29 protein-coding genes and 4 pseudogenes (2 of these 33 running past the window's edge) are annotated in these 57671 nt (G+C 64.9%); 15 read left to right on the forward strand and 18 right to left on the reverse strand.

The features are described from left to right. Nucleotides 1-576 carry the 3' portion of a methyltransferase domain-containing protein gene (locus MCBMB27_RS03925; protein WP_043354281.1) on the forward strand. The gene continues 273 nt to the left of window position 1, outside the view, so 576 of the gene's 849 nt are visible here — the last part of the coding sequence; the start codon falls outside the window, past its left edge; its stop codon occupies nucleotides 574-576. A gap of 98 nt (nucleotides 577-674) precedes the next feature. Next, entirely contained in the window at nucleotides 675-851 is a 177-nt protein-coding gene (locus tag MCBMB27_RS30140; protein ID WP_164706397.1) for a hypothetical protein, read from the forward strand. Between the two features lie 24 nt (nucleotides 852-875). Here the strand turns inward: MCBMB27_RS30140 and MCBMB27_RS03930 are convergent, their stop codons facing one another. The 4 genes from MCBMB27_RS03930 to MCBMB27_RS03945 form a co-directional block, all read right to left on the reverse strand. Further along, nucleotides 876-1160 carry a hypothetical protein gene (locus MCBMB27_RS03930; protein WP_236952889.1) on the reverse strand — a complete coding sequence of 95 codons (285 nt, stop codon included), beginning with the start codon at nucleotides 1158-1160 and terminating at the stop codon, nucleotides 876-878. A gap of 64 nt (nucleotides 1161-1224) precedes the next feature. Then, nucleotides 1225-1518, reverse strand: a complete 294-nt coding sequence (locus tag MCBMB27_RS03935; RefSeq protein ID WP_043354282.1) for a hypothetical protein — start codon at nucleotides 1516-1518, stop codon at nucleotides 1225-1227. Between the two features lie 836 nt (nucleotides 1519-2354). Continuing rightward, nucleotides 2355-3299, reverse strand: a complete 945-nt coding sequence (locus tag MCBMB27_RS03940) for a helix-turn-helix domain-containing protein (RefSeq protein ID WP_075379915.1) — start codon at nucleotides 3297-3299, stop codon at nucleotides 2355-2357. Nucleotides 3300-3612: 313 nt separating this feature from the next. Beyond that, entirely contained in the window at nucleotides 3613-5046 is a 1434-nt protein-coding gene (locus tag MCBMB27_RS03945; RefSeq protein ID WP_236952981.1) for a GGDEF domain-containing protein, read from the reverse strand. A gap of 778 nt (nucleotides 5047-5824) precedes the next feature. Between MCBMB27_RS03945 and MCBMB27_RS03950 the strand changes: the two genes are divergently transcribed. Then, nucleotides 5825-6757: an NAD(P)-dependent alcohol dehydrogenase gene (locus MCBMB27_RS03950; protein WP_075379917.1), complete on the forward strand. Its 933-nt coding sequence runs from the start codon at nucleotides 5825-5827 to the stop codon at nucleotides 6755-6757. A gap of 2 nt (nucleotides 6758-6759) precedes the next feature. After that, nucleotides 6760-7461 carry a helix-turn-helix transcriptional regulator gene (locus MCBMB27_RS03955; RefSeq protein ID WP_043756319.1) on the forward strand — a complete coding sequence of 234 codons (702 nt, stop codon included), beginning with the start codon at nucleotides 6760-6762 and terminating at the stop codon, nucleotides 7459-7461. 36 nt (nucleotides 7462-7497) lie between these two features. On the opposite strand, the pseudogene MCBMB27_RS03960 reads toward MCBMB27_RS03955, so the two are convergent. The 7 genes and pseudogenes from MCBMB27_RS03960 to MCBMB27_RS30475 all read right to left on the reverse strand — a co-directional run. Continuing rightward, nucleotides 7498-7951: pseudogene (locus MCBMB27_RS03960) on the reverse strand (transposase family protein); the annotation flags it as partial. A 141-nt stretch (nucleotides 7952-8092) separates the two neighbouring features. Beyond that, nucleotides 8093-8473: a hypothetical protein gene (locus MCBMB27_RS29395; protein WP_139231653.1), complete on the reverse strand. Its 381-nt coding sequence runs from the start codon at nucleotides 8471-8473 to the stop codon at nucleotides 8093-8095. Beyond that, nucleotides 8445-8837: a glycosyltransferase family 25 protein gene (locus MCBMB27_RS30950; protein ID WP_075379918.1), complete on the reverse strand. Its 393-nt coding sequence runs from the start codon at nucleotides 8835-8837 to the stop codon at nucleotides 8445-8447. Before MCBMB27_RS30950 ends, MCBMB27_RS29395 begins: the two co-directional genes overlap by 29 nt. A gap of 426 nt (nucleotides 8838-9263) precedes the next feature. After that, a complete protein-coding gene (locus tag MCBMB27_RS29400) occupies nucleotides 9264-9995 on the reverse strand; it encodes a hypothetical protein (protein WP_139231652.1) in 732 nt (243 codons plus the stop codon). Nucleotides 9996-10446: 451 nt separating this feature from the next. After that, complete coding sequence (locus MCBMB27_RS29405; RefSeq protein ID WP_075379919.1) at nucleotides 10447-11256, reverse strand: hypothetical protein; 810 nt, start codon at nucleotides 11254-11256, stop codon at nucleotides 10447-10449. A gap of 43 nt (nucleotides 11257-11299) precedes the next feature. Beyond that, complete coding sequence (locus MCBMB27_RS03975) at nucleotides 11300-13291, reverse strand: glycosyltransferase family 2 protein (RefSeq protein WP_075379920.1); 1992 nt, start codon at nucleotides 13289-13291, stop codon at nucleotides 11300-11302. Nucleotides 13292-14035: 744 nt separating this feature from the next. Then, the gene (locus tag MCBMB27_RS30475; RefSeq protein ID WP_236952891.1) at nucleotides 14036-15814 is read right to left on the reverse strand and encodes a collagen-like protein; all 1779 of its coding nucleotides are present in this window, start codon (nucleotides 15812-15814) and stop codon (nucleotides 14036-14038) included. Between the two features lie 636 nt (nucleotides 15815-16450). Between MCBMB27_RS30475 and MCBMB27_RS03985 the strand changes: the two genes are divergently transcribed. The 5 genes from MCBMB27_RS03985 to MCBMB27_RS04005 all read left to right on the forward strand — a co-directional run bounded on the left by MCBMB27_RS03985 (nucleotide 16451) and on the right by MCBMB27_RS04005 (nucleotide 25662). Then, nucleotides 16451-18634 (forward strand): peptidase domain-containing ABC transporter, encoded by a 2184-nt coding sequence (locus MCBMB27_RS03985; protein WP_051044930.1) that lies wholly within the window; start codon nucleotides 16451-16453, stop codon nucleotides 18632-18634. 106 nt (nucleotides 18635-18740) lie between these two features. Then, complete coding sequence (locus tag MCBMB27_RS03990; RefSeq protein ID WP_075379921.1) at nucleotides 18741-20141, forward strand: HlyD family type I secretion periplasmic adaptor subunit; 1401 nt, start codon at nucleotides 18741-18743, stop codon at nucleotides 20139-20141. A gap of 31 nt (nucleotides 20142-20172) precedes the next feature. After that, nucleotides 20173-21960, forward strand: a complete 1788-nt coding sequence (locus MCBMB27_RS03995) for a tetratricopeptide repeat protein (protein WP_075379922.1) — start codon at nucleotides 20173-20175, stop codon at nucleotides 21958-21960. Nucleotides 21961-22081: 121 nt separating this feature from the next. After that, a complete protein-coding gene (locus MCBMB27_RS04000; RefSeq protein ID WP_043354299.1) occupies nucleotides 22082-22318 on the forward strand; it encodes a hypothetical protein in 237 nt (78 codons plus the stop codon). A gap of 821 nt (nucleotides 22319-23139) precedes the next feature. After that, the gene (locus MCBMB27_RS04005) at nucleotides 23140-25662 is read left to right on the forward strand and encodes a hybrid sensor histidine kinase/response regulator (protein ID WP_075379923.1); all 2523 of its coding nucleotides are present in this window, start codon (nucleotides 23140-23142) and stop codon (nucleotides 25660-25662) included. 396 nt (nucleotides 25663-26058) lie between these two features. Here the strand turns inward: MCBMB27_RS04005 and MCBMB27_RS04010 are convergent, their stop codons facing one another. From MCBMB27_RS04010 to MCBMB27_RS29410, 3 genes are all read right to left on the reverse strand, one after another. Then, nucleotides 26059-26703: a response regulator gene (locus MCBMB27_RS04010; RefSeq protein ID WP_075379924.1), complete on the reverse strand. Its 645-nt coding sequence runs from the start codon at nucleotides 26701-26703 to the stop codon at nucleotides 26059-26061. A gap of 805 nt (nucleotides 26704-27508) precedes the next feature. Further along, nucleotides 27509-28063, reverse strand: a complete 555-nt coding sequence (locus MCBMB27_RS04015; RefSeq protein WP_043354302.1) for a PAS domain-containing protein — start codon at nucleotides 28061-28063, stop codon at nucleotides 27509-27511. 96 nt (nucleotides 28064-28159) lie between these two features. Continuing rightward, on the reverse strand, nucleotides 28160-28453 hold the full coding sequence (locus MCBMB27_RS29410) for a hypothetical protein (protein WP_159020297.1): 294 nt from the start codon (nucleotides 28451-28453) through the stop codon (nucleotides 28160-28162). A gap of 749 nt (nucleotides 28454-29202) precedes the next feature. On the opposite strand from MCBMB27_RS29410, the gene MCBMB27_RS04020 reads away from it, so the two are divergent. Continuing rightward, entirely contained in the window at nucleotides 29203-30036 is an 834-nt protein-coding gene (locus tag MCBMB27_RS04020) for an outer membrane protein (protein ID WP_043756327.1), read from the forward strand. A 408-nt stretch (nucleotides 30037-30444) separates the two neighbouring features. After that, nucleotides 30445-30654, forward strand: a complete 210-nt coding sequence (locus tag MCBMB27_RS04025) for a hypothetical protein (protein WP_043382471.1) — start codon at nucleotides 30445-30447, stop codon at nucleotides 30652-30654. Between the two features lie 509 nt (nucleotides 30655-31163). Here MCBMB27_RS04025 and MCBMB27_RS30355 read toward each other — a convergent pair. Both MCBMB27_RS30355 and MCBMB27_RS04030 read right to left on the reverse strand, forming a co-directional pair. Next, nucleotides 31164-31475, reverse strand: coding sequence for a hypothetical protein (locus MCBMB27_RS30355; RefSeq protein ID WP_162494519.1), 312 nt, complete (start codon nucleotides 31473-31475; stop codon nucleotides 31164-31166). A gap of 173 nt (nucleotides 31476-31648) precedes the next feature. Continuing rightward, nucleotides 31649-31897 (reverse strand): hypothetical protein, encoded by a 249-nt coding sequence (locus MCBMB27_RS04030; RefSeq protein WP_418287724.1) that lies wholly within the window; start codon nucleotides 31895-31897, stop codon nucleotides 31649-31651. Between the two features lie 758 nt (nucleotides 31898-32655). On the opposite strand from MCBMB27_RS04030, the pseudogene MCBMB27_RS04035 reads away from it, so the two are divergent. The 4 genes and pseudogenes from MCBMB27_RS04035 to tnpC form a co-directional block, all read left to right on the forward strand. Continuing rightward, nucleotides 32656-33147: pseudogene (locus MCBMB27_RS04035) on the forward strand (IS66 family transposase zinc-finger binding domain-containing protein); the annotation flags it as partial. Nucleotides 33148-33276: 129 nt separating this feature from the next. Then, the gene (gene istA / locus MCBMB27_RS04040) at nucleotides 33277-34515 is read left to right on the forward strand and encodes an IS21 family transposase (protein WP_075381867.1); all 1239 of its coding nucleotides are present in this window, start codon (nucleotides 33277-33279) and stop codon (nucleotides 34513-34515) included. Next, nucleotides 34515-35297 carry an IS21-like element helper ATPase IstB gene (gene istB, locus MCBMB27_RS04045; RefSeq protein WP_170861908.1) on the forward strand — a complete coding sequence of 261 codons (783 nt, stop codon included), beginning with the start codon at nucleotides 34515-34517 and terminating at the stop codon, nucleotides 35295-35297. The genes istA and istB overlap by 1 nt, the downstream gene beginning before the upstream one ends. 69 nt (nucleotides 35298-35366) lie before the next feature. After that, nucleotides 35367-36162: pseudogene (gene tnpC, locus MCBMB27_RS04050) on the forward strand (IS66 family transposase); the annotation flags it as partial. 414 nt (nucleotides 36163-36576) lie between these two features. Here the strand turns inward: tnpC and MCBMB27_RS04055 are convergent. Both MCBMB27_RS04055 and MCBMB27_RS04060 read right to left on the reverse strand, forming a co-directional pair. Beyond that, nucleotides 36577-50415, reverse strand: coding sequence for a non-ribosomal peptide synthetase (locus MCBMB27_RS04055; RefSeq protein ID WP_083683365.1), 13839 nt, complete (start codon nucleotides 50413-50415; stop codon nucleotides 36577-36579). After that, nucleotides 50412-57671: pseudogene (locus MCBMB27_RS04060) on the reverse strand (non-ribosomal peptide synthetase) (its annotated part continues 2346 nt past the right edge of the window); the annotation flags it as partial. The pseudogene MCBMB27_RS04060 and the gene MCBMB27_RS04055, both read right to left, overlap by 4 nt.

Below are 57671 nucleotides of genomic sequence, written 5' to 3' on the forward strand. Positions count from 1 at the left end.
GAAAGCCATTTCGGCCGAAAGGTCACCGCCCTGGACCTCGGCTGCGCAGGGGGCGGCCTCGTCTTCGATTTCCTCATCAGAGGCAACGCGGCATTCGGAATCGAGGGAAGCGATTACTCCCTTCGCGCGCAGCGCGCCGAATGGTCTATCATTCCAGATTATCTAAAGACATGCGATATTACCAAGCCATTTTCTCTGATAGATCAGAAGACGGGTACGAAAGCCAAATTTGACGTCATCACGATGTGGGAGGTCCTCGAGCACATCGAGGAATCGTTGCTTCCTCAGCTGTTTGCGAATGTGAAATCTCACCTGGCCGACGGCGGTCTTTTCGTGGGCTCCGCCGCGACATACGACGATGTCGCCAACGGCGTGAGCTACCATCCTACAGTCAAGCCGGAGACGTGGTGGCGCGAGCTTGTCCGTCAGCACGGGCTCGAATTCGTCCCGAAGAGCATGTTTCAGTTCAAGGATTTTTGCCGAGGTTCCGGCAATGAGAACGCATTCTACGATGCCGATTTCAGCAAGAACCCCGAACTCGGCTTCCACTTCGTGATGAAGCACGTCGCCGCTTAGGTGCGGGGCATCCGAACGCGGCCATGAGGGCGCCGCACGCTTGAGCGGACCGAGCGCGCGCGCCACATGGACGGGAGCGACAGCATGGGGGGCCGGCCGTGTACGACCTCATCCACACCCTCCGCCTCTGGCTCTGGCGCCGTCAGATGTGGGCCATGGCACGGGCGTGCCGAGTGCCCGCGACCGGCGACGGCGACTGGATCGCCGCCACCGTGGCGGCCTCCGCGACGAGCTCGGGCGCGCCGGTCTCGTACGTGAGCGGCGCCGGCCTGTAGCGGATCCCGCTTTACCGGGAGCGATCAGCCTTCCGGAGATGGCTCGGCGGCGGCGGCGCCCGGCTCGGGTGCCGGGCCGGTGTCGAGGGTGCCGCTGTGGACCAGGGCGCCGGCCCAGGCGCTCGCGATGATCCGGACCTGCTCGATGGCCTCGGCGCGGGTGAAGGCACTGTCGCCTCCTCCCGGCCTGCCCTCGTCCCAGTAGACGTAGCCGGTGCGCCGGCCGCCGGCATCCTCGACGCAGGCGGCGTTCTCGAGGACGCAGATCCGGAGCGGGAGCTTGAGGCCGAGTGTGGGCATGGGGCCCATATAGGGCGCCGATCCCGCAGGAAATCGGCGCGCCCGCCGCGTGACGGTGCGCCTCAGGCAGGCCTCAGGTGGGTTTGGCCGCGTTGAGCGCCCGCGTCAGGTGCGCCACGACCTCGTCGCCCTTGGGCGGAGGCTCGGCTTCCTCGACCCGCCGGGCGACTTCCATCACGAGGTATGTCACCGATGGCGGCCACGATACGCCGTTGTCCAGGAGCATCCGGGCGGCGCTTACGAGCATCCTGAACTGGTCCGGCGGGATCGTGAGACCGGCCTCGTGCTGCGCGAGGATGTGGTCGGCGATGGCGGCCGCCAGTCCAGCAACCTCGGCCATCTTGTCGGGCGGACCCTCAGCCGTCATCTCAGATCGCGCTTCGTCTTGGAACGCTCGGTGCGGAGCATCTGTCACCTCTCCCAGGCCCACACGGTTCCACAAGCAATCCTGGGCAGCAAGCCACGCGGGCGGTTCGCAACTCCGACGTGTTGGATTGTGAACCATCGACGTCATGCGGCGGATCGGGCGACCCATGCGTCTGCGTGGCTGGCCGTGCGCCCTGGCATCCCCTCATCGAGGCTCCCCGTTCGTGGCCGCTCTTCACCCGGCGGTCGGCCCCGTGCGGCCAGGGAAGCGGGCCATTGCCGCCCATGAATGGGATCCGGGGCTCGCGTCCGTGCGGAGCCGCGCGCCCGGCCCGCCGCCGTCCACCCGCATGCGGTGTGACGGGCGCCCCGACGCGGCTCGACCGGTGAGCCAGCTGCGCTGGTCTGGGAGGCAACCGCGTCCTGACCGAAGCCGCGGGCCTCGAAGATCCTGTGGACGACGCCTGGCCGCTTCGCCTCGTCCAGCCCGATCGTGACGCAGGCGAGGGCAGCGGGGCGGCCCTGCGGGACAGCGACCTGCATCTGCTGGTCGACCGGCCACAAACGGAACGGCGACGGGCCGCGCGTGCGTCAGCGTGCGGGCGGCGGCGCGGACGGTCGTCGTCCCATCGATGGCCACCGTCACGCCGTCGGGTTTCCCGTCATCCGAGCGACTGACAAAGATCAGCCCGGCGGTCGGCGCCCCTATCCGGCCGACCCGGAGCGGGCCGGTCGGGGCAATGTCGAAGTAAGAGCGGACGGTCCGTCTCCGATCCAATTCGGCCACTCGGCGGACTCGGACGACAGCCCGAAAACGGATGCGGCCGACGGCACGTCCTACCTGTGCGCCCGCCGGTAGTCACGCGCGCTCATGCCGTGGCGATCCTTGAAGCGGCGCGCGAAATGCGCCTGGCTGCTGAAGCCGCAGCCGTAAGCCAGCATGCCGATCGACAGGTGGGCGCAGGCCGGATCGGCTAGGCGCTTGGCTGCCGCCTCGAGCCGGCGTCCCCAGATGTAGTCGGAGATGTGCCGGTCGCGCTCGTGGAACAGCTCCTGCAACCGGCGCAGCGACACGCCGACCGCGGCGGCGAGCTTCGGCGGGTCGAGGGTCGTGTCACTCAAGTGCGCCTCGACGTAGGCCTTGGCGCGCTGGACGGTGGCGTTGCCATGTATGGAGCGGGGCACCTCCTGCGCCAACCGTTCGGCGAGACTGGCCACGACGAGATCGATCCCAATCGACGCCATGCGCGCCGCACCGTCGGGGTTGAGCCGATCTCCCACCCGGATCAGTTCCTGGACGTAGGTGTTCGCCAGCATCGTAGAGGCGAGGTTGGCCTCGACCGCGAGGGCAGTGAACAGTTGAGACGGGCCCAGCACGCTCTCCAGGCGCTCCCGCGGCAGGTCGAGGATCAGGAAGGTGCCGGTCTCGATCTCGCTCACGCCCGGTCGATGATCGAGCACGACGAAATCGCCGGCCCGAGCCAGCGCCTCACGCTCGTTCTGCTGGACGGCATGGCGGCCGGATTGGCTGAAGACCGCGTAGAGGCGGTCACCCCGGCCGTTCCGCCGCACCGCCTCGGGTGTCACTTCGGTCCGGGTGGAACTCTGAACGCTTCGCGTGATCGGCAACGCTCCGATCGCGGTGACCTCGATCCGGCCGTGGAACGGCGCAGCGTCAAGATTCCCGATCTCGTTCGGAACCATCTGATCGCACATCATCTCCCGCCATCGCCGGAAGGCGATCCTGGGGTGGAGGCCCTCAGTCGAGAAAAGCGGTCGCATCCGCGGTCTCGGTCCACAGGTCGCCATACGAGGGCGGAGATTGGAGGGGCCGCCCGTCTATTGTATATAATCTAATGATTCAAGCATTGCGGGCCACCCGAAAACGGACCGGCGGAAACCCATCCCGAGCCGCGTTTCCGGACGCGACCCATACCGGTCTTAGGAGACGCTGAAGGCAGAACCCGAAAGCAGCCCTCGGTTCGCAGTCGGGCAGCTTTGGTTCAAGGTCCAAAGTGGTCGATTCGCCGAGACGCCGCAGATCGTAGCGTGAAGTCCGAAGGATGCCGCCGAAGCAGGACTTGCCGATCACCGGTCAGGCGGAAAGAAGCTCTTCGGGCGCAATCAGTCGAGATGAGGCACGCGAAGTCTCTGTTTTGCCGGCGACGTTATCGATCGTGCGGACTTGATTGCGTCCCCCTCGCTTCGCTTCGTAGAGCGCGGCATCTGCGAGGCTCAGCCACTCCGTCTGGGCCATCATGGGCCGGCGGTCAGCATACAGCAGCCCCACGCTCACTGTGACTATGCCGAGAGGGCTCAGGGCATGGGGCAACGCCAGGGCTTCGATTGATTCTCGGCAAGCGTGCGCGACTTTCTGCGCGCAAGCCTCTTCGACCCCGGTCAAGACGACCGCAAATTCTTCCCCTCCGATCCGGAAGGCAATACCGCCGGCGCGCGCTGCACACTTCGCCAAGTCTGCTCCAACGGCCTTCAACACCAGGTCACCGGCGGGATGTCCCGAATGGTCGTTGAAGGCCTTGAAGCGATCGACATCGATCAGCGCGAGCGCGCACGGCTCGTGCAACGAGACGCTCTCCAATTCTGCAAGTTTACGGTCGAAGTGGCGGCGATTGGGAATGCCGGTCAACGCATCGGTCAACGCGAGGGCGGCGAGTTCTGCCTCCGCGGCAGCCCTGCGCCGCAACTCGCCTCGCAGTAGCTGTAGAAGGCAAAGGAGAGCGATGGCGAGCGTGCCAACAATCGAGACGAGTGCTATGGCGCGGCCCTGCCAAGCTGAATTGATCGTGCCGATCGGGACCGACACAACGACGTGCATCGGCAATGTCCCCACCCGGTGCGCAACATGCAGCGCTTCCGCTCCTGCAACGGATGAGATGAGCGTGATATGTTCGGCCTTCGCAATCGCCGAAAGCGTCTGCGCATCGAGAGGGTCAGCAACTGGATATTGCGCGGGCACCTGCCCACTTGTGATAGCGCTGCCGCCATGGAACAACACGGTGATCTTGAGGTTGAGATTTCGATTGAGCCGAGCAAATACTGCCTCGAAGTAGGCAAGCTCGATCGCGCCGACGACGACGCCGGCGAACGTTCCGTCAGCATAGGAGAAGCGACGGCTCATCGGGATCATTTCTCGACCGCTGATCCGCGTGCGCCATGGTCGTCCTACAAACAGGCCAACATCACTATCGCGATGCACCTGAAAGTAGGCCCGATCGGCGCCGTTCACCCGACGCGACACCAAAGAGCCGGAGTCGAGGAATGCATCACCCTGCGCGTCGAGGACGAAAATGGCTCCATAGCCTGAGGCCGTTGCCGCCCGATCAAACAGGGCAAGATGCCGGACCTGAGGTGAAACGTCCTCGAGAATCGGGTCGCTCAGGCGATCGGCCACAGCCTGCAACGACAATCCATAGAGTTCAAAGTCGCGCGCGAGCGTCCGTGTCAGGCTGTCCAGCAGGGTCTCGGCACCGATCTTTGCCTGCTGCCAAGCTGCGTCGCGCAGGCCCACGACGGCCAAGCCCGCGCATCCGCACAGCACGATGGTCACAGCCAGGCCGGCGGCAATCAGAAGGCGCGGAGAGCGAATGCGATCGCGGTTTTGGTGTACTCCAGGCATTGCACGTCGTTATGAGTGATCCCACGTGATAACATATGTTGTGGGGTATTAAGCCGCCCCTACCAGACTGGCAGCGTCGAACCCTTACATTTCAAGTTGTATTGAGCGCGCGGGACTGAGCAACTAGAAGCTGTTCTCGCCTGGCAGCTGACAAGCCTGACAAACAGCTCCTCTGGTGATTTTGCTCCCCAAAGCAGTCTGTCGCGATTCTACCCTGCGCCGCCGGTCCGCACCCAACCCCTGCCAGCCGTGCCGCCAGCTTTCGCCGACACCCGGAAGCAGCCATTCACCGCCCCTCCGACACCTTCGGCTGGGGATGGACAGCGGACCGTAGATCGTCGTCCAGAAGCCGACGTTCAGCCTCCGACCGACCATCGTTGACATGTTGCGGCCTGACTCGCGCCAGATCTGACAGAGATTCCGATCCAGATCTCAAACAGGAACTGCGATCTATCCACCACGTCTCGATCGCGAAGGTTCGGACTGCATCATGGATCGGGGCCAATCAGCGGCCGAGCGCTCCCTGACTTGCTGTTGAAGCCAGTACGCCTCCGCCATCAGGGCGCGCTCCTACGCGGGCGGATGCCGTCCGCCGCTCCCGTTTCCACGATGGTGACAGAAATTGTCACCACGGCGGCGTAGGACGCCGCCTCGGGTGAAAGGCGAGTCCATGAAACGCATTCAATATCACTCCTACGGCGGCCCCGAAGTCATGCGGCTCGAAGAGTTTGCACTGGGAACGCCAGGGAAGGACGAAGTGGCGGTCGCCGTCCGTCGCGCCGCGCTCAACCCGATCGACTGGAAGGTCCGCAACGGCGCGATGAAGATCGTGACCGGGCGATCGTTCCCGCGTGGAATGGGTCTGGACCTGGCCGGCACCGTCACCGCGGTCGGGGCCGACGTGACCCGATTCAAGATCGGCGACGCGGTCTTCGGCATGGCGCGCTTCAAGGAGGCCGGTTCACTGGCCGAAGCTGTCATTGCCAAGGAAGCCGCGCTCGCGAAAAAGCCGGAGACCGTCTCCTTCGAGCAGGCCGCATGCCTCGGGACGGCGGGCGTCACGGCTTGGAATGGCCTCATCGACAAGGCGCGACTGAGGCCCGGTCAGAGCGTGTTCATCAATGGATGCTCGGGTGCTGTCGGAGAGGCCGGCGTGCAGATCGCACGCATGTTCGGCGCCGAGGTGTCGGGCAGCTGTGGCGCCGAAGGGATCGAGCGTGCCCGCTCGCTCGGGCTCCAAACAGTCTATGATTATCGGGTCACCGCCGCATCGACGATTTCCGAGGTATTCGACGTGGTGTTCGATGCTGCAGGAACGCTCTCGACGTCAACCGGTATCGGCCTGCTGCGCAAGGGCGGCACCTTCACCACGGTCGAGCCTACGCCCGTACGGTTCTTGCGTGCCGTGTTCGACCGGCGGATGAAACCGATCGTCGGAAAGCCACGTGCGGACCTGCTCGACCGCCTGGCAAAGGCAGCCCATGACAGGACGCTGGTTCTGCCGATTGCCGAAACCGTGCCGCTCGCGCAAGCTATTCCGCTGATCTCGGCAATCGAGGCGGGCCGCAAGCTGCGCGGCAAAGTGGTCGTCACGATCGGGTAGCCGTGTCGCGCAGTCACCGTCTCTTCGACCTCCTCCAGCGTCTCCGCCGTCACCGAGGGGTGGTCGCGGGCGCGGTGCTCGCTCGCGAAGCCGGCGTCTCCTTGCGCACCATCCGCAGGGATATCGCGACTCTGCAAGCCATGGGGGCCGACATCGATGCGGAGGCCGGCGTCGGCTATGCTCTCCGCCCTGGTTTCTTGCTCCCGCCGCTCTCATTCACCGAAGAGGAACTGCACGCACTGGTCATCGGTGCGGAATGGGTGAGCCGTCAGACCGACGCCGCCCTGGCTGAGGCCGTTCGCAATGCTCTCGCCAAGATCGATAGCGTGCTGACACCGACCCTGCGGCCGGCTCTCGACGACAGCAGTTTCTACGTCGCCTCCGGCCCTCCCTCGGTCGCCACGCGCTTCGATCTGGCGCAGTGCCGCCGCGCGATGCGCGAGCAGCGTAAGATGCGGGTTGTCTACCGTGAAGAAAGTGGCGGCACGTCGGAGAGGATCGTCTGGCCGATCATGCTTGGTTTCGACGGATCCGGGCGAAGCTTTGCAGCTTGGTGTGAGAGAGAGGCCGGTTATTGCATTTTCGACGCCGAACGCGTTGTCGATATGACCCTTCTCGTGGAGCACTACCCGGGAAGCCGTCGACAGCTGGTCAAAGCGTGGCGCGCCGTGGCAGAACGACTGTGCGCGCAAAGGGTCCGATAAGGCCGCGGTCCTCCGCAGGGCTGCCGAGGAAGCGGCCGCACCAGCCGTGCAGTCGGCGATCGGCCCGCCGATCAGCAGGAAAGCGAGCGGGCGGCAGGCGCGGTCGGGGGGGCGCGTGGATCCCGGCCGTGCGTCCACCGCGCGAGCGCCCGCTTGCCCGCATTGGTTCTCCCCTTCGCCTCCCGTGGAACAGCGATGGGCCTCCACCCCGGATGGGTCGATCAGACCCTGGGCCGGCGGTCCGCCAGCCTGAGCCAGAGCTTCGAACAGACCGCCCGTCCTTGCCTGCCCAGCGCATGAAACGGTCGACGATCTTCTTCGGGCCGTAGATCTCGCGCGGTGCGTCCGCCCGACGTCCGCCGGATTTCAGCCCGTGACCGATGCCGCCGATCACGCGCGGGTCGTCGACGCGCTCCTTACCTCGCGTATCGGTGGGCAGGTGCGGAGCGATCTTCGCAGACTGCTCATCCGTCAGCCAGGAATGATCCATCGGCGCCTCCGGCAGGAGCCGTGAATCACATCCTGCCGGGCCGCGCTATCGTTATGGGGGACGACACTAAGACGGCAGGCTGCCGGCTCACTTTTATTGAAATAATACGATCCATTTTCGATTAAAAGCAGAAGACATTCCTTACTTTGCACCCTGAATGGTCGACGACTCGTGGCGATTTTCCGATATGGCCAGTGGTGGGATGCAAACGAATGCTTTGAGACTCGGATAAGCCGCGTTCATTGCCGCATCGATCGTTTTGTTTTCGATCACGACCCCATAGCCCGGAAATCCGATCAGCTGATTGGAAAGCGGAAGACAGATCTTCATGAGGTTTCTCGCGCCGAGGGGTGAAACCGTGTACGCCATTACCCCGAAGCTATGACGCAAACGGAGCGGCACGTTCAGCCCGGCACGATCACGGAACTCTGCAACCCGAGCGCGAAGATCATCCTGTTCGAACTGCAGCTTGCAGCGAACCCCTTCGACAACCTCAAGCCAGAGAAAGGCGTCGAAGTTCACCCCCCAAAGAACGACATCCCAATCGGAGGGAAGCGCGTCCAGGATTGTGCGTGCCCCGGCATGAAAATCTCTCGAAAAAAATCGCGTCGTCTTCCGCAATCGTTACACAGACATCCTCGTCCGCTGCCTTGGTCCAGAGACCGATATGGGAGTGTGCATTGCCCAAGGCTGGATTTGTATAGCGCAAATCTCGATGGATCATCCCGGTCCTGGCAAGTTCGTCGCGATCCAGGTTTCGGCCTTCGACAGCGTCCGGCCGGACAATCTGGAGGAAATCGTTGCGATGCATGAATGTTTTCAATCGCTCAGCGTCGCGATCCAAGTTGATGATGTGAACGGGGACATTCCGGTCGGCATCGATCATCGTCTTGTGCCTCGGCCACACGGGACATCGAAAAATCTTGATTCAAAAGAGCAGGCAACAACACAGAGCGAGATTCTTGATAATTTTGCTCATCGAGCAAAGGCTTGTGCGTTCGTGCGCAATACGAAAAATCTTTTGCTTGTATCTATGAGTATAAATTTCAGATTTTCCATCAAGACATTGCCTTTTCGTCCGAATATCAATCAAGCCGCAGTACGGTGATCGTATTGGCCTGGTTCCGGACTCCCTGCTTTCCGCTCCCGATCCGCAAAGCCAATTCGACTTATCCAAGTGGCGAGCTCATGATAACGCGTGATGTGCGGCTGCGACATGAGCAATCTGGCTGACAGAGGCGCATTTACATCTACCTGAAAGTCATCCACACGATGTGCGACAATCGAACCTGCGCCAGATGCTTTCCATCCGTCACGATGAATTGCAAATAAAGTAGTTTGTTATAAATTTGTAAGCGCCCTCATAAGCCATATTGTGCCCACCGGTCGACAACGCATCTCGATCGGCATGCGCCATCCAGCCTTCGACCATATACGGAACATCGTCAGAAGGGACATTGTGCAAGAATATTGGCACCTGATGATGATTGAAATACATGGCTAAAACGATGTCGTCATTTGCGCGGCAAAATTTATCGTTTGATGTGTCGACTAAATATCGATCAAAATCGTCCTTGATACAATTCGGAGGATACAGGACCCCACCAAACCCTTCGAGCATCGTGCATGCGCCGTGCCCGTACCAGGGCTCGAAGAGACCACCTTCTTTCAGGTTGCCTCCATAACGGGTGAGTATCCGATCTTCGTTCGGACCAGAGATAGATGTCAGCAATCTCAATTGATTTCGCGGATATCGGCAATCGTTGTCAACCGACCACATGTACGCATCGTCATGTCGATGCCGGAGCAGGGTGGGGGCGATCTTCGTGATCGGCCCATAATCATCGGTTCGAAAAACCGCGATCTGACCTTCCGAAACGAGCCAATCCGGAAGAATGTATTCTTCTCCATTGCGCTTGCAATGGAACGGAATATTGATCTCCAGACGATCGACAGCCACGTCCTGATGGAGAACAGACTCGATGACGGGCTCGATCTCCGCGATACGGGACGGTATCGTCGTCATAGAGGCAATGATGCGCATCTCGATCCCGTCTCGCTGATGCAAGGAAGACTATTATTGACGCAACTGGACAACATTCGCAAGAACCTTGCTCCTGCATCAGTTGCCCATTCAGGAATCGGAAGCGGTCGTCGCCAGTTCTGCCAAGAATCTCCGCGTCTGCCGCCGGTCGCGGGACGAGCGGCGAACGGGGCGGCAACCCTCGCGCCGATCGGGTCCACCGAAGCGCCTGCGTCGGCAGCGCCAACACCCTCGCGGTCGCGACTCCCGACAAGGGCCAGGAGCGCTTCGCCGCTCGGCCGTGCCGCCGTCGCCATGAGCGGATTGTCGACCGGCTCGCCCCGTGTCGAAGACTTGCGCCGCTCCCACGATGCGGCCCCCTGATTGCCGCCTCACGGCTGGCAAGACCTCCAGAGACAAGGCGCCGCTGCCGAGGACTGTGCGAACCCGGATGAGCAGAGATCGATCCCGATCAGCGCGAGCAGATCGTCGTCTTGATCAGATCGGGTAATAAACCGGCCGATCCCAAGCTCTTGCAACTCGCACGCCACCGACTGAGATACGCATCCAGAGGCAATGCCGCCCGTTCCGGCCAGCGATTGAGCGCACCGATGTCTTCCAACAGCGCGGGACGCGCCATCAGGGCGGGTAGCAGTATCGAAACCGCCGCCTTCGCATGGTCGGACAGTCCGACGAAACCCTCCAAGGCCGATCTATTGCGGGTGAACCAAGAGCTGGACGTTCCGAGGCCTTGAGATGACGAAATCTGATTGTACTGGGCCAGAATGTTATCTCGATAATGGCTTATCTCCTTCCCATAGCCCGCGTCTCCCGGAAACGGCGGGGTCCTCTCCCAATCCGCCGCCAGGTTGGCGAGACCGCGGAGCGAGAAGCTTTCAGCGATCATTTCTTCAACCCACTGGCATGGCGCGCTGGGTTTCGCTTCGCTGTCCCAAGAATTACTCACGACATGACCCAGTTCGTGGCCGAACTGATAGGCCAACTGGGTCCAAGCACGCTCGCCCACGTCGACATGGATGATGGCAGTATCGCTCGCATCCCGATGCAGCCAGACCGCGGGTGGACCGGCGGGGCAATTCTCGATCCGTAATATCTGCGGCTGCCGATCGGACACCATACGGATGCCGGAGCAGCAGGCCTCCCGCATGCGGCCGATCACGAGCGCGGCCGACCGTGGCGGCGCGTGCCATTCGCCCCGGACTTCGACAGGATTCGCCAGGATCGGAGCGCTGCCTGCTTTGGTACGGCTGAGGCTTATCATGTATAAACCTCCAGCAAAAGCGACGCTCCGACGTGAGATCAGCCTATCCCGCATGTGTCGGGCTGCGGCTTAGCAGGATGCGCGCCTGTTCGGTATCGTTTCGTATGTCATCGCGCGCCATGTAGCCGTAGATCTGACGATTATCGATGTACTGTACGACATTGCTCTTCCGAGCGCTGTCGGAGAAAATCACATACTCGTGCCTGTCGGTTCCGTCCTGATAGTTGAGCAGCGGGATGACGTCGGTCCGGACGAGGTAGGTGCAATGGACCACCGGCATTTCGACGACACCTGTGATCCAGCGGTTCAACACCCAATCGTACTGGTCGCAATGACTGTAGTATCCCTGATCGTCGACCGCCGCATGGTAATTCGAGTAATAGCTTCCTCTCTCCACCGATCGTAGAAAGGGGGCCACGATGGGCAGCTGCAGCGCCACCAGTTCGCGAAGCGTGTTTGGGCGAATGAAATTGTCGACATCGGCCGTGAAGTAGAAATCGCATCCATGATGGATCGCCCGTTGAAGGCTTCTTTGACGGATGCGCCCCAGGACCCGGAACCGCGTCGCGTTCCACTCGTGCAATTCGTAGGTCTGAACGGGATCTTCGACGTCGCTGGCATCGAACTCGACGGCCGCATACTGAGCGCCGAATGTCTCGATCCACTGCGCCAGGATGTTCTCCGTCTCATCCGTATTGTTGTTGGTTCTTATATAAAGTACGATCTTGGATTTCGGATAATCCATATTTCTCAAGCAGTCGAGATAGAGCGGGAGCGCTGCGGCCATCTGCTTCGCCAATATCGCGACCAGCACGCGGGCATCTGCGGCGGCGGGTTTCAGCTCCCGCGCGGGGCCGATCTCGTACTGCTCAAGGAAATTCGGCGTCGCGCGCGAGCCCAGACGGGCGGCGGTCTTCTCGTCCTGGATCTTCGTCAACGACGCACGGGCATTGGCCTCGACCCGAGCGCGTTCCGACAGCGGGAGCCTGTTGTCCGCCAGAAGCTTCAGACAGGCCTCTAAGCATTCGCTATAATGTCCCGCCCAGTAAGCGTTGATGGCGAGCTTGTCCAATAAGCCGTAATCGTAGACCCATTTGGAAAGAAAGAGTCCGCCTGCGGGTTCGACGAGATGAGAACCCGCTTTGGCCGCAGCGAAGCCCTCTTCGTTGCGGCCGTGTCGAAAATAGAGGTCGCTGATGTGATAAAAGGCTTCCGCGCGAGTCCCGCAAACCGCTATGGCGCGTCGGTAGACGTCAGCGATCTCGTCGACGGGCCGGCCGAGACGATCCATGAGGTGGCCGGCTTCCAATAAACTGATGTACACCTCTTCGGTCCAATAACCCATCTCGCTCCGTGCGAGATAGGCATCCAGGGCCTTTTCGAGCTGATTGCTGTCTCGGTAACTTTGGCCAAGATAGAACGTATACCTTGACCGAAGGAAACTGTCGCTCTCGACATCGAGAGCGTCCTTCAATCTGCGGGCGTCGCGGCGATAAGTGTCCGGATCCTTTTCTCGGGCGCCGCCCGATGCGCCCGACGCAATGTGAAATCCGATGGCGTCTCCCGATGTGACGCCGTCCGGTGCCTCGATATACTCGTGCAGCACGCCCTTGTAGTAAAAATCTCTGTCGTTCGACATGATTTGAGGGCGCCAATATCTTATGCCGCCGCGTCGGATCTCGACGTTGTAATAATCATGGCTTAAAGACGCTTTGAATTTCCGCGGATCGAAACCGTCGTCGAAGGTCAGCGTTTCGTCCGCGTCCATGACGAAGGCGTATTCGACGACGTTCCGCGCTCTGAGATGGCGCAAAGCCGAGCTTCGATTTGTGGCAAAGTCCTGCCACGTCTCCTCGACGACGTCCCCAGACATGTGATTCCGATCGAGCCAGGAACGAATGATGTCCTGGGTGCCATCCGTCGATCCGGTGTCTGAGATGAGCACGTAGTCGATCAGAGGAAGCATGCTCTCGAGGCAGCGCTCGATCACGCGCGCCTCATCCTTGACTATCATGGACAAGCCAATTTTTGCCATGGTCCCGTTCTCTCCCGATCAAAGAGGCGAGCGGCTGACAAGAATTTTCAGTACCCCCGTCCGGACGCATGGCGCACATGAAAACCGGACTTCGTTGATATATTACAGATTTCAGGGCGCCGAAAAGACGCCTATGTTGCCATATCTTCGCCGGATAGTATAGCTCGCGCGGTGTAACATCAATCTGTCGGCAGGAACGATCTGGACCGAATCGTCCTGGCTCGAAAAGCCCGCATGGGGTGAGATCCCGATCTCGGAGGGCACAGAACCGCCCCTCGGTCAGGTGCCGGACGACGGGGCCGCGGACCGGCTGGGCTATGCCGACGTCTGGTCGACCAGCCGCTGAGGCCATCCCGGACGAGGTCGCAGGCCTTCCCGTGTCGCGAGGTGCTGCTGGATGCGACGGTCGGCGAGGGCTTCCGTGCGTGTGGGCGGTGTCTGCCCGCAGGCGTGAGGTGCGTCTGGCGCTGCCGAGGGAACGTCGCCGTCGGTCGGGACCAAGAATTACCATTCGGTATGCGCGCGGCCACGGCGCATCGAAGCCACCCGCGCAACACCGATGCCGCCCCCATGCGCACCGCTCGTGGTCTCCGTGGCGGTCCGGCACCGGAGCGGTTCGGGCGCCGGACGCATCTCGCCTCGCCCTGCGCGGCCCGCGCCGAACGTGGAGAGGCCGCAGCGGCGAGCTGCGGCCTCTCTGTTCCGGAGGGCGCCCGGAAAGGCGCCCTCCGCATGTCACCCCAGTCAGCTCGGCCGACCCAGATTGTTGAGCAGATCGGTCGGCGAGGACGTGTTCGAGGACGCGCCACCCGCCGTCGACCGGCTCGCTCCGAGCGAGGCGCTCGCTTGGGTCGTCGCGTCGCCCGAGCTTCCGCCGAGCCGGAACGCGTTCATGAGAGTCAGGATGTCTTGTTGCGCGGCCGTATCGCTGAGTAGGCCACTCACCGAGCCGTTGTTGGAGATCAACCGGCTGATGAGGTCTCCCAGCGATCTCAGGACATCCATGTCGGACACGCTCGAACCCTGAGTCGACTGTGCGAAGACCGGGTCCATCCCCGTGCTGACGGATCCCTGATCGATCACAGCTCCAGCGCCGCCGTTCGATCTCGTCGCATCCGCCGAGTCGTAACCATGGTGATGATCGTGACCATGGTGGTGGTGGTGATGGTGGCCTCCAGTGGCACCTGTCGCGCCCGTGCTGCCGGTCGAGCCGGTCGAGCCGGTGGCACCCGTCGAGCCGGTCGAACCGGTCGCTCCGGTGCGGCCTGTGGCTCCGGTGGCACCCGTCGAGCCGGTCGAACCCGTCGCGCCGGTGCGGCCTGTGGCTCCGGTGGCACCCGTCGAGCCGGTCGAACCCGTCGCTCCTGTGCGGCCCGTGGCTCCAGTGGCACCGGTCGAGCCGGTCGAACCCGTCGCGCCGGTACGGCCTGTGGCTCCCGTCGAACCCGTGGCGCCGGTCGAACCCGTAGCTCCCGTCGAACCCGTGGCGCCGGTCGAACCTGTGGCGCCCGTCGAACCCGTAGCACCGGTCGAACCCGTGGCGCCGGTCGAACCTGTGGCGCCGGTCGAACCTGTGGCTCCGGTCGAGCCCGTGGCGCCCGTCGAACCCGTGGCGCCCGTCGAACCCGTGGCGCCGGTCGAGCCGGTGGCACCCGTCGAACCCGTGGCTCCGGTCGAACCCGTAGCTCCCGTCGAACCCGTGGCGCCGGTCGAACCTGTGGCGCCCGTCGAACCCGTGGCGCCGGTCGAACCCGTGGCTCCAGTCGAACCCGTAGCACCGGTCGAACCCGTGGCTCCTGTCGAACCCGTAGCACCGGTCGAACCTGTGGCTCCGGTCGAGCCCGTGGCTCCGGTCGAGCCCGTGGCGCCCGTCGAACCCGTGGCGCCGGTCGAACCCGTGGCTCCCGTCGAACCCGTGGCGCCGGTCGAGCCGGTGGCGCCCGTCGAGCCCGTGGCTCCGGTCGAACCCGTGGCGCCCGTCGAACCCGTGGCGCCCGTCGAACCCGTGGCGCCCGTCGAACCCGTGGCGCCCGTCGAACCCGTGGCGCCGGTCGAACCCGTGGCTCCCGTCGAACCCGTGGCGCCCGTCGAGCCCGTGGCGCCGGTCGAACCCGTGGCGCCCGTCGAACCCGTGGCGCCCGTCGAGCCCGTGGCGCCCGTCGAACCCGTGGCGCCGGTCGAACCCGTGGCGCCGGTCGAACCCGTGGCACCCGTCGAACCCGTGGCTCCCGTGCTGCCGGTGGCTCCCGTGGCACCGGTCGCCCCCGTGCTACCGGTCGCGCCGGTGACGCCGACCACGCCGGTGATCGGGTACCCGCCATCGTTGGTGAACGTTACGCTCGTGCTTCCGGCCCCATTGGTGGCGCTCTGCGTGCCACCGCTGAATGCGACCTGCGCGGTGGTGATATTGATGCCCGTTCCCGTCGCATCGTAGATCGCGAATTGCTCATAAATCCCCTGGCCGAGCGCCGCGGAGAAGGAAAAGCTACCGCCCGTCGAGAAGGGATTCGGCGTATCGGCCACCGTAGATCCGAGCAGGATCCAGTTCCCATTCTGCCTGGCGTAGAAAAACAGCTGATCTCCGGCATCCGCTGTTCCGGAGAATGCAACGAGGCCGTCGCTTGAGGTTCCGGACAAGTTTTCGTTGGCCATTGCAATCTCCCTCGCTATGTCTCTTGCCCACCTTCAGTCTTGGTGGCGCCGGCCTCTCGAACAACGGAAATCAGATCTGTTTTCGCACAAGGCAGCGCATACGAGGCAGCATGCCAGCCCAGGGGATCCTCCTATCGCGAGACAAATTGGCCGAGCCATATGCCAGAGGTTATAATTCGTTAACTAAACACGCCGGACCCAAAACCGAATCACGGTCAGGCGGATGCGAAAGCAGATTTCACGAGGCGATCTGCGGACCCAGGAGGCGCCGAAGTCGAAAAGGTTAAGAAGTCTATAACCTGTGGCCTATTCCAGCCCGAACCGCGGGCCGGCATGATCGTGAGCGGCGGGCGCGCCCGCATGAGACGCACCGAGCAGGCGCCCCCTCAGGGTGCCTGCCCGAGCTTCGCATGACCCGATCAGACGACGTGGAGTCGCCATGCACCAGCGCCCGACACCCGCGGGGCCGCGTTCGGAGTTCGAGAGGTGAGCGTCTCAGACCGCGCGATGTCGCGCGAGGCGCAGGCGCGTATCATGGCGGTCGTGCGGGTCGCACACCACCATGGCGCTGACCTCGATCCCGCCGACTACCCGCGCGAGTCCGAAGGTCCGGTACCGGCGCCGGCCTCACTCGCGGCATGGGCAACGGCGTCCGGCCTTTGGGCCAGGGCGGTGCGCATGCGCCGGTCCCAGCTCATGCGGCTGGAACACGTCGGCCCCATCGTTGTGTTTCTTGCCGACGGGCATGCCGCCCTCATCACGCGCCGCGATCGTGAGCGAGGCGTCTGCTTCATCGAGGGACCGACGGGCCCCAGCGGCACCGGCATCGAGATCGACGAGCTGCGCCTTGAGCGGGTCTGGAACGGCGAGGCCCTTCTCGTCCGCCGCTCGCGCGCGACGACGGACGACGAGGCCGCCTTCTCGCTCGGTTGGCTCGCCAGGCTCGTCCTCACGGAGAAGCGCAATCTCCGCGAGATCCTGACCGCCTCCCTGGCGGTCAGCGTTCTGCAGATCCTGCCGCCATTCCTGGTCATGGCGGCACTCGACCGGGTTCTGACCCACAACACGGTGTCGACGCTCACGCTGATCACGCTCATGCTGGTCCTCGTGACGGTCTACGAAGCGCTGATCAGCTACGCGCGGCGCGAGATCGTCGAGGTGATGTCGACCCGGATCGATGCCCGTCTGAACGTTCACGTGTTCCGGCGCCTGCTGGCCTTGCCGATCGAGTTCTTCGAGCGATCCCCGACCGGCGAGACGACCCATAAAATCTCGCAGGTCTTCAAGATCCGCGACTTCCTGACAGGGAAGCTGGTCTCGACCGTTCTGGACCTGCTCACGCTCGTCGTCCTGCTGCCGTTCCTGTTCTACATGAGCGTGACCTTGGCGTGGATGGTGCTGGTCGCGTCCGCCTGTGTCGGGGGGCTCGTGCTGGCCTTCCTGCCGGCGATCCGGACCGTCTATGCGCGGCTGATCGCGGCCGAGATCCAGAAGGGCGGGACCCTGGTCGAGACCGTGCACGGGATGCGGACGGTCAAGTCGCTGGCGATCGAGGACGTGCGGAAGCGCGAATGGGACGAACGCGTCGCCGAATCGGGCAAGGCGCGGCTGGCGGCCGGCCGTATCGTCAACTGGGCGCAGACGCTCTCGCTGCCGCTCGAGCGCTTCATCGACCGGGGCATCCTCCTCTGCGGCGCGTACATCGTGGTCCTGGCCCCGGCGGGAACGACCGGCATCACCGCGGGCAGCCTGATCGCCTTCATGATGCTCGGCGGCCGCGTCGCAAGCCCGCTGATCAGCTTCGCCAAGCTGCTTCAGGACATCGAAGAGATCCGCATGTCGATCAGCCAGGTCGCGGAGGTGCTCAACCATCCGACCGAGACCGAGGCGGCACGGAGCGGCCTGCGCCCCCAATTCGCGGGACAGATAAGCTTCGAGGAGGTCGGCTTCCGGTACCCGGGCGCGCAGTCGGCGGCCTTGCGCGAGGTTTCCTTCAGCATCCCCGCGGGAACGATGCTGGGGCTGGTCGGCCGCAGCGGGTCCGGCAAGTCGACCATCGCGCGCCTGCTGCAGGGGATCAATCGCGACTACACGGGCCGGTTGAAGATCGACGGCTCGGACCTGCGCGAGATCAACCTCACGCACCTGCGTCGGAGCTTCGGCGTGGTCATGCAGGACAACTTCCTGTTCCGGGGGACGGTGCGCGAGAACATCATCGCCGGCCGGCCGGGCTTGACCTTCGAGGACGTGATCCGCGCCGCCCGGCTTGCAGGCGCGGAAGAGTTCGTCGAACGGCTGCCCCGCGGCTACGAGACCTGGATCGAAGAGGGCTCCGCGAACCTGTCGGGCGGCCAGAGGCAGCGGCTCGCGATCGCCCGCGCCCTGATCACGGATCCGAGATTGCTCATCCTGGACGAGGCGACCAGCGCGCTGGATCCCGAAAGCGAGGCCCTGGTGAACGCGAACCTCCAGCGGATCGCGAGCGGCCGGACCATGATCATCGTGTCCCACCGGCTCTCGTCCCTGATCCGTTGCGACCAGATCCTGGTGCTCGACAAGGGCAGTGCGATCGCCATCGGTCCCCATGACCATCTGGTCGAGCATTGCACGATCTACAAGCAGTTGTGGCAACAGCAGAATCGGCATCTGGAGGAGGCGCGTCCGTCCCCGATCTACCTGAGCGCCACCTGATCGGAGACCGCAGATTGCGCCGTTCGCTTCGGACGAACGCGGCGCCGGGTGGAGCAAGCCCTCAGGTTGTTCTGAGCCACGGCCATACGGAAACAAAGGCTCGCCGATGAGTAACTCTCTCACAAGCTGGTTCAATTTCCGGATCAGGCGCCTCTCGCCCGCGGAGGCGGATGTCGGTCCGGTCCTCCTGGAGTTCCAGTCTCCGACGGCGGCGCTCCTCGCGATGCCGGTTCAACCTGCGGCGCGCAGCATGCTCGGCATGGTCCTCACGCTCGTGATCGCCTCGGGCCTCATCCTGGCCACGTGTCCCGTCGACGTCGTGGTCACGGGCGGGGGGCGGATGGTGTCGACGAGCCCGACGATCGTCCTTCAGCCCTTGGAAACGTCGATCGTGCGCTCGATCAAGGTTCGCGAAGGCCAAGTCGTCCGCGCCGGCGAACTCCTTGCCGAACTCGATCCGACCTTCACCGGCGCCGACGCACGGGCCCTGGAGAACCAAGTTCTCAGCCTTCAGGCGGAGGTGGATCGGCTGACGGCGGAGAGCACGGGATCGCCGTTCCATCCGTCCTCGGCCGACGCCGCGACCGTGATTCAGGTCGCTCTCTACGGACAGCGACAGGCCCAGTACCGGCACCAGATCGAGAGCTACGATCAGAAGATCAGAGGTTTGGAGACGCAGCTCGCGCGCGCGGATCTCGACGCCAAGGCGTTCGGCGAGCGCGCGGAGATCGCCGGGATCCTCGAATCGAAACGCCTGCAGCTGGAGCGCCTCCAAGTCGGCAGCCAGATGAATCGCCTGGTCGCTCAGGACCAGCGCATCGAGATGCAGAGGAACCTGAAGGATGCGACCGCGTCCGCGGGCCGGGCCCGGAACGACCTCAATCAGATGATCGCCGAGCGGGATGCCTTCTCGCAGCACTGGAAATCGCAGATCAGCCAGGAGATCACCCTGCGGCGCCGCAGCCTCAACGAGGCCCAGGAAGGCCTGCGGAAGGCGACCCTCCGTCGACAGCTGGTCAATCTGGTGGCCGAACAGGACGCGATCGTCCTGAATGTCGCCAAGGTGTCGGTCGGTTCGATCCTGCAATCCGGCGAGCAGCTCATCACCCTGGTGCCGCGGGACACGCCCCTGGAAGTCGAGACGCGCATCGCGGCCGACGAGGCGGGTTACGTCCATCCCGGACAGAAAGTCAGCGTGAAGTTCGATACGTTCCCCTTCGTGCAGTACGGCATGGCGGACGGCGTCGTGAAGAGCGTGAGCGCCGACAGCTTCACCGGGCAGCAGGAGACGCAGCGAAGCAGTGTCGGCGGGCAGGCGGCCAACGGCGTCTGGTTCCGCGCGCGCGTGGAACTGACCGCGATCAAGCTTCACGGACTGCCCGATAACTTCCACATGACCGCCGGTATGCCCGTGACGACCGATGTGATGGTCGGGGATCGAACGATGCTCAAGTATCTGTTCGCCCGCCTGCTGCCCGTCGGACTTGAAGGGATGCGGGAGCCGTGAATAATCGCCACTCTTCGGAGGCGTGCGGCGGATGAAGATCGTCGACAGGTTCCTGGCTCCGGCTTCTCCGACCGCGCGGCTCAGGCTCGGCCTCAGCCTGCTGGAGAGCGGCCGGTTCAAGGACGGCGTCGCTCAGATCAGCCGGGCGGCCCAGGGCGGCTTGCCGGACGCGCAGTTCCACCTCGGGCAATGCTACCTGGACGGGACGGGCGTCCCCGAGAGCATCACCGAAGCCGTCCGCTGGATGACCGCCGCGGCAGAAGGCGAGCATGCGGAGGCACAGTTCAAGCTCGCGTTGCTGTGCATGCGCGGCGATACCGGGATGGCGGAGCAGAGGTCTTCGCTCACGGACGAGTTGGCCTTCGACCGCGCAGACGAGCGAAAGCAATCCGATCCCGTCTCCGCCATCCTCTGGGCGCGACGGGCCTCCGCCAACGATTCGCGCGAAGGGCAGGCCCTGCTCGGCTACATTCTGACGGCGGGCCCGAACGCCCTGCGCGACGAAGCCGAGGGGGAACGCTGGTACATGGCGTCGGCCAGGGCCGGCTGTCCGCAGGGGCATCTCGGCCTGGGACTGCTGCGTTTGCGGAAGCAGACGCCCGAGGACACTGCGCTGGCGGTCGCCGAGATCGAGAAGGCGGCGGCGGCCGGCTTGGGGGATGCGTTGTTCCTCCTCGGTGCGCTCACGCATGCGGGCATCGGCGTGCCGAGAAGTGCGGAGCGCGCCGTCGAGCTCTACGCGCGGGCGGCCGAGGGCGGCATCGTCGCCGCCCAAACGAGCTTGGGTCTCGCACTGCTCAATGGCGACGGCGTCGAGCGGAATCCGATCCTGGGGGAGACGTGGCTCAGACGCGCGGGTCTGGCCGGAGACGCACACGCCGCCGCGCTGGTCGGGCACCTGCACGCCAGAGGTGGCGATCTGGCGCCCAATTTCGCCGAAGCGGCGCTCTGGCTCGAGCGCGCGGCAAAGGCCGGCTATGCCGGCGCGGCGCGAACGCTGAGCCAGCTCTACCAAGTCGGCCTAGGCGGCGCTCAGGACCCGGACAGGGCCGCGCACTGGCTGCGGGAGGCGGCCAACCTCGGCAGTGAAGTCTCCCAGGTCGATCTCGGAAATCTGATCCTCGCCGGTGAGGGCGCGCCCGGCGACGATGTGCGGACCCGCCACTGGTTTGAGCGCGGCGCCAGGCAGGGCAATCTGGCGGCGGCCTTCAACTTCGGCATCTGTCTGTCGCACGGCATCGGCGGTGGATACGACGAGGCGCAGGCGGCCCTGTGGCTGCGCAAGGCGGCCGAGGAGATGCCGATCGCCCAGTTCTGGTACGGTCGGATGATCGCCGAGGGCCGAGGAGTCGTCGGCGATGCCGTGGAGGGCCGGACCTGGATCGCGCGCGCCGCCGAAGGCGGCGTCGCGGAGGCGCAGGCGATGCTGGGCGAGATGATGGTCAACGGCCGAGGGGGCCCCGTCGACCGCGTCCAGGCCTTCCATCTGTTCGAGCGCGCGGCCGAGAGCGGGCATGTCGGGGCAATCTATGCTCTGGCCGCCATGCTCGACGGCGGGTACGGTCTGAAACCGGACTTCCCCCGTGCGTTGAGCCTGTTCAGAGCAGCGGCGGAGGCAGGACATGCGGATGCGCAACTGGCTGCAGGTCGCTACCTGGCCCGCGGGCTCACGGGCTCGAAGGACGAGGCCGAGGCACGGCGCTGGTTCGAAGCGGCACGCGGGCAGGGTGTCCGCGAGGCTGCCGCGGAACTCGAACAGCTCGATCAAATCAGCTTTCCGAAACGCGACGACAGTGGAGCCGCTTTTTTCGCGGCTTAATTATACTTTGACATCGCGGCCTTATCGGCCTAATAAGGCCACGTATCTCACATGTTCCTTAGTTCTGCTCGGCGCGATCCTGATGCGACCTGCCGAGGCGGACATGTTGCGGAGACAAGCGATGAGTGGCTGGGTCGTAAAAATTACGAAGGCCGGGAATTTCACTGCGCCGAAGCTTTACGCGGTCGCGGAGGCGGATCCGCGCCGGGCGCTGTACCTCGTCAACAAAGCCGCCGACGGGGCGCCGCCAGCCGATCGCGTCGAGACGGTCGGCGAGCTCTCGCCGGATGCGGTTCACAATCTCGGGCTTGGGCCCGAAGAGATCCGTGACGTGACGGCCAATCCGCCCGCTCACTGACCGGCCCACGGCCGCACCATGGCTTGCAGGCCACGCATCGGCCGGTGAACCTGCTCGAAGCACCGTTCACGGGATCCGGAGCAGCCGGATCCCGTGCGCGCGCGTCGGCGGCAGGGCGATGACCCGGACGCTCATGCGCCGCGATGCCGGAGATGATCCGGCTGATCGTTCGCTGCGGCGCACGGGCGGTGTCCGGTTGCAACGCGCACGATCCACAACGGTGAAGCTGTGACGGGCGCGGCGTGCCCCCTCTCCCGTCCAGAGGAGGGGACCCGCGTCTCATCCGGACGACACAGCAGCCTCGTGAAATGTGCCGTGCGCACCGCGATCGGGCAGGATCCGGACGCCTGCCGCGGCCTCGAACGTCATGTGCGAGGGCAGGGGCGCCCAAGCATCCCCGCGCCCACCGGATATCGACCGGGGCGATGCCATCATGCGTGAGGGGGCAAGGCTCAAGTGTCGGACCCACCCTCGCGCCGCCCCGTGCCGGCCGACGCATCTCCCACCCGGAACGAACCAGAGCGTCCAGTCCTCAAGGCCGAAGTCCCCCTCCGCGCGACTGACGACGGGCATCGGCGCCGCGTGTGACGGCCGGTTCGGTCCGCGCTCAAACGCAAACGATTGTCAGGACCTCGGGACAAAGGACTGAAAATTCAGATTTTACAGACAATCGCGATATACAGATTCATATCGCGACTTGAATACAATCTTCTGTCGATGAAAATAGTTGACCCACCGGGAAACCGCTCCATTCTCATGGCCGCGAACCGCAGACGGCGACCGAGACTGTAACCTGCTTCCGATCCACGAGGCACGCCCTCATGCGTCAGATGAAGCACATCATCGATGGGCTCACCCGACCCGCCGGCGGCAACTGGATTTTTGCAGCCGCCTTCGGCGCCGTTCCGATCCTCTATCTGATCCCCGCAGCAAGCCGCTTTTATGTGAACGAGCACGCCGTCTTCGCGATCATACCCTGGTGCGCGAACAGCCTCTTCCTGGCCATCCTGCTCCGTATACGCCGGGAAGCATGGCCGCCGGCGATCGCGACCGCCGCGGCCGCCAACTTCGCCGCCCACCTGTTGATCGGCAAATCGATTCTGGCGACATCCGGCATCGTCATCGCGGACTTGTTCGAAATCTGCGCGACGGCGGCACTTTTCAGGCAGATAAACCGCGGAGCAAATTGGTACTTATCAGTCAAAACCATCCTCCTTCTTACGGTCTTCAGCTCGCTCGCCTGCCTGCTGAGCGCGGCGTTCGAATTCGCCTGGATCAGTCTCCTTGTTCCCGCAACGGAGCGGCCGATAATCCAGGCCCGGTCTTTCACCGAAGCCCTCGACTTGCTCGTAGCGCTGCCTTTGGTGCTGAGCTGGACTGAACGGTCTCTTCTGGAAAGGCTCAACCCCCGGAAATTATCTCAGATCGCCGTTCTGACGATCGCGAGTGCGGCCGCCAGTTACGCTCTGCTGGTGTCTCACACGCCGTTTCTTTTTCTCGCGATACCGCTGTTGCTGTTGGCAACGCTCAGCGGCGGATTGTTGGGCAGCAGCGCGGCGGTCTTCGGTGTGTCGCTCGCCGTTCGATTGTTCACCTTCAACGGACCGGCGGCCCTGAGCGCGGCCAAGGGCGCTGCGAGTGCCGAATTGCTGATCATCTACAATTTGTTCGTCCTCACGGCCCTCTTATCGGCCATCCCGTTGGGCGTGCTTCTCGCCCGACTTGAAAACGCGGCCCACCGCTTGCGTGAGGCGGGCGCGGCGGCCGACCGCGCGCGTGAGGAAGCCGAAGCGGCACGTGACAAGGCCGAGACCGCGGGCCGGGCGAAGAGCGATTTCCTGTCCGTCATGAGCCACGAGCTTCGAACGCCCATGACCGGCGTGCTCGGCTTGGTGGACCTGCTCGCGAAGGAATCCCTGACGGACAATCAGAAAATAAATCTCGATCTCGTCAGGCAATCCGGCCATCATCTTCTGAGTGTGATCAATAACATTTTGGATTTCTCAAAGATCGAGTCCGGAAAATTCGAAATCGAGTCCACGATCTTCTCGGTGAGATCTCTCTTCGATGAAGTATGCGCGACGACGCAGCCGCTCTGCCACGCCAAAGATATCGCGTTCAAGGAAGACTATTCCGAACGTATCCCAGCTTGCGTGATCGGTGATCCGACCAAGATCCGGCAAGTCTTGCTGAATTTCGTCGGAAATGCGATAAAATTCACACATCATGGAACGATCAGGATTATCGCAACCCATCGCTCGATCAATGAAAACAAGCTCTTGCTCCGGATCGAGGTGCAAGACAGCGGCATCGGCATCGCTGAAGAGAATCAAGCGGAGGTTTTTACGGCCTTCACACAGGAAAATAAATCGACAGCGCGACGCTATGGAGGGAGCGGCTTGGGACTGGCGATCTCCAGACGTCTCGTCACCGCGATGGGCGGAACGATCGGTTTTACCAGCTCGCCCGGTTCCGGCAGCCGCTTCTGGTTTGAGATCCCCCTTCTTGAGCATGACGGATCTGACGTCGTGGCCCCCATCCCATGCAGGCCATCGGATCTGCAGCCGCGCCGCATCCTCGTGGCCGAGGATATTCCGCTGATCCGCAGTATCATCCGCTCGATGCTGGCATCGGATCGTCATACCCTGATCTTCGCCCAGGATGGCGCCGAGGTTGTCGAATTGGCCAAGCAGGGTTGCTTCGATCTGATCCTGATGGATGTCCAGATGCCGGTCATGGACGGTGTCGAGGCGACGCGGGCGATCCGGCGCCTCGAGGGCCCGGAAAGGACCCTGCCGATCATAGCGCTCACGGCCAACGTCTACGAGAGCGAGCGCAGGCGCTACCTGGAAGCCGGAATGAACAGCTGCATCGCGAAGCCGATCGATTGGGGTTCGCTGAACGCATCCATTGCTCACTACACGGCGAGAAGGCGAAATCTCGTGAGCGGCAGCGCGGTCTCGCCGACGCCTCCACCTCAGCAGTCCGATCTGCTCGACGATCGTAAACTTCAGTCCTTGCAAAAGAGACTGGGTAGCGAGCTCGAATCCCTTCTGCTTCAGGCACTCCGAAATGCCCATGGCACCTGTGCCTATCTCGACCGCACCGATGCCAGCGGGAAGGCGAAAGCGAAGGAGGTCCATGCGCTCAAAGACATGGCCGGCATGCTCGGGCTCTCAGGGATGCAGCGTCTTTGTCTCGGGTTGGAGATCGAGTTGGGATGCGATCAAAGCATCGGCACCATTAACGCCGATCTGCGCGCGATGATCACGTCGACCCGGGCAGCCCTCGTCCGAAAGAATTTCCTGACCGAACCGGAATTCGCCGCGCAAACAGGATTGTGATACGGCGGTTGCGGACAGCATTGTTGCCAGTATCTCGCGCCGTTGCGGGTGGCGCAGCGCGCATCGCCGAAGCCCGCGGGAGGAAATCCGCACACGCGGTCTGTGCGGGGCGCCCCCCGCTCGCGGAGCCGCTCATCTTCGGCGCCCCGCATTGTGCGGCTCGGGCGGGCAACGTCCGGCTGCCACGCAACCACCTGCAGAGCGGCACATCGCGCCGAAGGCACCGGCAAGGTCTCCGGGGTCGCACGCGGCATGAACGAGAGCTCTGATGACATCCGGTTGTCGCGCGACGATTCGATCGCCGATCCGCCAGGTACGCGGACACTGAACACGCATCGCAGATCGTCAGACTGTCAATATTGCAAATAATAAAGCCGCATCCTGCGACCGGTCGAATCAGAAGCGCTGCTCCTGCAATCCGACAACCGAACGGACATTGGCGTAATTTGCCAGCTCGGTCCGATTAGAGAGAGACAACTTCTGAAATATATTATACAAATGAATCTTGACTGTCCCCTGCGAGATATTGGCCTCTCGCGCGATCTGTTTGTTCGTCAGACCTCTTGCAACGAGCATTGCGATCTCGCGTTCGCGCGCCGTCAGGTTCCGCGTGCCACCGTCCCCGTCCTCGCCATGGTGTCGATCATAGGATTGGCCTTGGCGTTGGATATGGCCCCCTTCAATCCAATCCAGAAGGTCGTCGCTGGCGGAGTCTTTGTGAAAGATCGCGATCGCACCGCATTCCGAGGCCGTGGCAAACTCTTCACGAGCGACTGAGCCGGTCAGGACAATGAACTGCGTCTCTGAACCGGCCTGCCGCGCAGCCTGGATGACCTCGACACCTGACAATTTCGGCATCTGCACATCGAGACACGCGAGATCGGGCTGCAGTTCGAGGATCACCTTCAATGCCGTTTCGCCCTCGCAGCAGGTGGCCACGACATCGAGATTGTTGACCTGCCGGAGCAGGGCGGCCAATCCAGCGAGGACCACCGGATGATCATCCGCGATTATGATACGACGACCGGGGGAACAAGCCATAACGCGTCTCAATACGCCTGCTGTTGCGATCCAGTTATTCTCCGATACGTGAGATCAATTTTTGCCGTATAAAATTCCTATTGAGCAGCGCGACTTGCGGACTCGCCGTCATTCAGCATCGTCTTTAAAATCGACACTCTCAAGCTCACAATCAATCATTCAAATCCGACCGCGAAGATATGATACGTAAAACAACTCCATCGACGGCTCAATTTATGACACATCGACATACGATATGCATCTTCACGCCGCGAAGCCGGAAAGAGCAACATAGATAGACAATATCTCTTTATAGATGCGCCAATATTGAAAGCTCTGTCGGTATAATTGTATTTAATAGCGGAATTTCGAAGGATTCATCTGTACAGACGGGCAAAACAGGTGTCAAGATTGATTTCTGGCGATGCATATAGGTTAATATTTTGACGATCCGCCGCGGCGAACGGCTCTGCCGGCAGGCCGGTCTTCCGCGGCGCGATCGCGACTGTGATACCGTTCCGACGCGGCGGCGTGACGGACACGCGAGGCGTTTCCGAACGCGTTGCGATGAATCGCGGCCCAGGCGCGGCGGGTCCGGACTTGCGCAACGGGCTCCTCTCCCGGGCGGCAGAGGGCCGGGGCGCGGGACGAGACGCTTCAGGACCGAGCGCCGTCGACGCGCGCCGGACTCGGTCGAGATTGTGCTCGTCGCCCCTGCCGCACGGAGCTATAGACCTTCCCGCACGGTGGCATAATGCTCCGGATCACGGCGGCTGCCGTCATCGCCTATGAAGAGGCGAGTGCGATCCCCGCTCAACGCTGAGCCTTAATGGAAGCGGCCGCTCGGATCGGACGCGGTCATGCTCCGCGCAAGCAGTACACCGGCCTGCATCAGGGCCTGCCGCAAAACCGGCAGCATCTCCTTGGCATGATCCTGCTCAATGAGCCCATGGGCTATCAGCAGGTGGTCGGCCACGAGTTCCAAGGCTGAGCCCGGTGGCGTCGTCGGGCTCACGGGCGGCGGCACGAAGCGCGCCAGCGTGCCGAAGGCACCCAACGGTTCCGAACCGCTCACGGCGATCTCCGTGACCGAGCCGAGATAGCCGAGGAAGGTGCGGCCGGGCGGCCCGAACGAGGGGACGGCCCCGATCATCGCCCAGGCGTAGCTTCCGTCCGCACGGCGCAAGCGTAGGCGCAGGCTGTACTCGCACTGCTGATCGCGAGCCTCGCGCAGGAACGTGACCGCAACCTCATGGTCGTCGGGAAGCACACAAGCGAACCAGCCATGCTCGACGGCCTCGGCCGCCGCCTGGCCGGTGAAGACCGTCCATTCGGGACTGACGTAGCTCACGCCCCCGTCCGCCTTCGTGACGAAGATCATCTAGAACGCTCCTCGGCTTCTGACTCGCATCGGCGCGGAAGCCCGAGCGCCAATCCCCAGACCCACCGAATTCAACTGGAGCGATACTTTTACTTTTCAACCGAGCTCGTTGATTTTAGTCAATTCGTGATCGCGGAACATACATCTTCGATCTAAGGTTTTGCTGATGACATGAGAAAATTTGACGAGCCCGATTGGGCGACGCTGCACCGGCTCGCTGATGCTCTCGGCGTCCCTGTCGAGCGATTCTTCGCCGAGAAGCCGCCTGCTGGCGAAGCCGCGAGCACGGACGAATGCCTGCGCCTGTGGTTCAAGATCGAGACGGAGGAGGGACGACAACAAGCGTTGGTAGCGCTGCGAGGCGTTGCGGAGAGAGAAGAGCCATAGCAACCGGTGAATCCCGACGGCGGATATGGGCCGCCGAACACATCACCGAGCGCGTTCCGCCCAAAAAGCGTGCGCCGCCGCCGATCCTCCGGCCCGGCGTGGATCATGTGGCCGCGCTGGCAGAAGGCCGCGAGGCTGGCATCGGCGTTGTTCGAGGTGTCGTGATCGCGGTGTGCGACGGCCAAATCCGTCCGGGTCCAGCGGGCAAGGATGTCGGCTTCTGCCGCGACCCGGAAGCGGCGACCCCGTCCATCGCGCCACCGGCCGGCTTCCGCGCCCCACACGCGACCATCCAGCGACCATCGCCGAGGGGGTAGACCATCCCCGCCCGTATGACCGCCCTTATGGCCTCCCCCAGCCCTTACGGCAGTCTTCCGCCTGCCCCAACCGGCTCACGTCCGAGAGCTGGGCCCAGCCGATGGGGTTGAAAAAGCGATGCTCAGGCCGGATCGGCACAGCGGGGCTGAAAATCCGGTGCGGGGCCTAAGCTGCGGCGAGCCGGCCCACCCATCCTGTAGCCATTTGGCCACAGCCGCCCGGCAACGTGCCGGCGGAATGCAACCAAAGCGCCGGCGAGATGTTGTGGCGCCCGGATGAGGATCGAGCGGCATATCTCCCAAATCTAACTCATTTTTACAGACAGTTTACTATGCCGCCCTGCCTCGTCGCCCAATGGTGTGCCCATAAAACTACAGCTATTTTCGGCACGAACCGGTAGCCATACATCCAGATCGAAATTTGGACCTTACCTCATGACCAAGCTCCTGGCCTCGCTGGCTGCCTTCACCGCTCTGACCGCTGCCGCCTCGGCCGCCGACCTGCCGCGCCGCGCCGCCCCGCCGCCGGTCTTCACCCCCGTCCCGGTCTTCACCTGGACCGGCGCCTATTTCGGTATCAACGCCGGCTACGCCTTCGACGCCAGCGACCGCAACACCGGCAACACCTTCGCCGTGCCGTTCCCCTACGCCGCTCCCGGCACCGTCGCCTCCTTCCGCAACCGCAGCCAGGACGGCTTCTCCGGCGGTGGCCAGATCGGCTACAACTGGCAGCTGACCCCCGGCTCCGGCGTCGTGTTCGGTATCGAGGCGGATGCCCAGTACCTCGACTTCGGCCGTAACCGGAACAACGCCTTCGTCGCCGGCGCGCTGGCCCCCGGCTACTACGTCACCGACCCGCGCGGCCTCTCCAGCCTCGACTTCTTCGGCACCGTCCGCGGCCGCCTCGGCTACGCCTTCGACCGCACCCTCGTGTACGGCACCGGCGGCTTCGCCTACGGCTCCGGCAGCGCCGACCGCTCCTTCGGCGGCTACGCCGGCAACGACAGCTTCCGCACCGGCTGGGCCGTCGGCGGCGGCGTCGAGTACGCGCTCCCCACCGACTCCTTCCTGAACTTCTTCCGCTCCTCGGCCGTGACGCTCAAGGTCGAAGGCCTGTACGTCAACCTCGACCGCAACACCCGCAACCAGGGCGCGTTCGTCATCAACGCCGCCAACAACTTCCCCGTCGTCTACAGCGGCATCGGCCGCCGTTCCGACGAGTTCGCCGTCGTCCGCGCCGGCCTGAACTACAAGTTTGGCTCCTACTAAGATCCGGTCGCGCTGCTCCCGGCGGCTGTGCCGGGAGTTGCGGCGGCGGGCGAGGGGTCGTTGGTCCTCCTCATCGCCCTCTGCCGCCGAAGAGCAGCCGATCGGCTGACCTTCGCATCCCCAGCCCGATCAAACTGGCCGCGAGGTCGGCGACACCCTGGGAGCTCCCGCTCCTGGGGTGTTTCTCGTTGGAGCCCCTGGCCGGGCAGCGCGGCCCTCCGATGAGGCGTGACCATCGCCGGCTCACGCCGACCGGCGTTGGAACGAGAGCGTCCCTCCCCGCGTATGGGGGGCGATCCTGCTGTGGACGAGATCGCTGGTGCGGGTCCTGAGCCGCCGTCCTTTCTGACGCGGTAACCATGCCAGGCCTATCAGCCACATCCCCGAGGCCGCGAGGCAGGTGCATGCATGGGCGATGATGTGGCTGCGATCCTTTTGACCCTCGCGACCGAGAACGTCGAACTGCGCGAGCAGCTCGCCACCGCGCAGGACATGCTGATGGAGACAGCCGTCGATGCCGGGCAGCTCCATGCCCGAATTCAGGATCTGCAGGCCGAATGCGATGCGTGGCGGGCTGAGGCCGAGCGCCTGGAGGCTCGGGCCCTTCGTAGAGCCTGAAGGGTCAGGCTATGGCCCAGAACAGCGGCAGCGCGCCTGCCAGGAAGAGGGCTGAGGAGAGGAGCACGGCAAGGCGCTCGCGATGGTAGAGGACGAAGGCGTGAGGGCTGGCGAACATGGCGACATTGGATCGGACGGGGAGAGATCACGTACGCCCCTGAACCTTGACGGATCGAGGGCGCTTCGCGCTGTCCACAATTGATGGCCGATCCCTGTCGCTGCCGAGCCACATCCTTTTGGATGTGCTCGGACGCACCCTACGGAGGCCGGGCCGAGCGTAATGCGTCCTCGTGGCTGCTATCGCCCCCTCAGCGGCCCGATCCAGCGGCGCAGTGACCTTCCGGGTTGCTGCGCCGTTGTCGCCCCAGGCAGCCCGCAGAGCCGCCGGCATTCCGTGCGAGCCGCCTCTATCCGCCGGACAAGGGCGGCCGCGCGATCCACGAGGCCGACGCCCTTGGCGCAGTTCGGACCGGCATCCATCCGCACAAGCGGCACCGCCAAGTCCCGGCTCAAACCTTTCGCACGAAGGTCACCGGCAGGAGCGGCGTGAAGTGATCTCGGCATACGCGATCCAGCGGGATCACGGCACGAGGCCAGATCGCGCCATGAGGATGACGGGGGTACTGACGGCGCCCTCCGAGAAGGTCAGCGCTCAATCCGGGACGCGGCGCTGCCGCCTCGATACCGCCGGGCTCTTCCATTGGCGTCCGGGTCTGAAGGTCCCCAACCGGGGCATCACGGTCGGCAGCTTCGACCGAGCGCCGAACTTGTCGCGCCTCCGCGGCGGCGATTACCTCGACCGCGGCGATGACGTTCTTCAATGCAGCGATCTAGTGAAGGGCGCTCCCGGTCGGCACTCCCTCATGCTCGGCCATCGGCACAGGAGGAGCGCACGCTGCTGCGCCTTCAGGCGTTCACGCAGGGCGTTGAGCCTGTCGGGCATGGGCGGGCTGCAGCCCCTCCCTGTCGGACGCCTCGCACCGCATCCCGTTCCTCAGCCCCGGCGCCGCTCCTGCCGCCACAGGGCGATTGCGATGCGCCGCGCCTCATAGGTTCGCCGGAGCAGCGTCCCGAGCCCGCCCTGGCCCTCCGGGGCATAGGCGTATGACAGAACTCCATCAGGCCCGTAATTCCGAAGCATCTCGGCACGCCACAGACCGTCCGCCGCCGCGAGCGCGGACTCCGTGAGGGCGAGGCGGGCGGGGTCCGAAGACGGCGAGGGCTGAGCGATCATCTCATTCAACGCGCCGTTCGGGCGAGTGATCCAACCAAGCCATCTCGACACCTTGAGGGGTGCGCTCCTACCCGTGAAGTCGGCGCCACACCCTCGTGACCGCTGCTCTCGTAGAGTCGGCCTCGGCTGCGCAGTCGCCGGACGCCGCCGTCAACGGTTGCCACCGGATCCCGTGCCGGACCTCCAGCAAGCCGAAGGCCGATCCGACCGGTTGCCCCCTCGGCAGCCCTTCGACGGGCCCGTATCCACAATCGGCCTGTGTGGACCACTTTTACCTTTGGGATGCATCTCTTCGCACCCGGTGGCGCCCAAACGCGCCGGGGCCGCGGATCGCCCTCTCCGCCGGAGTCGGGTCCATCCCTCCAGGCTGGCTTAGAGCGCGCGACGGATGCCCGGTCCTGCGGACCTGCGCGTGCCCTTTGCCGTTCCGCTTGCGGACGGCGGGCATCGGATATCCTCACAGCTGGGGCCGATTTGGGACCGGCTGCTGCTGAGGAGCTTGTCGGGCGCTCACGCCAAGGCACGAAGGCCTTGTTTTTCCGAGGAGATTTGTTGGCGCGCCAAGCGGAACGAAACTGCGAACACCTATATCATTGAAATTACAAGATAATCTTTCAGGATACCCCGCCGCACCACCACGCAGAACCTTACATCGGCATAGGACCTAATCGGGGCGCAACCGATTGCTCTAAACCAGATTAGGTGGATGGCTCCGCGTAATTACCCACGCCCTTGCGCGGGACGGATTTCGCTGATTCTCTCGTGAGATGAGCCGCAGCGACCTCGAACGGCTGAGCCGCGAAGAGCTGATCGAGCTGGTGCTGCGTCTGCAGCGGCCAGAGAAGACGTCGCGCACCTCGTCCAAACCGCCCGCGACCGATCGCAAGGAGCAGCGGGAGCACTCCAAGCCGGGCGGCGCCAAGCCCGGTCACGAGGGTCACAGCCGCGTCGTGAGCGACGATCCCGATACGCTCGTCGAGCATCGTCCCGAGGCGTGCGCGTGCTGCGGCGCCAGCCTGCACGCCGCTCTTCCGGCGCACATCGTCAGCGTCTGCGAGCGGATCGAGCTGCCCGCGGTGGCGCCGATCGTGACGCAGCACCGCCGGCTCGCGGTCCGTTGCCCGCGCTGTGGGGAGCGGGTGGTCGCACCGGTGCCGGAGGCAGCGCGCGGCACGCCCTTCGGCCCACGGCTGCATGCGGTGGCGACGTACCTGAAGACCTTTCAGGCGCTCTCATACGAACGGTTGCAGGCAGCGCTTGTCAGGCGACACGGCAAACTGACCCCCTGACGCCATGAGGACCTGACCCCCTCGATGAGCGAGGAGGTCGAGATGATCAGGAACGAAGATCAGGCTCTTCAGCGGACAGACGATCCGCGGAGGGCCGAGATGAAGACGCCGGACGACGTATCGGCGATGGTGCGGCTGAAGGCGCTGGGCTGGGGTGCCAAGCGGATCGCGACCGAGCTCGGCTGTTCGAAGAACACGGTCAAGCACTGGCTCCGTCAGGGTGATTGGCGCCCCTCTAAAACGCCTTCACGATCGAAGCGGCTCGACGGCTTGACGGACTGGTTGGCCGAACGGTTCCGGCAGCATGCCGGCAACGCCGACGTCGTGCGCCAGGACCTCGCCAACGAGAAGGACATCCACGTCAGCCTGCGCACCGTGGAACGGGCTGTGGCGCCGTTGCGGCGGGACCTGGTGATCGCCGCGCGGGCGAGCGTGCGGTTCGAGACGCGGCCAGGCGAGCAGATGCAGATCGACTTCGGCGAGCGGCGGATCGAGATCGGCGGTGTGCCAACCCGGGTCTCGCTGTTCGTTGCGACGCTCGGTTACTCGCGTCGACTGCACGTGCGCGCCTTCGGCCACGAGCGGCAGGAGGACTGGTTCGCCGGATTGGAGAGCGCCTTCCAGGCCTTCGGCGGTGTGCCGCGTGAGGTGCTGCTCGACAATGCCCGCGCCCTGGTCCTGCACCATGACCCGATCAGCCGCGAGGTCATCCTGCATCCGCGGTTGCACGCCTTCTCCCGGCATTGGGGCTTCCGGGTGCGGGCCTGCGCCCCGTACCGGGCGCGCACGAAGGGCAAGGACGAGCGCGGCGTTGGCTACGTCAAAAGGAACGCTGTAGCCGGCCACCGCTTCGCGAGCTTTGCCGCCCTGGAGGCGCATCTCGATGCCTGGACGCGGGATGTGGCCGACCGGCGCGCGCACGGCACGACCGGTGAGGCGCCGGGCGCGCGGTTCGCCCGGGACGAGGCCCGGGCGCTGCAGCCCCTGGCGGGCGTGCCGCCGTTCTCCGCCGCACGCGATCTCGTGCGCCGGGTCGGGGCAGACTGCGCGGTCAGCGTCGACGGCAACGCCTACTCGGTGCCGTGGCGGCTGATCGGCGAGCGGGTTCGCGTCACCGTGAGCGGAGCGGTGGTGCGCGTCCACCACGGCGGACGTGAGGTCGCCGTGCACGCCGCGTTGAAGGGGCGCCACGGCCGTGTCGTCGACGATGCCCATCTGGCCGGGCTTGTGGGTAGCCGAGAGCGACCGGCTCACCGGCTCGACCCGTCGCCCATCATGCCGCCGGCGCTGTTGCGGCCGCTGGCCGAGTACGAGGCGGTCGCCGGGGGAGGCTTCTGATGGACCATGACCACCTCACCCTGCTGCTCGACCGCCTGAAGCTGACGGCCATGCGCGATCAGCTCGATAGCCTGATCGACGAGGCCGGCCGGGGCGAGCTGACGATCCGTGAGGCGCTGACCCTGTTCTGCGAGCGTGAGGTCGCTCGGCGTGACCAGCGCCGCATCGACATGGCCTTTGGTCTGGCTCGCTTCCCCTTCGTGCGGGACCTGACCGGCTTCGACTTCGGCGCCCAACCCTCGCTGGACAAGGCGCAGATCCGTGAACTCGCCACCGGCCGCTTCATCGCCAATGGCGAGGCGGTGCTGTTCCTCGGGCCGCCCGGCGTGGGCAAGACGCACTTGGCGGTGGCGATCGGGCGCGCGGCGATTGTGGCCGGCTATGGCGTGCTGTTCACCCCGGCCACGACGCTCGTGGCGCAGCTGGCCAAGGCGCATGCTGAGGGTCGGTTGGAGGAGCGGCTGACGCACTACGCCAAGCCGAAACTGCTGATCATCGACGAGCTCGGCTATCTGCCGTTCGAGCCGGATGCCGCGCATCTGTTCTTCCAGCTCGTCAGCCGCCGCTACGAGCGGGGCGCGATGCTGGTGACGTCGAACCGAGCGGTAGGCGAGTGGGGGAGCGTGTTCGGCGATGCGGTGGTGGCCACCGCGATCCTCGATCGGCTGCTGCACCACAGCCACGTCGTCACCATCCGCGGCGACAGCTACCGGCTTCGTGAGAAGCGTCGCAGCGGCCTCCTGCAAAAGGCGGCTGCGGTCCCCCAACCCACACCCGTCTAGGCGTGTGAAATTAGCATAGGGGTCAGATCCTCATGACGCGAAGAGGTCAGTTCCGGATGTCGCTTGATAGCGCTCTCCGACCTGTTCGGCCTCACGCTCAGCCAGGGCGGGCTGATGAACCTGCTCCGGCGCGCGCAGGGCTGCTTCCGTCCGGGTCGCGACGCGGCCATCGCGATGCTGCGCAAGGCTGAGGTCGTCGCCTGCGACGAGACCGGCGTGCGCATCGAAGGCTCGAACGCTTACCACTGGCTGTTCCACTCGGCGCGAGCCGTGGTGCACACCGCCTCGCCGACGTGCGGCGCTGTCGTGGTGCGGGAGATGATGGACGGGCACCGAACCGGCGGTGTGGATCTCGGATCGCTACACGGCCCAACAAGGCCATGCCGATGAGCACCAGACCTGCTTGGCGCATCTGGCCCGCGATGTTGCCTACGCTGTCGAGGTCAGTGACGATCCCGTGCCCTGGCGCCTGCAGCTCTGGCTGGGAAGCGTGTTCGCCCTGGCCGGGCGCGTCACCGACTTGGCTGCCGCGACGCTCTCGGCCAAGCGCCGGAGCCTGGATCGGCAACTCGGTGCCATCCTGGCCACGCCGAGCCGCTGTGACCTGACCCGCGACCTGCAGGCCAAGATCAGCCGCGCGCGCGACCAACTCCTGGTGTTCCTCGACTATCCCGGACAGGTCGAGCCGACCAACAACGGCTCCGAGCGGCTGCTTCGTCCGGCCGTCGTGCAGCGGAAGGTGACCAACGGCTACCGCGCCATGTGGGCGGCTGACGGCGAGGCCGCCATCCGCACCGTCGTCGACACCGCCCGAATCACAGGCAGCAGCCCCTTCAGCACCGTCCTCAAAACCATCGGTGCCTGAACCCTGCCATCACAGGCCTGGGTAATTACGGCTCCGCGCCCGCCGACGGTATCCAAGCGCCAAGATGTGGTTGCTGTCGGTGCAGCAACACCAACTTAGGAGCATCGCCATAACGGTAATTTCCGTCGCCATAAATCTGGCCAACCGCATTTTCGCAAGAGCTTGAGAACACTTCCTATTACCCACATCCGAGCGATGTCCGCATGTGCGTGGAACCGACCGTAATGTCGGCGAGTCCGGCGAAGCCGCTATCCCAGGTTGGCATTATCGTATATGCGACCGGCGAGTTCGTCCTCCTATCAATACCGCTCGACAGCCTCTATGGCGCACCTCATCCTTCGGGAAATTAGGTGATCATCAGCGAATCATGCAGGAGCAGATCGCGCAACGTTGTTTGCTTCGGCCTCAATGTAGTTAATTTGAAACAATTTCCTCCGACAAAAGATGACCTAGTTTTTTTCTATTTCCACGTTCTTCTATTATGGATTCGTGATTCGCATCAAAAGGTACAATTTTCATGCGGTGCCACATTTCATTTTTGCGCCAAGACTCCGTCGCAGAGACGGAAATTTCATTCTCCAAATCAGAAGAGGAGGCGATTATATGAAGGATATTGTACCGACCGACGGTCGGCTCATACCTCGAACATAGTTCGCTATACAAATAACAGTTATAAACTATTTTATCGAAATTCTCGTGAGAACCAAACAATTCAGGGATGTATTCGGAAGTTGCAGAGAGTTCGCCCGCAAGACATTCCAAGCGTAATTTTTCGTTATTCAAAGCGTCCCTCCTCAACATGTTGCTGAGTATATTCTTCGATATATCACTCTTCCGAGTAGATCGACCACGCAAAATTGCTGTATCAATCAGTCCGACAAACGACACATTTTCGTCTGTATTTGCCAGCTGTTGAGCTATGGCGCAGGCCAGCAGCCCACCAGAAGAATACCCCAGCAATCGGTAAGGCCCATTCTTCTGCACTGATCTCATGGACTCGCATATCTGTTCTGCAAGTTGATTCAAGTCTCTGAACGCAGATAGAGAGTTTGGCCAAATTATCGCGTAAATAGAAATCTTATCGCTCAGAAATTTCGACAACTCATGGACATATGAAATATCGCCGTGCCCGGTTGGCAACGCAAACAAAACTATATCGGATTTGCCCTTTCTTATCTCGACAATGCTGCCCTCCGCAAGTTGATTGCCTTGCAATACAACAGCCAAATCTTGCAATTTGGGGTTTTGAAAAATCTGATTAACACTTAATGCAGAGGCGTAGCCGAGCTGACGCAGGCGGCTGAGCAGGCGAACGGCCAGGAGGGAGTGGCCGCCGAGTTCGAAGAAGCTGTCGTGGCGGCCGACCCGCTCGACCCCGAGCAGTTCCTGCCAGAGGCCGGCCAGGACGGCCTCGATCCCCTCCCGCGGCGGCTCGTAGGCCTGGCGGGCGTAGGCGTCGACGTCCGGATCCGGCAGCGCGCGGCGGTCCAGCTTGCCGTTGGGGGTGAGCGGCAGGGCGTCGAGGCGCACGAAGGCGGCCGGGACCATGTAGTCGGGCAGGCGGGCGCTCAGATGGGCGCGCAGCGATCCGGCGAGATCCTCCTCCGGCGCGGCCACCACGTAGGCGACCAGGCGCTGGGCCGAGCCCTCGCCCCGGGCGACGACGGCGGCCTCGCGCACGGCGGCGTGTTCGGCCAGGCGCGCCTCGATCTCGCCCGGCTCGATGCGGAAGCCGCGGATCTTGACCTGATCGTCGTTGCGACCGAGGAACTCGATGTTGCCGTCGGGCAGGTAGCGGGCCAGATCGCCGGTCCGGTACATCCGCGCGCCCGGTGCGGGGCTGAACGGGTCCTTCAGGAAGCGCTCGGCGGTCAGGTCGGGGCGGTTGAGGTAGCCCCGGGCCACGCCCGCGCCGCCGATGTACAGCTCGCCCACGGCGCCCAGCGGCACCGGCGCGCCGGACCCGTCCAGGATGTAGATCCGCGTGTTGGCGATCGGACGACCGATATTGTTTATACGCTTCGAGTTCCTATGAATTTTTCGCCAAGTAGAGTAGACAGTTGTCTCTGTTGGGCCATATATATTAGATATACTGCTTACCTCACCGCGATTAAATATTTCCTTTATCAGCTCTTGACTAAGTGGTTCCCCGCAGAGATTAACACACCTCGCCTTAATAAGATCTTCGGAGGCCATTAACGCGTTATTTAAACTAGATGGGACAGTGTTTATCAAAGATATATCATCAATGAAAGTTTTTTTCGACATAATATTGTCAGCAACAATCAGTTTTGTACCAAAACTGAGTGGATAAAACATTTCGTATACTGATAAATCAAAATTTATTGACGTAGAAAATAATACTGATTCACTCTCCGAGAAGGAATATTCCTTATAGCTCCAATATACAAGATTTATAATTTGAGCATGTTCGATCATGACACCTTTTGGCGTTCCGGTGGATCCGGAGGTGTAGATGACGTAGGCGAGATGGCCGGCGGTGAGGCCGAGCTCGGCCGGATCGGGATCGCCCTCGGGCAGCCCGGCCTCGCCGGGCAGCGGCCGGTCGAGCGCCAGCACCGTGTGCCCGGAACAGGCCTCGCCCAGAACCGCGCGCCCGACGCCGTCCGTCAGCAGTAGCCGCGGACCCGCATCCGCCAGGATCCGGCCCAGGCGCTCCGACGGGTAGGCCGGATCGAGCGGCACGTAGGCCCCGCCCGCCTTCAGGATCGCCAGAAGCCCGACCACCATCGCCGGGCTGCGCTCCAGGCAGATCGCCACCCGTTCGTCGGGTCGGACCCCCAGGCCGATCAGGTGATGCGCCAGGCGGTTCGCACGCCGGTTCAACTCGCCGTAGCTGAGGCTGACCTCGTCCTGCACCAGGGCGGTCGCGTCCGGGTTGCGGCGCACCTGCTCCTCGAACAGCTGGTGGACGCACAGCTCCGAGGGATAGGCCGCCTCGGTGCGGTTCCAGGTCTCGAGCAGAAGCTCGCGCTCCGCCCGGGGCAGCACGTCGAGCCGACGGACCGGCGTGGTGGGGGCGTGCTCCAGCGCCTCGACGAGGCTCTCCAGCGATCGCCGCATGAGCGCGCAGACCCGGTCGGGGGAGAGCGGCTGAACGACCTGTGCCGTCAGGCCGAGGGCGTGGCCGTAATCCTCGACCGACAAGATAAAGGGGTAGTTCGTGCGCTCCTCGCCGCCGAGCCACTCGATCCCCGCCAGGGCGTGGGATCGGTCCTCGACGGCAGGCGCGGCGACGTTGTGCCGGTAGTTGAGCAGGGCGCTGAACAGCGGGGTCGGCGCGGCCACGGCGCTGCAGCGCTGGGCCAGGGCGAGCGAGCCGTGCTCGTGGCGCAGCAGGTCGGCGAGCCGGGCATGGGTCTGGCGCACGCTTGTCTCGACATCGACGTCACCGAGATCAAGCCGCAACGGCAGCGTGTTGATGAACAGGCCCATGGCCTGATCGGCGCCGTCGCCGGCCCGCATGCGCCCGAACAGGACCGTGCCGAACACGACCTGCTCACGGCCGCTGGTTCGAGCGATCACCTGTCCCCAGGCGAGGTGACACAGGCTGGCCAGGCTGACGCCGAGCCGCCGGGCCTGGGCGCGGAGCTGGTCGTTGAGCCCTGGAGGCAGGTCCCACCGCGCCTCCTGCACGGCGGTGCCGTCGCGGCGCACATCCAGCAGGCCGAACGGGGCGGTCGGCTCATCGATGTCGGCCAGCATGCTGCGGAAGAAGCGCTCGTGCTCCTCCTGCGGGATGCCCAGGCGCGCTTGCGCGATCAGGTCGCGATAGGGACGGGGCGGGGCCAACTCCGCGCCGCGGCCGGAGAGAAACGCCTCGACCTCCGCCCGGCTCACCTCCAAGGTGGAGTGATCGACAATGAGGTGATGCTGAAGTTCGTGCACCAGCCAGCGCTCAGTGCCGGGCTCGCGCGCGATGGCATAGCGCAGCAGGGGGGCCTGGGTCAGATCGATCCGGAAGTGGCGCGGATCGAAGCGGCGCGCCATCTGCTCGGGGCCGGGACCGCCATGGGGATCGAGCTCGACCTCCGTGACGACGAGCGGCGCCTTGCGCCAGACCACCTGAGCCGGAACGGACAGCTGATCCCACACGAAGGCGGTGCGCAGGATGTCGTGGCGATCGACCACCCGTTGCATGGCCGCAAGATACCGATCGAGAAGCGCGCGATCGGGGAAGGCCATCTGGCTGGCCTGGAGATAGGGATCGCCGTCGCTGGCCAGCAGGTGATGGAACAGTATCCCGTCCTGCAGAGGGGACAGGCTGTAGATGTCCTGGACGTTCCCCACGCCCCCGGGAACACCCGCGACGATGCGCTCGATATCCGCCTGCGTCAGCTCGATCAGCGGCAGCATGCCCGGCGTGATCACACGGGTTCCTGCCGCGATCACGTAATCTGGGAGTGCGACCTTCCCGTCCTGATACTGAACGGCGGCAAAGGCCTCCAGGGTAGGGCTGGCGAACAGATCCCGGACTTCTGCGGCGTAGCCGAGCTGACGCAGGCGGCTGAGCAGGCGAACGGCCAGGAGGGAGTGGCCGCCGAGTTCGAAGAAGCTGTCGTGGCGGCCGACCCGCTCGACCCCGAGCAGTTCCTGCCAGAGGCCGGCCAGGACGGCCTCGATCCCCTCCCGCGGCGGCTCGTAGGCCTGGCGGGCGTAGGCGTCGACGTCCGGATCCGGCAGCGCGCGGCGGTCCAGCTTGCCGTTGGGGGTGAGCGGCAGGGCGTCGAGGCGCACGAAGGCGGCCGGGACCATGTAGTCGGGCAGGCGGGCGCTCAGATGGGCGCGCAGCGATCCGGCGAGATCCTCCTCCGGCGCGGCCACCACGTAGGCGACCAGGCGCTGGGCCGAGCCCTCGCCCCGGGCGACGACGGCGGCCTCGCGCACGGCGGCGTGTTCGGCCAGGCGCGCCTCGATCTCGCCCGGCTCGATGCGGAAGCCGCGGATCTTGACCTGATCGTCGTTGCGACCGAGGAACTCGATGTTGCCGTCGGGCAGGTAGCGGGCCAGATCGCCGGTCCGGTACATCCGCGCGCCCGGTGCGGGGCTGAACGGGTCCTTCAGGAAGCGCTCGGCGGTCAGGTCGGGGCGGTTGAGGTAGCCCCGGGCCACGCCCGCGCCGCCGATGTACAGCTCGCCCACGGCGCCCAGCGGCACCGGCGCGCCGGACCCGTCCAGGATGTAGATCCGCGTGTTGGCGATCGGACGACCGATCGGCACAATTCCATTCTGATTGTCGGCAGAATAAATACCATCGACGGCAACGTCAGTGATCTCGGTCGGACCGTAGCTGTTTACGATAGAAACTTCCTTGCCGATCCCGGCCCATACAGGAAGCTGATCGATCTTGATCTGTTCACCACCGAGAACAACGAAACGCAACTTCCGCGGAGGCGTCGGGGCTTCGCCTGATGCGACGTAAAACTGCGAGGGTGCGCAGTTTAGAACTGCAGAGTGCGTATCGTGTACAAGATTGATGAGTGAGCTTCCCGCAAACGAGCTTGGAGGCGCCAGCACCACGACGGCGCTTGAGATCAAAGGAGAAAATATGTTCTTCAAGGTCAAATCAAAGGAAAACGACGAAACTAAGAGAACTCTATCCCCGGGCCGGAGAAAAACACGGGCATAATGCAGATACAGATTTGTACAGCCTGTGTGATGCGCCATGACGCCTTTTGGCGTTCCGGTGGACCCGGAGGTGTAGATGACGTAGGCGAGATGGCCGGCGGTGAGGCCGAGCTCGGCCGGATCGGGATCGCCCTCGGGCAGCCCGGCCTCGCCGGGCAGCGGCCGGTCGAGCGCCAGCACCGTGTGCCCGGAACAGGCCTCGCCCAGAACCGCGCGCCCGACGCCGTCCGTCAGCAGTAGCCGCGGACCCGCATCCGCCAGGATCCGGCCCAGGCGCTCCGACGGGTAGGCCGGATCGAGCGGCACGTAGGCCCCGCCCGCCTTCAGGATCGCCAGAAGCCCGACCACCATCGCCGGGCTGCGCTCCAGGCAGATCGCCACCCGTTCGTCGGGTCGGACCCCCAGGCCGATCAGGTGATGCGCCAGGCGGTTCGCACGCCGGTTCAACTCGCCGTAGCTGAGGCTGACCTCGTCCTGCACCAGGGCGGTCGCGTCCGGGCTGCGGCGCACCTGCTCCTCGAACAGCTGGTGGACGCACAGCTCCGAGGGATAGGCCGCCTCGGTGCGGTTCCAGGTCTCGAGCAGAAGCTCGCGCTCCGCCCGGGGCAGCACGTCGAGCCGACGGACCGGAAGGGCCGGCTCGGCGACCATGGCTTCGAGCACGGTGAGCAGATAGCCCAGATGCCGCTCGACCGTTGCGGCATCGAACAGCGCCGTCGCGTAGCCAAGGGCGCCGCCGATGCCGTCCTCGCTCTCGGACAGAGACAACTCGAGGTCGAACTTGGCCACATCGTACGGAAGCCCAGCCGGCTCGGCCTCCAGCCCCGGCAGGACCAGCCTGGCCTCCTCGGTGTTCTGCCAAGCGAACATGACCTGGAACAGCGGCGTGTGATCCAGACGCCGCGGCGGCTGGACGATCTCGACCACCTGCTCGAAGGGCAGATCCTGGTTGTCCTGCGCGTCCAGGGCGGCCCGACGCACCCGAGCCAGCACTTCGCCCACAGCCGGCTCACCCGACAGGTCGAGCCGCAGGGCCAGCGTGTTCACGAAGAAGCCGATCAGCCCCTCCGTCTCCGTCCGGCCACGGTTGGCCGTCGGCGTGCCGATGACGAGGTCGTCCTGACCGGACAGCCGAGCGAGCACCGCGGCCCAAGCCGCGAGCACGGTCATGAACAAGGTCACGCCGTGTTGCCGGCTCAGATCCTTGAGCGCCCGGGACAGGCTGGCCTCGATGCGCACCGGGAGCGAGCCGCCGGCGAAGGATTGCTGGGCCGGACGCGGACGGTCGGTCGGCAGGGCGAGCAGGACCGGCGCATCCGCCAGAACCCGGCGCCAGTATCCAGCCTGGGCCTCGAGGCGCTCGCCGCTGAGCCAGCGGCGCTGCCAAGCCGCGTAGTCCGGGTACTGAAGCGCCAGAGGTGCCAGAGGGTCCGGGCGCCCCTGGCTGAAGGCGGCGTACAGAGACCCGAGTTCCCTGAGCAGCACGGCGGCAGACCAGCCGTCGGAGACGATGTGGTGCTGGGTCAGCACGAAGACATGGTCGGCCTCTCCCAGACGGATCAGGCAGCCGCGGATCAAGGGCCCTCGGGCCAGATCGAACGGGGATTGGACCTCCTGGGCACACAGCCGCTCAAGCTGCACCTCTGCATCGGCGGCACCGTACAGGTCGTGCCGGGCGAGGGGCAGGCCGGTTCCGGACGGAAGCAGTTCGACCCGAGGCAGGCCCTCGGGGGCGCTGAACAGACTGCGCAGGGCCTCGTGACGGTCCAGGATCCGATCCAGGCTTCGTTGCAGAGCCGGGACGTCGAGCTCTCCGCGCAGGCGCAGGGCCAGAGGCACGTGGTAGGTCGCGCTCACGCCATCGAGCTGCGCCAGGAACCACAGGCGCTGCTGGGCGAAGGACGGCGCCAGAGGCGCGTCACGGGAGACCGGCTCGATCGACGGCAGCGCCTGGGGCCCTGAACGGACAAGGGCGCCGTCGATGGTCGCCGCCAAGCCGGCCAGATCCGGGCTGCCGAACAGGGCCGCCAGAGGCAGCTGCACGCCCAGGGCCTGCGGCAGGCGGCTGAGCAGGCGAACGGCCAGGAGGGAGTGGCCGCCGAGTTCGAAGAAGCTGTCGTGGCGGCCGACCCGCTCGACCCCGAGCAGTTCCTGCCAGAGGCCGGCCAGGACGGCCTCGATCCCCTCCCGCGGCGGCTCGTAGGCCTGGCGGGCGTAGGCGTCGACGTCCGGATCCGGCAGCGCGCGGCGGTCCAGCTTGCCGTTGGGGGTGAGCGGCAGGGCGTCGAGGCGCACGAAGGCGGCCGGGACCATGTAGTCGGGCAGGCGGGCGCTCAGATGGGCGCGCAGCGATCCGGCGAGATCCTCCTCCGGCGCGGCCACCACGTAGGCGACCAGGCGCTGGGCCGAGCCCTCGCCCCGGGCGACGACGGCGGCCTCGCGCACGGCGGCGTGTTCGGCCAGGCGCGCCTCGATCTCGCCCGGCTCGATGCGGAAGCCGCGGATCTTGACCTGATCGTCGTTGCGACCGAGGAACTCGATGTTGCCGTCGGGCAGGTAGCGGGCCAGATCGCCGGTCCGGTACATCCGCGCGCCCGGTGCGGGGCTGAACGGGTCCTTCAGGAAGCGCTCGGCGGTCAGGTCGGGGCGGTTGAGGTAGCCCCGGGCCACGCCCGCGCCGCCGATGTACAACTCGCCCACGGCGCCCAGCGGCACCGGCGCGCCGGACCCATCCAGGATGTAGATCCGCGTGTTGGCGATCGGACGACCGATCGGCACAACATCGCCCGCATAACCAGCCGGACATCGCCACGACGTGACATGGATCGCCGCCTCGGTCGGACCATAGAGGTTGTGCAACTCGGCCCGCGGCAACAAATGGCAGAACTTGCGAAGGCTGGCAGCCTGCAGCGCCTCACCGCTGCAGATGACCCGCAACAACGACGCACAGCTGGCCGCCCCCTCTGTCTCGAGGAAAACCGATAGCATCGAGGGCACGAAGTGGATTGTCGTCACCCCCCGCCGGTTGATCGATCTGATGAGCGCGGCAGGATCTTTATGCTCTTCTGGGAGAGCGAGTACGAGCGTCGCCCCCGCAAGAAGCGTCCAGAAGAATTCGCAAACAGAGACATCGAAGCTGAAGGGCGTCTTCTGCAACACCACGTCCTGCTGGCTGAGACAGTAGACTTGCTGTGTCCGGAACAAACAATTGACGATGGCTCTATGCTCGTTGAGCGCACCTTTTGGCGTTCCGGTGGACCCGGAGGTGTAGATGACGTAGGCGAGGTGGCCGGCGGTGAGGCCGAGCTCGGCCGGATCGGGATCGCCCTCGGGCAGCCCGGCCTCGCCGGGCAGCGGCCGGTCGAGCGCCAGCACCGTGTGCCCGGAACAGGCCTCGCCCAGAACCGCGCGCCCGACGCCGTCCGTCAGCAGTAGCCGCGGACCCGCATCCGCCAGGATCCGGCCCAGGCGCTCCGACGGGTAGGCCGGATCGAGCGGCACGTAGGCCCCGCCCGCCTTCAGGATCGCCAGAAGCCCGACCACCATCGCCGGGCTGCGCTCCAGGCAGATCGCCACCCGTTCGTCGGGTCGGACCCCCAGGCCGATCAGGTGATGCGCCAGGCGGTTCGCACGCCGGTTCAACTCGCCGTAGCTGAGGCTGACCTCGTCCTGCACCAGGGCGGTCGCGTCCGGGCTGCGGCGCACCTGCTCCTCGAACAGCTGGTGGACGCACAGCTCCGAGGGATAGGCCGCCTCGGTGCGGTTCCAGGTCTCGAGCAGAAGCTCGCGCTCCGCCCGGGGCAGCACGTCGAGCCGACGGACCGGAAGGGCCGGCTCGGCGACCATGGCTTCGAGCACGGTGAGCAGATAGCCCAGATGCCGCTCGACCGTTGCGGCATCGAACAGCGCCGTCGCGTAGCCAAGGGCGCCGCCGATGCCGTCCTCGCTCTCGGACAGAGACAACTCGAGGTCGAACTTGGCCACATCGTACGGAAGCCCAGCCGGCTCGGCCTCCAGCCCCGGCAGGACCAGCCTGGCCTCCTCGGTGTTCTGCCAAGCGAACATGACCTGGAACAGCGGCGTGTGATCCAGACGCCGCGGCGGCTGGACGATCTCGACCACCTGCTCGAAGGGCAGATCCTGGTTGTCCTGCGCGTCCAGGGCGGCCCGACGCACCCGAGCCAGCACTTCGCCCACAGCCGGCTCACCCGACAGGTCGAGCCGCAGGGCCAGCGTGTTCACGAAGAAGCCGATCAGCCCCTCCGTCTCCGTCCGGCCACGGTTGGCCGTCGGCGTGCCGATGACGAGGTCGTCCTGACCGGACAGCCGAGCGAGCACCGCGGCCCAAGCCGCGAGCACGGTCATGAACAAGGTCACGCCGTGTTGCCGGCTCAGATCCTTGAGCGCCCGGGACAGGCTGGCCTCGATGCGCACCGGGAGCGAGCCGCCGGCGAAGGATTGCTGGGCCGGACGCGGACGGTCGGTCGGCAGGGCGAGCAGGACCGGCGCATCCGCCAGAACCCGGCGCCAGTATCCAGCCTGGGCCTCGAGGCGCTCGCCGCTGAGCCAGCGGCGCTGCCAAGCCGCGTAGTCCGGGTACTGAAGCGCCAGAGGTGCCAGAGGGTCCGGGCGCCCCTGGCTGAAGGCGGCGTACAGAGACCCGAGTTCCCTGAGCAGCACGGCGGCAGACCAGCCGTCGGAGACGATGTGGTGCTGGGTCAGCACGAAGACATGGTCGGCCTCTCCCAGACGGATCAGGCAGCCGCGGATCAAGGGCCCTCGGGCCAGATCGAACGGGGATTGGACCTCCTGGGCACACAGCCGCTCAAGCTGCACCTCTGCATCGGCGGCACCGTACAGGTCGTGCCGGGCGAGGGGCAGGCCGGTTCCGGACGGAAGCAGTTCGACCCGAGGCAGGCCCTCGGGGGCGCTGAACAGACTGCGCAGGGCCTCGTGACGGTCCAGGATCCGATCCAGGCTTCGTTGCAGAGCCGGGACGTCGAGCTCTCCGCGCAGGCGCAGGGCCAGAGGCACGTGGTAGGTCGCGCTCACGCCATCGAGCTGCGCCAGGAACCACAGGCGCTGCTGGGCGAAGGACGGCGCCAGAGGCGCGTCACGGGAGACCGGCTCGATCGACGGCAGCGCCTGGGGCCCTGAACGGACAAGGGCGCCGTCGATGGTCGCCGCCAAGCCGGCCAGATCCGGGCTGCCGAACAGGGCCGCCAGAGGCAGCTGCACGCCCAGGGCCTGCGGCAGGCGGCTGAGCAGGCGAACGGCCAGGAGGGAGTGGCCGCCGAGTTCGAAGAAGCTGTCGTGGCGGCCGACCCGCTCGACCCCGAGCAGTTCCTGCCAGAGGCCGGCCAGGACGGCCTCGATCCCCTCCCGCGGCGGCTCGTAGGCCTGGCGGGCGTAGGCGTCGACGTCCGGATCCGGCAGCGCGCGGCGGTCCAGCTTGCCGTTGGGGGTGAGCGGCAGGGCGTCGAGGCGCACGAAGGCGGCCGGGACCATGTAGTCGGGCAGGCGGGCGCTCAGATGGGCGCGCAGCGATCCGGCGAGATCCTCCTCCGGCGCGGCCACCACGTAGGCGACCAGGCGCTGGGCCGAGCCCTCGCCCCGGGCGACGACGGCGGCCTCGCGCACGGCGGCGTGTTCGGCCAGGCGCGCCTCGATCTCGCCCGGCTCGATGCGGAAGCCGCGGATCTTGACCTGATCGTCGTTGCGACCGAGGAACTCGATGTTGCCGTCGGGCAGGTAGCGGGCCAGATCGCCGGTCCGGTACATCCGCGCGCCCGGTGCGGGGCTGAACGGGTCCTTCAGGAAGCGCTCGGCGGTCAGGTCGGGGCGGTTGAGGTAGCCCCGGGCCACGCCCGCGCCGCCGATGTACAGCTCGCCCACGGCGCCCAGCGGCACCGGCGCGCCGGACCCGTCCAGGATGTAGATCCGCGTGTTGGCGATCGGACGACCGATCGGCACAACATCGCCCGCATAACCAGCCGGACATTGCCACGACGTTGCAACAACGGTCGTCTCGGTCGGACCATAATTATTAACTAACTTGGCCCCTGAAACGAATTGACCAACATCGTTAGTCAGGCGATCACCGCCAACCAGAACATATTCGAGATCGCTATCGGACTGCACTTGATCTTTGGCGGCATTAAATAGCGCGGTCGCCATAAATTTTACGCTTGCCTTTTCATTGACAAGCCAGTGAACCGTCTTAACGACATCATTGGTGGCACTTTTTGATAATAGAATTGCCATAGATCCGCTGGCAATTGCAGGCCACAACTCCCAACCGCTAGCATCAAAAGATAGATTGGCCGCTACAGTACATCTACACCCAAGAACAAGATCAAATCTATCGACATGCCAACAGATAAGATTATTCAATCCCCGATGTTCGACCATGACGCCTTTTGGCGTTCCGGTGGATCCGGAGGTGTAGATGACGTAGGCGAGGTGGCCGGCGGTGAGGCCGAGCTCGGCCGGATCGGGATCGCCCTCGGGCAGCCCGGCCTCGCCGGGCAGCGGCCGGTCGAGCGCCAGCACCGTGTGCCCGGAACAGGCCTCGCCCAGAACCGCGCGCCCGACGCCGTCCGTCAGCAGTAGCCGCGGACCCGCATCCGCCAGGATCCGGCCCAGGCGCTCCGACGGGTAGGCCGGATCGAGCGGCACGTAGGCCCCGCCCGCCTTCAGGATCGCCAGAAGCCCGACCACCATCGCCGGGCTGCGCTCCAGGCAGATCGCCACCCGTTCGTCGGGTCGGACCCCCAGGCCGATCAGGTGATGCGCCAGGCGGTTCGCACGCCGGTTCAACTCGCCGTAGCTGAGGCTGACCTCGTCCTGCACCAGGGCGGTCGCGTCCGGGCTGCGGCGCACCTGCTCCTCGAACAGCTGGTGGACGCACAGCTCCGAGGGATAGGCCGCCTCGGTGCGGTTCCAGGTCTCGAGCAGAAGCTCGCGCTCCGCCCGGGGCAGCACGTCGAGCCGACGGACCGGCGTGGTGGGGGCGTGCTCCAGCGCCTCGACGAGGCTCTCCAGCGATCGCCGCATGAGCGCGCAGACCCGGTCGGGGGAGAGCGGCTGAACGACCTGTGCCGTCAGGCCGAGGGCGTGGCCGTAATCCTCGACCGACAAGATAAAGGGGTAGTTCGTGCGCTCCTCGCCGCCGAGCCACTCGATCCCCGCCAGGGCGTGGGATCGGTCCTCGACGGCAGGCGCGGCGACGTTGTGCCGGTAGTTGAGCAGGGCGCTGAACAGCGGGGTCGGCGCGGCCACGGCGCTGCAGCGCTGGGCCAGGGCGAGCGAGCCGTGCTCGTGGCGCAGCAGGTCGGCGAGCCGGGCATGGGTCTGGCGCACGCTTGTCTCGACATCGACGTCACCGAGATCAAGCCGCAACGGCAGCGTGTTGATGAACAGGCCCATGGCCTGATCGGCGCCGTCGCCGGCCCGCATGCGCCCGAACAGGACCGTGCCGAACACGACCTGCTCACGGCCGCTGGTTCGAGCGATCACCTGTCCCCAGGCGAGGTGACACAGGCTGGCCAGGCTGACGCCGAGCCGCCGGGCCTGGGCGCGGAGCTGGTCGTTGAGCCCTGGAGGCAGGTCCCACCGCGCCTCCTGCACGGCGGTGCCGTCGCGGCGCACATCCAGCAGGCCGAACGGGGCGGTCGGCTCATCGATGTCGGCCAGCATGCTGCGGAAGAAGCGCTCGTGCTCCTCCTGCGGGATGCCCAGGCGCGCTTGCGCGATCAGGTCGCGATAGGGACGGGGCGGGGCCAACTCCGCGCCGCGGCCGGAGAGAAACGCCTCGACCTCCAAACGAAAGATAAACATTGATGATGCGTCATCGACTAAGTGATGCTGCAGTTCATGCAGCAGCCAGCGCTCAGTGCCGGGCTCGCGCGCGATGGCATAGCGCAGCAGGGGGGCCTGGGTCAGATCGATCCGGAAGTGGCGCGGATCGAAGCGGCGCGCCATCTGCTCGGGGCCGGGACCGCCATGGGGATCGAGCTCGACCTCCGTGACGACGAGCGGCGCCTTGCGCCAGACCACCTGAGCCGGAACGGACAGCTGATCCCACACGAAGGCGGTGCGCAGGATGTCGTGGCGATCGACCACCCGTTGCACGGCCGCAAGATACCGATCGAGAAGCGCGCGATCGGGGAAGGCCATCTGGCTGGCCTGGAGATAGGGATCGCCGTCGCTGGCCAGCAGGTGATGGAACAGTATCCCGTCCTGCAGAGGGGACAGGCTGTAGATGTCCTGGACGTTCCCCACGCCCCCGGGAACACCCGCGACGATGCGCTCGATATCCGCCTGCGTCAGCTCGATCAGCGGCAGCATGCCCGGCGTGATCACTCGGGCATGATGCGGTACTGCTAAAGTCTCTCTGTCTGCGACTTCATCTCTATAATCGTCTTCTTTGAGTGAATTATTGCTTTTCAAATAATCAATGATTTCATTTTTATTCGAAGAAATAAACAAAATATCATTTTTAGAAATTGCTCTTGATTTACCCGAGATTAAAATCTTATCATCTCTCACCGAAATACTATTGCCTGCGGAGGTGATATAGTTGATAAAATCTCTTATATTCATATTTCCACCGTGATAATTTCATCCAATGTTTGCGAAAACTCAAAGAGTTTTGGGCAAACAAACAGATCCCGGACTTCTGCGGCGTAGCCGAGCTGACGCAGGCGGCTGAGCAGGCGAACGGCCAGGAGGGAGTGGCCGCCGAGTTCGAAGAAGCTGTCGTGGCGGCCGACCCGCTCGACCCCGAGCAGTTCCTGCCAGAGGCCGGCCAGGACGGCCTCGATCCCCTCCCGCGGCGGCTCGTAGGCCTGGCGGGCGTAGGCGTCGACGTCCGGATCCGGCAGCGCGCGGCGGTCCAGCTTGCCGTTGGGGGTGAGCGGCAGGGCGTCGAGGCGCACGAAGGCGGCCGGGACCATGTAGTCGGGCAGGCGGGCGCTCAGATGGGCGCGCAGCGATCCGGCGAGATCCTCCTCCGGCGCGGCCACCACGTAGGCGACCAGGCGCTGGGCCGAGCCCTCGCCCCGGGCGACGACGGCGGCCTCGCGCACGGCGGCGTGTTCGGCCAGGCGCGCCTCGATCTCGCCCGGCTCGATGCGGAAGCCGCGGATCTTGACCTGATCGTCGTTGCGACCGAGGAACTCGATGTTGCCGTCGGGCAGGTAGCGGGCCAGATCGCCGGTCCGGTACATCCGCGCGCCCGGTGCGGGGCTGAACGGGTCCTTCAGGAAGCGCTCGGCGGTCAGGTCGGGGCGGTTGAGGTAGCCCCGGGCCACGCCCGCGCCGCCGATGTACAACTCGCCCACGGCGCCCAGCGGCACCGGCGCGCCAGACCCGTCCAAAAGATAGAGACGAAGATCCGGTAATTTCTTGCCGATCGGACTTGCATTAAGATAAGTATCTTTTCTATTTATTAATCGACATGTTACATGTACAGTCGTCTCAGTTATTCCATACATATTATATATTTCAGGACCACATTCCGGATGTGCCTTATACCATTCCCTAAGATTGGACGTTTCAAAAGCCTCTCCCCCAAATATTATTTTCTTCAGGCTTGTCTGACATTTATTTGCGAGGTGCTCTGCCAAAAATACTTTAAAATAAGTCGGTGTTTGATTTAGTACCGTTATATTCTGGTCGCACACTAATCGATAGAATATACTAGGCGAACGAATGGCGTCAGCAGAAGCAATTACTAATTTTCCACCATAACGCAGCGCCCCCCAAATCTCCCACACAGAAAAATCAAAACTGAAAGAGTGAAATAAACACCAAACATCATTTGATCCGAATGAATAAATATCATCAGTAGAAGAAAACAATCGCTCAACTTGAGCATGTTCGATCATGACACCTTTTGGCGTTCCGGTGGATCCGGAGGTGTAGATGACGTAGGCGAGATGGCCGGCGGTGAGGCCGAGCTCGGCCGGATCGGGATCGCCCTCGGGCAGCCCGGCCTCGCCGGGCAGCGGCCGGTCGAGCGCCAGCACCGTGTGCCCGGAACAGGCCTCGCCCAGAACCGCGCGCCCGACGCCGTCCGTCAGCAGTAGCCGCGGACCCGCATCCGCCAGGATCCGGCCCAGGCGCTCCGACGGGTAGGCCGGATCGAGCGGCACGTAGGCCCCGCCCGCCTTCAGGATCGCCAGAAGCCCGACCACCATCGCCGGGCTGCGCTCCAGGCAGATCGCCACCCGTTCGTCGGGTCGGACCCCCAGGCCGATCAGGTGATGCGCCAGGCGGTTCGCACGCCGGTTCAACTCGCCGTAGCTGAGGCTGACCTCGTCCTGCACCAGGGCGGTCGCGTCCGGGCTGCGGCGCACCTGCTCCTCGAACAGCTGGTGGACGCACAGCTCCGAGGGATAGGCCGCCTCGGTGCGGTTCCAGGTCTCGAGCAGAAGCTCGCGCTCCGCCCGGGGCAGCACGTCGAGCCGACGGACCGGAAGGGCCGGCTCGGCGACCATGGCTTCGAGCACGGTGAGCAGATAGCCCAGATGCCGCTCGACCGTTGCGGCATCGAACAGCGCCGTCGCGTAGCCAAGGGCGCCGCCGATGCCGTCCTCGCTCTCGGACAGAGACAACTCGAGGTCGAACTTGGCCACATCGTACGGAAGCCCAGCCGGCTCGGCCTCCAGCCCCGGCAGGACCAGCCTGGCCTCCTCGGTGTTCTGCCAAGCGAACATGACCTGGAACAGCGGCGTGTGATCCAGACGCCGCGGCGGCTGGACGATCTCGACCACCTGCTCGAAGGGCAGATCCTGGTTGTCCTGCGCGTCCAGGGCGGCCCGACGCACCCGAGCCAGCACTTCGCCCACAGCCGGCTCACCCGACAGGTCGAGCCGCAGGGCCAGCGTGTTCACGAAGAAGCCGATCAGCCCCTCCGTCTCCGTCCGGCCACGGTTGGCCGTCGGCGTGCCGATGACGAGGTCGTCCTGACCGGACAGCCGAGCGAGCACCGCGGCCCAAGCCGCGAGCACGGTCATGAACAAGGTCACGCCGTGTTGCCGGCTCAGATCCTTGAGCGCCCGGGACAGGCTGGCCTCGATGCGCACCGGGAGCGAGCCGCCGGCGAAGGATTGCTGGGCCGGACGCGGACGGTCGGTCGGCAGGGCGAGCAGGACCGGCGCATCCGCCAGAACCCGGCGCCAGTATCCAGCCTGGGCCTCGAGGCGCTCGCCGCTGAGCCAGCGGCGCTGCCAAGCCGCGTAGTCCGGGTACTGAAGCGCCAGAGGTGCCAGAGGGTCCGGGCGCCCCTGGCTGAAGGCGGCGTACAGAGACCCGAGTTCCCTGAGCAGCACGGCGGCAGACCAGCCGTCGGAGACGATGTGGTGCTGGGTCAGCACGAAGACATGGTCGGCCTCTCCCAGACGGATCAGGCAGCCGCGGATCAAGGGCCCTCGGGCCAGATCGAACGGGGATTGGACCTCCTGGGCACACAGCCGCTCAAGCTGCACCTCTGCATCGGCGGCACCGTACAGGTCGTGCCGGGCGAGGGGCAGGCCGGTTCCGGACGGAAGCAGTTCGACCCGAGGCAGGCCCTCGGGGGCGCTGAACAGACTGCGCAGGGCCTCGTGACGGTCCAGGATCCGATCCAGGCTTCGTTGCAGAGCCGGGACGTCGAGCTCTCCGCGCAGGCGCAGGGCCAGAGGCACGTGGTAGGTCGCGCTCACGCCATCGAGCTGCGCCAGGAACCACAGGCGCTGCTGGGCGAAGGACGGCGCCAGAGGCGCGTCACGGGAGACCGGCTCGATCGACGGCAGCGCCTGGGGCCCTGAACGGACAAGGGCGCCGTCGATGGTCGCCGCCAAGCCGGCCAGATCCGGGCTGCCGAACAGGGCCGCCAGAGGCAGCTGCACGCCCAGGGCCTGCGGCAGGCGGCTGAGCAGGCGAACGGCCAGGAGGGAGTGGCCGCCGAGTTCGAAGAAGCTGTCGTGGCGGCCGACCCGCTCGACCCCGAGCAGTTCCTGCCAGAGGCCGGCCAGGACGGCCTCGATCCCCTCCCGCGGCGGCTCGTAGGCCTGGCGGGCGTAGGCGTCGACGTCCGGATCCGGCAGCGCGCGGCGGTCCAGCTTGCCGTTGGGGGTGAGCGGCAGGGCGTCGAGGCGCACGAAGGCGGCCGGGACCATGTAGTCGGGCAGGCGGGCGCTCAGATGGGCGCGCAGCGATCCGGCGAGATCCTCCTCCGGCGCGGCCACCACGTAGGCGACCAGGCGCTGGGCCGAGCCCTCGCCCCGGGCGACGACGGCGGCCTCGCGCACGGCGGCGTGTTCGGCCAGGCGCGCCTCGATCTCGCCCGGCTCGATGCGGAAGCCGCGGATCTTGACCTGATCGTCGTTGCGACCGAGGAACTCGATGTTGCCGTCGGGCAGGTAGCGGGCCAGATCGCCGGTCCGGTACATCCGCGCGCCCGGTGCGGGGCTGAACGGGTCCTTCAGGAAGCGCTCGGCGGTCAGGTCGGGGCGGTTGAGGTAGCCCCGGGCCACGCCCGCGCCGCCGATGTACAACTCGCCCACGGCGCCCAGCGGCACCGGCGCGCCGGACCCGTCCAGGATGTAGATCCGCGTGTTGGCGATCGGACGACCGATCGGCACAACATCATCAAGCAGAGATATTTCATGAGCAATATCATAAATGACACAACCAACCACCGTTTCGGTTGGCCCGTATTCGTTAACTATTCTGCTTCTTTTAAAAGACCGACGAATTAGTTCTATTGTACTTTTTGTTAATCTCTCGCCACCAATGACAAATAGAGTGTGATAAGATATTCCGTTTTTTTGAAAATTCTCAGCTAGAGACGCGTCTATGAAAGAAGGCGTCAGTTTCAGCATCACATCGTTTGCATTTAAATTGCATCTTATACTGTATGCTTGATTTTGATCAGATACCAATCGAATGAAGCCGCCAGAGAGTAGAGGACAAAATAGACTTGTTATAGTACCATCAAATGAAATAGATGACGAAACCACGGAATTCCTTGGTTCGTATGCATATACTGCCCACGTTAAATAATTATTCAATCCCCGATGTTCGATCATGACACCTTTTGGCGTTCCGGTGGATCCGGAGGTGTAGATGACGTAGGCGAGATGGCCGGCGGTGAGGCCGAGCTCGGCCGGATCGGGATCGCCCTCGGGCAGCCCGGCCTCGCCGGGCAGCGGCCGGTCGAGCGCCAGCACCGTGTGCCCGGAACAGGCCTCGCCCAGAACCGCGCGCCCGACGCCGTCCGTCAGCAGTAGCCGCGGACCCGCATCCGCCAGGATCCGGCCCAGGCGCTCCGACGGGTAGGCCGGATCGAGCGGCACGTAGGCCCCGCCCGCCTTCAGGATCGCCAGAAGCCCGACCACCATCGCCGGGCTGCGCTCCAGGCAGATCGCCACCCGTTCGTCGGGTCGGACCCCCAGGCCGATCAGGTGATGCGCCAGGCGGTTCGCACGCCGGTTCAACTCGCCGTAGCTGAGGCTGACCTCGTCCTGCACCAGGGCGGTCGCGTCCGGGCTGCGGCGCACCTGCTCCTCGAACAGCTGGTGGACGCACAGCTCCGAGGGATAGGCCGCCTCGGTGCGGTTCCAGGTCTCGAGCAGAAGCTCGCGCTCCGCCCGGGGCAGCACGTCGAGCCGACGGACCGGAAGGGCCGGCTCGGCGACCATGGCTTCGAGCACGGTGAGCAGATAGCCCAGATGCCGCTCGACCGTTGCGGCATCGAACAGCGCCGTCGCGTAGCCAAGGGCGCCGCCGATGCCGTCCTCGCTCTCGGACAGAGACAACTCGAGGTCGAACTTGGCCACATCGTACGGAAGCCCAGCCGGCTCGGCCTCCAGCCCCGGCAGGACCAGCCTGGCCTCCTCGGTGTTCTGCCAAGCGAACATGACCTGGAACAGCGGCGTGTGATCCAGACGCCGCGGCGGCTGGACGATCTCGACCACCTGCTCGAAGGGCAGATCCTGGTTGTCCTGCGCGTCCAGGGCGGCCCGACGCACCCGAGCCAGCACTTCGCCCACAGCCGGCTCACCCGACAGGTCGAGCCGCAGGGCCAGCGTGTTCACGAAGAAGCCGATCAGCCCCTCCGTCTCCGTCCGGCCACGGTTGGCCGTCGGCGTGCCGATGACGAGGTCGTCCTGACCGGACAGCCGAGCGAGCACCGCGGCCCAAGCCGCGAGCACGGTCATGAACAAGGTCACGCCGTGTTGCCGGCTCAGATCCTTGAGCGCCCGGGACAGGCTGGCCTCGATGCGCACCGGGAGCGAGCCGCCGGCGAAGGATTGCTGGGCCGGACGCGGACGGTCGGTCGGCAGGGCGAGCAGGACCGGCGCATCCGCCAGAACCCGGCGCCAGTATCCAGCCTGGGCCTCGAGGCGCTCGCCGCTGAGCCAGCGGCGCTGCCAAGCCGCGTAGTCCGGGTACTGAAGCGCCAGAGGTGCCAGAGGGTCCGGGCGCCCCTGGCTGAAGGCGGCGTACAGAGACCCGAGTTCCCTGAGCAGCACGGCGGCAGACCAGCCGTCGGAGACGATGTGGTGCTGGGTCAGCACGAAGACATGGTCGGCCTCTCCCAGACGGATCAGGCAGCCGCGGATCAAGGGCCCTCGGGCCAGATCGAACGGGGATTGGACCTCCTGGGCACACAGCCGCTCAAGCTGCACCTCTGCATCGGCGGCACCGTACAGGTCGTGCCGGGCGAGGGGCAGGCCGGTTCCGGACGGAAGCAGTTCGACCCGAGGCAGGCCCTCGGGGGCGCTGAACAGACTGCGCAGGGCCTCGTGACGGTCCAGGATCCGATCCAGGCTTCGTTGCAGAGCCGGGACGTCGAGCTCTCCGCGCAGGCGCAGGGCCAGAGGCACGTGGTAGGTCGCGCTCACGCCATCGAGCTGCGCCAGGAACCACAGGCGCTGCTGGGCGAAGGACGGCGCCAGAGGCGCGTCACGGGAGACCGGCTCGATCGACGGCAGCGCCTGGGGCCCTGAACGGACAAGGGCGCCGTCGATGGTCGCCGCCAAGCCGGCCAGATCCGGGCTGCCGAACAGGGCCGCCAGAGGCAGCTGCACGCCCAGGGCCTGCGGCAGGCGGCTGAGCAGGCGAACGGCCAGGAGGGAGTGGCCGCCGAGTTCGAAGAAGCTGTCGTGGCGGCCGACCCGCTCGACCCCGAGCAGTTCCTGCCAGAGGCCGGCCAGGACGGCCTCGATCCCCTCCCGCGGCGGCTCGTAGGCCTGGCGGGCGTAGGCGTCGACGTCCGGATCCGGCAGCGCGCGGCGGTCCAGCTTGCCGTTGGGGGTGAGCGGCAGGGCGTCGAGGCGCACGAAGGCGGCCGGGACCATGTAGTCGGGCAGGCGGGCGCTCAGATGGGCGCGCAGCGATCCGGCGAGATCCTCCTCCGGCGCGGCCACCACGTAGGCGACCAGGCGCTGGGCCGAGCCCTCGCCCCGGGCGACGACGGCGGCCTCGCGCACGGCGGCGTGTTCGGCCAGGCGCGCCTCGATCTCGCCCGGCTCGATGCGGAAGCCGCGGATCTTGACCTGATCGTCGTTGCGACCGAGGAACTCGATGTTGCCGTCGGGCAGGTAGCGGGCCAGATCGCCGGTCCGGTACATCCGCGCGCCCGGTGCGGGGCTGAACGGGTCCTTCAGGAAGCGCTCGGCGGTCAGGTCGGGGCGGTTGAGGTAGCCCCGGGCCACGCCCGCGCCGCCGATGTACAGCTCGCCCACGGCGCCCAGCGGCACCGGCGCGCCGGACCCGTCCAGGATGTAGATCCGCGTGTTGGCGATCGGACGACCGATCGGCACAACATCGCCCGCATAACCAGCCGGACATTGCCACGACGTTGCAAC

Source organism: Methylobacterium phyllosphaerae, assembly GCF_001936175.1.
GTDB lineage: Bacteria > Pseudomonadota > Alphaproteobacteria > Rhizobiales > Beijerinckiaceae > Methylobacterium > Methylobacterium fujisawaense.

Coding starts and splice junctions, on each gene's coding strand:
- MCBMB27_RS03930 (WP_236952889.1), bottom strand. CDS start 1,160: ATGGGCCCCATGCCCACACTCGGCCTCAAGCTCCCGCTCCGGATCTGC.
- MCBMB27_RS03935 (WP_043354282.1), bottom strand. CDS start 1,518: ATGACGGCTGAGGGTCCGCCCGACAAGATGGCCGAGGTTGCTGGACTG.
- MCBMB27_RS03940 (WP_075379915.1), bottom strand. CDS start 3,299: ATGCGACCGCTTTTCTCGACTGAGGGCCTCCACCCCAGGATCGCCTTC.
- MCBMB27_RS03950 (WP_075379917.1), top strand. CDS start 5,825: ATGAAACGCATTCAATATCACTCCTACGGCGGCCCCGAAGTCATGCGG.
- MCBMB27_RS30950 (WP_075379918.1), bottom strand. CDS start 8,837: ATGATCGATGCCGACCGGAATGTCCCCGTTCACATCATCAACTTGGAT.
- MCBMB27_RS29400 (WP_139231652.1), bottom strand. CDS start 9,995: ATGCGCATCATTGCCTCTATGACGACGATACCGTCCCGTATCGCGGAG.
- MCBMB27_RS29405 (WP_075379919.1), bottom strand. CDS start 11,256: ATGATAAGCCTCAGCCGTACCAAAGCAGGCAGCGCTCCGATCCTGGCG.
- MCBMB27_RS03975 (WP_075379920.1), bottom strand. CDS start 13,291: ATGGCAAAAATTGGCTTGTCCATGATAGTCAAGGATGAGGCGCGCGTG.
- MCBMB27_RS03985 (WP_051044930.1), top strand. CDS start 16,451: ATGTCGCGCGAGGCGCAGGCGCGTATCATGGCGGTCGTGCGGGTCGCA.
- MCBMB27_RS03990 (WP_075379921.1), top strand. CDS start 18,741: ATGAGTAACTCTCTCACAAGCTGGTTCAATTTCCGGATCAGGCGCCTC.
- MCBMB27_RS03995 (WP_075379922.1), top strand. CDS start 20,173: ATGAAGATCGTCGACAGGTTCCTGGCTCCGGCTTCTCCGACCGCGCGG.
- MCBMB27_RS04000 (WP_043354299.1), top strand. CDS start 22,082: ATGAGTGGCTGGGTCGTAAAAATTACGAAGGCCGGGAATTTCACTGCG.
- MCBMB27_RS04005 (WP_075379923.1), top strand. CDS start 23,140: ATGCGTCAGATGAAGCACATCATCGATGGGCTCACCCGACCCGCCGGC.
- MCBMB27_RS04010 (WP_075379924.1), bottom strand. CDS start 26,703: ATGGCTTGTTCCCCCGGTCGTCGTATCATAATCGCGGATGATCATCCG.
- MCBMB27_RS04015 (WP_043354302.1), bottom strand. CDS start 28,063: ATGATCTTCGTCACGAAGGCGGACGGGGGCGTGAGCTACGTCAGTCCC.
- MCBMB27_RS04020 (WP_043756327.1), top strand. CDS start 29,203: ATGACCAAGCTCCTGGCCTCGCTGGCTGCCTTCACCGCTCTGACCGCT.
- MCBMB27_RS04025 (WP_043382471.1), top strand. CDS start 30,445: ATGGGCGATGATGTGGCTGCGATCCTTTTGACCCTCGCGACCGAGAAC.
- istA (WP_075381867.1), top strand. CDS start 33,277: ATGAAGACGCCGGACGACGTATCGGCGATGGTGCGGCTGAAGGCGCTG.
- istB (WP_170861908.1), top strand. CDS start 34,515: ATGGACCATGACCACCTCACCCTGCTGCTCGACCGCCTGAAGCTGACG.
- MCBMB27_RS04055 (WP_083683365.1), bottom strand. CDS start 50,415: ATGAATATAAGAGATTTTATCAACTATATCACCTCCGCAGGCAATAGT.